A 57,671-nucleotide genomic window follows, 5' to 3' on the forward strand; every position below is an offset into this window, starting at 1 on the left:
TTATCTCGAAAAATTATTTTCAGAATATTCACTTTTAATGTTTGCTAAAGGTTTATGCAACGCTAGTGACCACACCATTGAAAAACAAAAGTCAATTTTACACATAGAATTTTTTCCTGATAAAAATAATCGATTTTCAGATTTAATTTCAAGATTTAGGGCTGTGTTTTATCGTCCATCCCATTTTTCGATCTAACAAGTGAAACTTTAAATCGTTTAATGTAAAAATATTTATGCGGGAAGTTGTTCTTAACATGAACACTGTCCGAAACAATAAAGCTGTAAGTGACGGCACACGAAATTAAATATCTGCATTCGAGCACATTGTCTGGAATTAAGCAGGATAAGTTCAAAAAACCAAAAAAAATTAATAATTATCTACAGTCGGAGTTAAATAAAGATCATGAAATAAACCTTAAATCTTTGTCTCCAAGAACAGTGATACTATCTGCTGTTTGTTTAACAGAAATAGCACCATCTGTTAGTATTCTAAAGTTTTGTACTCCTCCTAATCGATTAATAATTCGTTCTCCAATTTCTTTATTCAAATAATATTTCATTTGTTTAGCAAATTGATCGAATGTAAGATCACGTTTAAACGCTCTTTCAATTACATCATAGAATACTTTTGAATAAACATCTGATATAAAAACATGGGCCTGTTTCTCTTCTTGAGATAAGCAATCTAATAATGCTTCTGGAATATCTCTATTGATTCTATCTGAGAATCCAAAATAAACTTTACACCCATTTTCAACTGCCTTTTCCCCTAAGCTATCTAATCCTTCCATAGCAGTATAGCAAGCGAATACAAGTACTTTTTTATTTTTAAAGTAATCTAGATGCTCTTTTCCTATAAATATTTCCTTTCTATGAATTTCTACATCGTAATCATTTGCAAATTTATGGAATGTGGCATGGTAATAACCATGAGAAAAAATAAAAATTATGTCAGCTTCCTTGACTTTCCTTAAATTATACATTCTATCATCATCTATTGCCATTTCCACGAAATGATTGACTGCAAGTTTCTTTTCAAGTCTCTCAGTAAATGCTGAATTTCTTTTGATTTTTTCATCAAAACTTCGATAAAAAACTATATTCATTAATGAATGACTCCTTATGTTTGAACTACATTTCAAATTTTGAAAGTGAGGTTAGTATAATCTCAAATAATTGTTTTCTAAATTTTTCGGCGACTTGCCCTCCCATTTTAAACTCATATAGCAAGTCTTCTAGAGCAATATCTCCATCCTTCAAGTTATACTTTATATCCATTCCTTCGTAATCTCTTACCATTTTCTCAAGAGAAACCATAATAACATCAAGTTCTTGTATTGCTTCTTTAATATAATCATAAACTTTATTTGAATCATTTTTAAAGACTACCCTAAAGATATTTAATTCATTTATAATTTGAAAAAAATCATATTTACTAAAAGGAATTTTATCAGGTTCTTCTAGATCAAAGTTTGCAGAGTAAAAAATAATTTTGGTTCTTTTATTGAATTTTCGATATTTTTTTATTAATTCAAATCCTTCTTTTTTTAGATCTAATTGCTCATTTCTAGAACCATTAAAATTGCAATCAAACAATACGATATCATAAGGTTTTTCAACCTTAAAATTTTCAACGTTATTCATATACTCAATATTTACAATAATACCTTCTGCATCTAGTTCACTTTGAATAGCCTCGAAGTACCCCTTAATTTGACTCTCATCATCTATCACTAAAATATCATACTCTATAACGATAAAAATCAACTCCCAAATACAGGTAATTTTATCAAGAAGCAGGCCCCACTCTCATTTTCGGGAAAAGAACAAACTTGTATATCACCATTGTGTTCTTGGATAATATCTAGGGAGGTTGCTAAACCAATTCCATTTCCCCCTGTACTAGTAAAACCTACATTAAAAATAAATGGAGCGTCTTCATCTTTTATTCCAAATCCATTATCCTGAATGTATACTTCCAGAATGTTATCCACTTTATAGGTTGATATATTTATCTCTTTATTATCTTTGTCAATCATTGCTTTTACAGCATTATTGAAAAAGTTATCGAACACAATTTTTATTGATTCTTTATTGCAGTTTACTCTTTGAAAAACATCATTGAACTGTGTAGTGATTTTTATATTATTCATATTTTTATAGGATTGATTTTCTTCAATTGATTCTAGAATTATATCAGTAAATATCTCTGGATGTTTGTTGAGCTTTGATGTAGATGCTTTTCTTAATGCACCATTTAATAGTTTATTGATTGACTTTAATGTATTTTTGATTGTATCCTGATTAAAATTGATATTTTGTCTCTCAGCCTGTTTCATGATACTCATTAACTGAGCATCTAAAATTGCAGTTTTATTCTTAATTGTATGTAAGAGCTCGTATAAAATTCCTTCAGTTCCACTTATGCGTTGAAACACTTTTATTTTCTTACTCAATTCTAAATTAGCTTTCTTTACTTCATCATAATCTTTTTGAATCTTTTTATTATTTTGCTCAATAAGTTTTATAATTGTTCGAGCTTCTTGTTTCGGAATATTTGCTTTAGAAAGGACTTCAACAACTTCTGTTTTAAATTGCTCGGCGCTTGCCTTCCCTTCTTTTGTTTTAAAATCAATAATGTTACCTTGTTTTTCAGCAGAATCTTTGATCTTATTAAAAATGTAACTTTGAAGTAAATTGATACATTTCCAAATAAATTCTTTAAATTCTCCAAATTCTTTTGTGTCCTCTACCAAACCTAAGCGATTCGTAGCATCTTTAAGACCGTAATTCTCCATATTTGAAATTTGCACATATCCAACAATATCCCTTGTACCTAAACTTCTAAATACTGCTTGTGCATGCATGTTGTCGATCCCTAGCCAGTCATTCTCCGCTTCTCCATAAGGGAATACCCTAAAATTATCTCGAAAAACCTTTATATTGCCGTATTCCCTCGTAGATAACCCGGTTCTCTTACTAAATGCTATTTTAGCTGCCCGATCCATGTAGACAATTTTAAACTGAACCGGACCAAATGTAGGAGATGGCATCAATAGTTCTTTTGGCATTTCGAATTGATTATCAACAAGAGTATACTCAAGCAAACCTTCTTTATTTATTGCCCCAGTTATGTAAGTATGTGTGTATTCGAATGCGTCATTTAAAATCTTTTCCCTCCGTGAATTTAAGCCAACTATAATGCTAAAATTGCTTTGCTCCTGGGAAAATGGTGAGATAAACTTTTTTAATTGTTTTTTCAAACTTTCAATTTCCTTAATACTCCACTCATCTCTTAAATCATCAATATTAAGTGTTAAACCTGACTCCTGCCGATGTTTAAGTTGCTCAACTGAGTACTCATGTCCTACATCTTGAAGAAGTGTTGAATGATCATCATACTTCTCCCAATCAAAAATAACTGTTGTTTTTTCATTTCCTTGGTTGTTAACACTGACAAGCTTTAGTTTGGCTCCTAGTTTATCCGCTCCAAATCTGCCAATTCCTTTCTCCCCATTTAAAATTCTTTTTATCATGTTATCCACATTAATATCTGGTATTTCTATGGTTCGTTTTAATTCTTTATGAACTACACCAATTTCCATCCAATATTTCTTAACCTCATCAAAAGACATTCCATGACCATTATCTGAAATTACAATACTGGTTTTCTGCGAACTAACTATAGTATCACCACTAATTTTTTTGTCATTAATGTAAAACTCATTGATACCATTCTTATTTTGTCGCACCTCATATTCAGTTATATTAAAAAAGTTGACCTCCACTTTTCTGGCCCCGGCATCATAAGAGTTCTTAATTAACTCAAAAAAAGCAATTGTATTATTAGTGATTAGTTCTCTACCTATCAACTTTTCCAATTTAGAATTTGTTCGGAATTTTAATTGGAGCTCACTTTGCATGAAGTACCTCCATCATTTATTTTTTCGAATTATTTACAGTCCTTATTAAAGCCTTTCTTATTTCAATAGCAATTGCTCTAGCAAACAATGGCGGAACTGCATTTCCAACTTGAGTATATTGTGGTGTTTCTAGCTTTCTTCTTACCCCACCTGTAGTTCTCTTCCCTAAAAATTCAAAACTATCATCAAATGATTGTAGCCTAGCTAACTCTCTAACTGTAAGTATCCTTGAATTACCTTTTTCATAATGAACTATATCATCAGGTAATGTTAAGACAGTCGGAGCTACATCGTTAATGTGTAACTTTGTACATCTATATTTCTTAGTTTTAAGTTCTTTATATTGCTTTTTATCGAGTCGTTTTAAAAGTTCTCCAATGCTTTCACCAGACTTCAATAAGCTAAACCTTCGTTCTGTTCTATTTTGATGCTTAGCAGCCTTGTGATTTTTTAGCGAATGTGCCATAATCGTTTGACCATTTATGTTTGGTGTAATGCCTTGTCGTAGTTGCTTTTGATAATTTGTCACAATAAAATTTTCGTTATATTTGTCACTTTCCTTACCATTAGTTAAAAAACTCAAATCAGAGATCGCTTCATAAACTGTTATTACTTCTGATTTTTTTCCAGGAAACTCTGGGGGAGAAACTAAATCAACTTTTTTATTTTTATATTTCTTAATCCGGTGACCAAAAAAAATAACCCTTGGTCTATTTTGTGGAACACCATAATTTTTCGCATTTAATTGCTCAAATCTAACCTCATAACCTATTTTATAAGCTTCCTCTCTGATAATTTGAGTAACAAAATGATTCTCATAAACTCTACCAGAAAGACCAACGAATTCAGAAAATTTATAGGATAAAATGCCTTCTACATTCTCCATAACAAAATATTTAGGTTTTACTAATTTTATTATTTTCAAGAATTCAAGAAACAAAAAATTTCTAAAATCATTTTCATCTCTTTTTCCAGTTAAACTAAAGCCTTGGCACGGAGGCCCACCCACAACTACAGAGATTTCATTACCATTTAAAAATTCTTTAAGTTTTTTTGGTTTAGCTAAATTTTTTATATCCCCCTGATAGAATTTCAAGTCTGAATAGCCTAATTGTTTATGCCTATTTTGATAGGTCAATGCTGCCTCAGCACTAAAATCGCACGCGTTGGGAATTTTAAATCCAGCTTGAAGGAATCCCTCTGCCATCCCACCAGCTCCAGAAAATAAATCAAGTACATTATATATTTGCCCACTCATTAGCTTTCACCTATTCTATGTTTTTGAACCAGGATAACACAATTGAGACTATTTGACCAGGAGGAAAATCCTGTATCCCTTCTCATTTTACATGAGATTGTAATGACCTACCACAACTTATTTATTATTTCAAATATTTAATTCATTAGTAGGTACTATTGTGTAAACGAATGGCCCATTCTCTAATAGAATCATTATTATAATGCTTTACCTTTCGAATGCTCATATCGCTAAACCTACTAAGAATAGTTTGATCCCAATGTCCACCCTTCTGAACAAGCCCATCAAGAAGCAGCTTAATGTTAGTCTCAATACTCTTGAGCGAGGACTGTGGAGTTGGACGAAGAATCAAAGTAGAAATCGACCACTCATCCGGTCTAGCAATCTCGACTAAATATGTGATTGATTTTGCATTTACAATCTGAACAACTGCACAGGTTCGACGAGTACCATTAGGACATACAGAGAACTTTTTGCCAGAAGGAATACGTAAAATTGACATACTGATCTTCAAAGAATACGTTTCCTTTAGAAGCTGTATCATTTTAAAAAAGGCTTCCAAGCCTATAGCCTCTGTAATCGGTATTGTCTCCAGAGTCTGAAAATCAATAGGCGGCGTATCTCCTCCAACAATCGAGTCTTGTGTACTCACTTCCTTTGCTGCTCCAATGTTTTTTCCGCCTCTGCCCAATTTTACAATAATGTCTTTTCCCTTATTTGAACGCTTAACATGTTTCCTTCTAGTTTTTATTATCGGGGAATTAGAGAAGCGCATAAATGTAGGCGGCGCTTCCAGTACATCCTGATTCCTATCTTCTTTCGCATTGTCACTGTCCTCATTCAAGATATAGTTAGCATTAGCTCTTGGAGTTAACCTGACTTTCTTTTCACCAAAATTGATCTCGTGCATTTTCTTAGATGGATGCCAAAATAGGATGCGTTCATGCGGATGTTTAAAGCCGCTAAAACCAATGATCTCTTTAACCAGAATGTAATCAATGAATTTCTCTCCACGAATATACATTTCAATTGGCCCGATAGGAGATAGGTTCACGTTAAGGGGAATACCTTTTTTGAACGGCACATTAGGATTTAGCGGCGAGTCCTGTATTGCCTGACTAAACATATTTTGATACACAGAATCCCACATGGAATGTATATCTGCATCCATATAAATCCATGAAAGATGCTGTGCATTACTTTCTGTCGCTAAATTAGCCGGTACACGCAAGCTCATATCAAAATGAAGTGTTCCTTGGCTTACATCGCTTTTATCAATCAGCATTTCCAGTCCATGAGGCTGAAGCAACTGAGTAGCCAGAGTTTTTGAATTAATAAAGAGAGCTCTAACAAATTCAATTACTGGTATACAGTAAGTCAGATTATTCACTTTAAATTGAATGACCTTCTGTAATCCCAGTTCAGGATTTTTACCAAAATCAATCAATCGCCTCGGCAGCTTAAAGCCATTCGTAATAGTTCCACTACTCATATCATCAATAGTAAGCCTATATGACGATCCACTTAAAGGCTTTATCGGATCAAACTTGCCATTTGCATAGACTTGACCAATGCGCATATAAGGTACTGTGCCCCATGCGTATGAAACAAGCTTAATAACCATTGAGGCTGAACGGAAAGCTGCCTTGATGCGCCAATTCCCTTTGTAATCCATGTAGGGTGAACCAAACCAGAGCAATTCTACTTCCTCGTTCTCTCGGAACGGCCAAGACCTTAATGTTAATGAAGCCATTGTGTCACCTCAGTAGTTGTAAATGGGTATTTAACGATGTTTTGTCCAATACAGAGATTAATTTCGTCTTCCACCTCTGAAGAAAATCCTGGTCGAAGTCCAGCTTTTTTGATAAGCTTCCATCTGTTTAAAGGCCCTTTATCATTCATCTGTTCAGCAGCCCATCTTACTCTTCGACATTGAAACTGCGCTACACTTTCAAGATAATTGGATAAAATCAGCATAGTGACCGGAAGCCTATCTCCATGCTTTTCAAGCAAACTTAATTTATCGATTCGTTTACCTACTGTAACGATTCGGATTCTAGTAGGTTTACAACCATTGTCTCTCAGCATTTCCTTACATGCTTCTTCAACCCGCCAACTTAATTCCAAATCACGCTGTTCCCAATTGACGCGAGCCCGTACATTTTCTTTGGGCTTATTTGAACGTGCTGGTTTTTTCTTCGCCGCTGACACCTTTATACTTGGTTCGTGCGCAACTATTTCTTTACCGGCATATTTGATGACTGTATTCGTATCAACACCAAGTATGCCCGCTGTAGAACGGTAGGAAAGGCCCGATTTTAGACAATCCTGAAGCTTTTGTAGCCAGATAGAGCCAAATGATTTAATACGCCCCCTATGAAACTTATCAGTATCTGTCTGATCCGGTCCTCTTCTTGAGTATGCGAACCCACAACTACAGCGAAACGTCCCCACTGGGCGCCCAGTATCTGAGCAGCGAGTAATTTGACACTGTGTAACGACGGGCTTTTCAAAGTGCTCAGCAGCCTTGTTTAAGCAGGGCCAAGGCCCATGGCCAAACGGGGCATATTCTAAGATCGACTGTTTCAAAAATTCCTTAAATGATCCATATAGAAACCCAAAGAGAAGCATTTGACGTAGGGGATGAACCGTATATCTCATTGATCTTGTTGCAGAAGCTAACCAAGTATGATCATTTTGCTTCAGGGCACTTTCTAGCATGTCTAATAACCCTTGTCCATAGAAGGCTACAAACTGCTCCTCCAAATTCCTTTGTCTTATACATAATCCAGCCGTTACAAGCCCCTTTTCTGACAAACGTGGAAGCAGCAAATGTTTGCAGTTATATAGAGCAGGCTGCTCTTTCATCTGCATAAGAAAATGGATATCCATACCCATCCTCAAAAGCCGATCAAAAGTTTTTGCAGACAAACCTTCAGCAATCGCTTTTGAATGAAACATGCTTTTAGATATGGGAAGTACTGTGAGCCCGTGCCTATCTGAAATGGGATAGGTAATTTGATGAAGAATGAGATGGTGTATTGGACATATCCATACTCCTGGTAGTTGATGTGTACGATGCCAATAGGGCTCACCATATTGCTTGATATCATCCTCGTAACAAGTATGACAAAAGTGCAATTCTTTGCTTCTTTCAATAGTGCTAGCTGTAATTCCGACTAAAACGTGAATGCCAGAGCCATTTGAGCTTTTCATTAACTGCCGTAATTGCAGGGCCCGATCCTTTGGTAAGAAAGGAGCATAAAACGGGAAGAAGGTGTGTTCATTAATCCAATGATCTGCTGTGATCTCCTTAACAATGTTTCTCTGCGACAATATATCAAGATGACTCGGTAAATCGATCGTCGGAATAACATTCTCCGTACCATACACATCTTTTAGTGTCCATTTCGGACTCGTATTGTTGGATCTCAGGTGATATCGAGTAACGACACTGTACTGAAGCTCATCAGGGTACGGGATGGGCAGCTCACACCGCTCGTTCATTCGCTCACAACCTTATCCGAGAAACTCCAAAGGATTTTTGATATATCCCGCAGCCTTGAGTGAATCGTAGGCAGGCATCTTTCTCTTCTTCCCTTGGGCAGTAATAACGCGTAAGTCATTGGGCTCCGATGGAATAGACTTCAGCTTATTTTTGCCGCGCTGTGAGGGGGATTTACTAGCAGCTGTATTTTGCTTCTGCAGTGCGAGTTTCAATGCCAACTTATGAAGATCAACCTCATCCAACTCATGTAAATGTGCTTTCGTTACTTCATTTGCAGACTGAAGTGCGACCCCTTGTTCAATACCAGCCTCTATAAGCCAGGCACTTAGCTCATTCACGGTCTGTTCAGTGACATCATAACCAAGCTCTGTACGTATCACTTCCAAGCGTTCGGCTTGTCGCTGTTCGGCTTCAATTCGATCCAGATAGTCGTCTATGGAGACACTGTCATAGATATCAGCAAACTTCTGAATCTGATTCTTCTTTCCGGAACGTAAAGCTTCCAAAGCAGGTCGGATTAAGATGAGCCTGTCCCTTGCAACCGAACGGATTAATTCTGGTGTAATTTTCTCGATCTCTTTATCCAGCGCCCTCCATTGGGTTAGCATAAACAGTTTTATCGCAATATCCGAAATACCCTGAGATTCATCAAACATCACATCAATGAACTCCTGATTCAGCTCAGCCTTTTTATCTGTCCATTGATATTTCCATAAGCCTTGCAGCAGCCATGTCCATTCATCATCTTTTTTGAAATGATGCCAGGTAGCGTCTCCTTGTCCGCTGTTGCGCCGAGCATTGCGAAACTCCCCATTCAGTGCTGGAAGAGCTTTATAAGTGCCGACAAGAATAACAGGCAGTCCAATCGTATTGACTAACTGAACGAAGAAATTAAGCATTTGGGCTGCTCGGTCATCCTTCGCTTCTTGCAAATTTTGAATTTCATCAATTACAAGTACGCCAAGGCAATGAACAGCAGCAGCTTGTGCCATCAAAGGCAGCAGCTCATCCGGCGTTTTCGTTACATTTTTCTTGTAATACCTTGTTCCGACCAAGCTATCTACAGCAAGCAGAAAATTTAGACATAAGCCTCTTATGGATCCATCGTGGGGACAGTCCATCTTCAACCATACAATTTGATAGGGCGCAGGCATGTCTTGGCCCTTATATTTGCGATGCAAAATAACTTGCGGATACATTTGCAAAATACGCATTAAGCTGCTGGATTTTCCGATTCCAGAAATGCCGACTAATGCAAATCCAGCAGACGTTGGCGTGTTAACAGGGTATCCGCTTGTATTCCCCTGCATAATGAGCTCATATGCGTCTTTACGGGCTCTAAAAGCATAATTAGGCGTAAGGGGATTGCGTCCCACATAACCGTCTCTAATTAACCTGGAGATGCTCTGCTGCAATTCTAGATGCCTCGATAGCGGTCGAAAAAAATCACGAGAAATACGTTGTACGCAATGCAAACGAAGATGAGTCGGCAGCTCATTCTCCGAAGCATGATAGATTGGCTTTGAAGCCAGTTTGTTAACAACGGTTTTATCGTCCCATATCGGTGGAAGAGCCTCCAGCAGCGGATTATTCCGATAGTCTACCAGTAGTGGATCTTGATAATTGGCCTCTACATACTCACCCCGGCTAAAATGAAATAAAGGGACATCGAACTCGCTCATTCGTCATCACCATCTTCAAGTAAATAGGATTTAATTTTGGATAACTTATCTGCTGGAGGAATATAGGCTGTTCTTTTCTCAGCCGTTTCATCACGTTTTAAAGGAATGACATTATTGGCTGAGCTATTCGGTAACGAAGCTTGCTCGGATAACTGAAATGCTTCATGTTCACGATTAATAAGCTTCTCTGTAGCTCGGCGCTGCCTTGTTCCTTTAACCCGTTGATTATTGCTTTCATTGCTATGTTGTATAGCCTCATTGGTCTTCTTTGCTGCCATTTCAACAATCGCTTTCGTATGTGCATCCAGTTCGATTTTTGACAGCATGTTGTTTACTTCCTGATTTCGCCCTTGATGCCTCTCTATCTCTAGCAGATCCTCAACTTCCTCAACTCTCTTATTGAGATAACGCTCTTCCCGTTCAAGAAGTGTACATGTCTCAAAACGATGGCCATCATCCAACCATAGATAAATTTCATTGGTGGAACGAGGATCATAGCATACCTTAACCCTCCACGTTTTTCCTGCCCTCGCCTTTACGAACCATTGCTCTCGCATAGCCAACTCACAGCCATAATGCATGCCCTTGAACTGAATGCCTGCTGCAGTTACTGTCGCTTCACCATGAAGCATCAAGTTCAACTTCACGATATGCTCGGGTTGCTTTTTAAGACGACCATTCCGGTTAACTATACCCCAATGCCACAGTTCTCTAGGGATTGGGGTAATCTCATCAGCCACCATAAATTCATTACGGTCGTACCACAACATATGATGATTATTATTGTGATAAAGAATATTGTGGATCATAATTTGAGTAAACTCACGAAGGGTGAGCTTGGCATCTAGCCGATAATCTCGCTCACCGCGTTCCCTATAACGCTCTTTAATAGCTCCTGGGATGAATTGTACGCTGCGCAAGTTAATTAATCGGAACTGCTGCTCGACTATACCTTTCCAGTCCGCTCTATAGGGAGGAGCATTCTCCACATCGACACCAAGAACATCAATAAGCTGGCTAGGTCTGCTTCCTTCCAGTTCCCCTCGATCTGCAGTAAGCTTTTGTGGCAAATGACTGCTCACCCAATCCTCAGGTTCAATATCAATGTCGTACTGCGCACAGAACTCTACCTTATCGGTTGTCGTATTGGCCAGTGCCATCATTGCTCCTATCCAGCTTGGACCTTCAAGCCCGATATAAATTCCAGCAATGTATCGGCTAAATACATCGATTACGATATAAATAATCGGGCGGCCAATGATCCACTCGCGGCGATACTCGCTAACCAAGTAAACATCAGCAACTGTTGCATCAATCTGAAATCGCGAACCCGGCCCAAAGCTTTCATAAGTGGAGCTTCCTAAAATTGGACGGTAATCTAACGCAAATCTCTTCTTTCCGTGCCTGCTTTTCAGCGTATTCTCCAAATCCATTTCTTTGTTGAACCAATACTTGTATTGCCCGAATGTTGGCAGCTTATCAGATGGTGGAAGCACCGGTATGAGAGCATCACCTTCTTTGCGAAATCCGGATGCGAAAAACTTCTCAAGCGTCTTCTGATAAGCATGTTTGAGTGGAGCCTTATCCTTGTTGTTATAGAACAAGCGAATACCGGATCGAAGCAATTGTTTTATTTCCTCATCTATATTGATACCGACTGGTTCATCTTCAAATTTTCTCGGCCGTCCTCGCTTAGTTTCCTTAGGCGTTCTGTCGTTTCCATAGCTGCCGCAATTATTGTAATGGGGTAGTAGAGCGTTTTTCATCTTACCGCCCTGCCAGTATCTACGCAGGTATCGATAAATTGTAGTCTTGTGGAGCCCCATTCGCTCTTGTGTTTCCCGTACCCGCGACCCTCGAAAAGCTTTATCGAAGCAGCCTGGCTCGTCCAGTACAATATGTTTAATCGCATCCCATGATTTATTACGAATGTCTAAATGTTCACTGTCTATATCTGAATCCAATAACGGTATGCTTTCGTTGATCCATTCCACTGGTTTACATAGGTTCGACTCAAAACCAGCTACAAATTCGGAGGAGGTTTTCATAATGGGAAATGCTTTATCATCCCCCATTGCAATGCTAAAGAGCAAATCATCGGAAGGAGAAATCCATACAATACGTTCAATGTATCGATCCTCTGAATCAGACAATTTCCATTCAACAACCATATTTTCATAGAGTGTTCGCATTGTCTTTATCCGCCTTTCGCGAGTCTTTCAACTATTTCATTAACAACAAACTCTTTAGGAGCAAGCGTAGGAACAATTCGTTCGTTCATATTTACGGACCAAATCTTTCGAGCTATAAAATGACGGAAAAGGGCTAGTGAAGTTCCAATTTCCACTCCTATTTGTTCATCACAGGCTAAACAGGCTCTAGCTATCGATTCTCCACTATATAAGCGTTCTGAAAGCACACGCTGCAAGTTTTGGACCACAAATACACCTAAATCGGTTACATCATCGTTATGAAACTCTTTATGCACCCATTCGATATTCCTAACCAACGTATCTGGCAAGTCAAAGTCCGTGACAATTCCCCAATCTACGTTGTGTGTCTCCCAATACATTCGCTCTATTTCAAATTTCGCAATTGTACGTTCATTTTCCAGCTCGGACTTAGGTTTCAACGTTCTAGCATAATTTTTATCTTTATATGTAATCAGAAAGTCAGTTGTCATAACAATAAGGACACCCGTCTTGGGGTCTGCTGGATGTTCAACGCCTAATTTTTCTGCTATCATTTCGGTTTCTTCCAGGGGAAGGAGGGGAAATTGCTCACGAATATCAGACACATCATCTGAATAGTCAAGCAGGTAGCAATAATCCCGTTCTATGTCTGAGAGCAGTTCATGTCTACGACCAGTCGTCCAGCCTACTCCACGAGTCGCTCTACCTTCAGATGGAACATCCTGAATTCTCAGCCAAGGAAGATAATCCTTGCCCGAGCCTTGACCTCTTCCTTCTTTAATAAACTTTTCGATTTTTGCCTGTGTGATCTCACGTTTCCGTTTTGCCATCATGATCACTCCCAAAACAAAATAAAATAGGGCTGCCCGAAGGCAGCCCTAAAATAATGTCATGTTGTTTATTCCTGATGTCGAATCTGTAGACTGTAGAAGAGCTGCTAGTAGCAGTATGTCCGTTTGTGCGAGTCTAATACTTTATTTTCTCAGTCTACAACTTTATTTTCCTAGTCTAATACTTTATTTTTCAGTCTAATACTTTATTTTCTTTTAACACAGGGGGAATTTATTACTCTTCCCTACTCCACCGTAACACTCTTCGCCAAATTTCTCGGTTTATCAACATCATGCCCGAGTGCAAGCGAAGCATAGTAGGAGATCAATTGCAGCGGTACAACGGACAGAGCTGGCGTCAGAATTGGCAGTGTGCGCGGAATGGAGAACAGTGTATCAACCGACTTGTTCGCTTCCTCTTCATAACCAACATTCCCAATACCCAGCACATTTGCACCACGCGCTTTCACTTCTTTAATATTGCTCAATGTTTTCTCATACAGCTCTTCCTGCGTGACCAAAGCGATAACGGGAACGCCTTCTTCGATCAGCGCCAGCGTGCCGTGCTTCAGCTCGCCAGCTGGGTAGGCTTCCGAGTGAATATACGAAATTTCTTTCAGCTTCAGCGAGCCTTCCAGCGCCACTGGATAGTCAATGCCGCGGCCAATAAAGAACAGACTCGGATGCGAGGAGATCGATTCAGCAATATCGCGCAATACCAGCGCTTGCTCCAAAATGCTTTCTACTTGCTCAGGAAGCTCTTGCATCGCAGCAAGGATTTCGCTCACCTCAGCTGTATTTTTTGTTCCCAGCGTATCCGCGAAATACAAGCTGAGCAGGTAGAATACTACGAGCTGCGACGTGTAAGCTTTTGTCGAAGCAACCGCAATTTCCGGTCCTGCCAACGTTACCAGCACATCATCCGCTTCGCGGGCAATCGAGCTGCCCACTACGTTCGTAATCGCCAATACGCGAGCGCCATTGCGCTTCGCTTCCCGCAGTGCAGCAAGCGTATCCGCTGTTTCACCAGATTGGCTGACAACAATAACGAGCGTATCCGGCGTAATGATTGGCGAGCGGTAACGATACTCCGAAGCTACATCCGTTTCAACCGGGATGCGAGCAATCGACTCAATAACCGTTTTGCCAACAAGACCAGCATGGTAAGCTGTTCCGCAAGCTACAATATGAACTTTACGGATCGAATTAATATAATCCTTCGTCATCGTCAGCTCAGACAGCTGTACCGATTTGCCGTCGTCAGCAACGCGGCCCAGCATGGTGTCGCGGTATGCTTTCGGCTGCTCATAAATTTCTTTCAGCATAAAATGATCAAATCCGGCTTTTTCTGCGGTTACCAGATCCCAGTCGACATGGAATATTTCCTTGGAAATAGCGTCGCCTTCTGTCGTCATCAATTCGACACCATCACGTGTCAAAATAGCCATTTCGCCGTCGTCCAAAATATAAACGTCACGCGTATGCTCCAAAATCGCCGGAATATCCGAGCCGATGAAGTTTTCGCCTTTGCCTACGCCGATAACCAGCGGGCTTGCAAAACGAACCGCTACCAGCTTCTCCGGTTCAAACTCCGTCAATACGCCAAGCGCGAACGCTCCGCGCATACGTTTAACCGTACGCTGCACCGCTTCAATGATGTTGCCGTCATACTCATCAGCTACGAGATGCGAGATCACTTCTGTATCCGTCTCCGATACGAATACATGCCCCTTCGCAATCAGCTCGTCTTTCAAATCCAGATAGTTCTCAATGATGCCATTGTGAACGACCGAAAATTTAGCGGAATTGTCCGTATGCGGATGCGAGTTCACATCAGATGGCTTGCCGTGTGTCGCCCAGCGCGTATGTCCAATGCCGACCGATCCGTGCAATGGCTCGCCTTGCAGCTTGCCTTCTAGATTCGCAAGGCGTCCTTTCGCCTTGGAAACTTCAAGCCCGTTGTCCGTGAATACAGCAATACCCGCCGAGTCATAGCCTCGGTACTCCAGCTTTTTCAGCCCTTCGATCAAAATCGCCTGCGAGTCACGTTTACCAATATATCCTACAATTCCACACATAATTTAATAGACCTCCGTTTTAGGTATAATGCCCTTATGACGGATGCCTGCCTATATGCGGCACAGGCGCTATTCGGTTGTCACAAATTCAGTTCTGCTTTTGTACAAAGAAGTTGTGTAACCCTCTGCCCGTGCCAGCCCCACAGGCGGCACCATAGACATACGGGAATAAAAGTTCAATTATTTCGTCTGTTGCAGCCTGCTGAACGTTTGTATGAATGGTCGCCCAATCATTTTGCATCTCAGCTTTCGGTTGGCATGCTATAACCGGGAGGCCCCCGCCGAACATTTCGAACACCTCCACCTCGTCAGCTTCCCGTATGAACGCCCCGACTGCTTCCATAACCACTGACCGCACATCCATCATGCAGCCCATTCATCGGTTACGTAGAGCATCGGAACGAATCATCACGCAAGCTCTGGCGCTTATGTTGCAGTGTAACCTCGATCCTCGCTTTCCTTCTGGAATGAAATCATAATCTCTATTGTATTCATTTTCAGGCAAATATGCAACAGCATCAGCCCCGTGCCCATTCATAAGCAGCTATACCTACCGATTGCCGCCATCGCCTCATTCATTCTATGTCTAAAAAAGCGTATCGGTGCCGAGCCGCCTGCATCCCGCAAACCACCTCAGCTTGCGCTGAAGCTTCAACGCGTATGCTGAGGTTCTATTGCCGAATGCAGCGACATTAATCATTCAGGGCACCAATCGTTTATATCGCTTAACCTTACTGTCGTTTACAATTGCTAACCTAAAATATAAGTCCCGTTTAATATTACTGCTATAAACGTTTATTGCCGCCAACGTTTAAGGACATTGAAGCTTACTGCCACTGAATACTCAGCCCATTAATATTAATCATTAACCAAGTTCTTTTTTCACCACATCAACGATTTTTGCTACGTATGCTTCAACCTGAGCCTTGTCTGGACCCTCTGCCATGACGCGAATGAGCGATTCCGTACCGGAAGGACGTACGAGCACGCGGCCGTTGTCGCTAAGCTCACGGGACACTTCTTCCGCTGCTGCTTCAATCGCCTGGTTGCCGAGGTATTTGCTCTTGTCTTCCACACGCACGTTAACGAGTACTTGCGGGAACTTGCGCATAATGGTTTTCAGCTCGCTGAGCTTGCGGCCGGAAGCTTTAATCGTATCGACCAGCTGCAAAGCGGTCAGAATGCCGTCACCCGTCGTAATGTAATCTAGAAAAATAACATGGCCGGACTGCTCGCCGCCCAAGTTGAAGCCGCCGCGACGCATTTCTTCCATCACGTAGCGATCGCCAACAGCGGTTTGCGCGGTTTGCAGACCAAGCTGTCCCGCAGCTTTGAAAAAGCCAATGTTCGCCATAACCGTCGTAACGACCGTATCATGCTTCAGCTTTCCAGCCTGTTTCATCGCATCGCCAATGATGCACAAAATATAATCGCCATCGACCTCTTCGCCCTGATCATCAATCGCGATCAGGCGATCGGCGTCGCCGTCAAAGGATAGTCCCAGATCCGCTTTATGCGCCAGCACCTGCTCGCGTAAATATTCAGGATGCGTCGAACCGACGCCCGCATTAATGTTGCGGCCATCCGGCTCCGCCCCTACCGTAATAATTTCCGCGCCAAGCTCGCGGAATACAGCCGGCGCCAGCTCATAAGCAGAGCCGTTCGCGCAGTCGAGTACGATTTTAAGGCCGCTGAAGCCGCCTCTAATCGTCGTTTTCAAAAAGTCCAGATAACGCTTCTTCGCCGAATCGTCATCGGTTACAGTGCCAATATCGCCGCCTACAGGGCGCGGCAATTCATCCTGCTCTGCATCGATGAGCTGCTCGATACGAATTTCCGTCTCATCCGAAAGCTTGAAGCCGTCGCCAGCGAAAAACTTAATGCCATTATCCTCAACCGGATTATGCGAAGCTGAAATCATAACACCCGCATCCGCCTTGAGCTCGCGTGTAATATAAGCGACTGCCGGTGTCGACACGACACCTAGGCGCACAACGCTCGCGCCAATGGACAGCAAGCCGGCGATTAGCGCCGATTCCAGCATAGGACCGGAAATGCGCGTATCCCGTCCGATAACGACGACCGGCTTATCTGCCTCTCCCGTTAATACAAATCCGCCGCAGCGGCCAATTTTATAAGCAAGCTCTGGTGTCAGTTCCTGATTCGCGACACCGCGCACGCCATCTGTACCAAAATATTTCCCCATTATCGTTCTAGCCCCTTTTATTATGTCGATATTGGCTGAACCAGCCAAACATTTGTTATTGCTCATTAGCCATTTGCATTAGTGGCGCTGCCATTGCTCGGCTCGCCGCCCCCAGCATTCGTAGCTCCAGTGCCATCATTGCTGCCATCGTTCCCCGCTCCAGCGCTAGGCGTACTCTCTCCACTATCCGGCGTCGCCGATGGCTCAGGCGTCGGACTCGGCTCTGGCTCGGTCGTACCGCCACTTGCATCCGGATCTGCCGTCACCGGATCAGACTTCTCGCCAATGACTACCGTAGCGGTAAATGCCGCTTCTTCGTTCGTTACGGTCACGAAACGCGGCACCGTTGTCGACAGCTTGATCGTATGCGTGCCCACCTTTAGCCCTTCCAAATCAGCTGTCAGCTGTAAATCCTTGTCGTTAATCGCCGATAGCACATCTGGCGCGCCGTGAATAGTGAGGCTCGCCTCGCCGCTTAGCGGCTTGCTTATTTCGGCAAAAAGCCCTTCACCAACGTTCGTTAACTGAATCGCTCTCGTCAAAGTCAACGATTCCCATGAGACGACATTAACCTCAACGTTAATTTCAGCAGGCTCAACCATCACAATGCCATCCAGCCTTGTTACCTTCGCCTTCACAGTGCCTGACTGCTCCACAGCTCCAAGATCAATTGTCACCCCATTATATACTTCGAGGGCATCAAGCGTTTTCTGATCCGCATATACGGCAACTTTGTCGATTTCCGGTTTAATCGAAGCAATGCTTAAACCTTCTGGCAAGCTGCCCGTATAGCTGATCTGGAGCGGAACCATCTTAATCGGCGGAGTGACGGGAACCTCCACATCGACGATCTTCGGATCGGTGATTGCATGCTCCATCACTTTGCCTTCCGTATCATAAACAACTACACTCGCTTTTTTATCCTCGACTGTCGATTTGGCGCCTTCCACACTAACGGTCGCGCTTACCGAACCGACATATTCCATTTCATCCTTCGGAAGCGTCACTTTAACGGACGCGGCTGTCTCCTTGCCCACCAGTGACGGCGTTCCTACAATATAGCCGCTTGAAGGCGTGCCTGACGTCTTCAGCCCCAAATCAAAGGACTTCGTCTGAATCTCTTCGATATCAATCTTTACCGTACGCTGTGAAATTTCCAGCAAGGTGACGCCGCTCGGCATCGTATACGTTAACGGCACAACATGCTCGCCTGATCCAAGGCCTGATAAATCGGCCGTAATAATGTAATCCTCATCTTTGGCGGTCAGCAGCTTGGAACGGCGGCCTTCCACCATAATTCTTACAACGGTCGGCTCCATCTGCACGAGCGAATATTTGGATGCATCCAGCCCGGTTGGAATAATTTGCGCGGCCTCAATAATTTTTTTATCCGTGTTGGAGGTCACCGCAGCAGGAGTCGATTCCGGATCGAAATGCACGACTGCCCACAGCAGCAGCGCAATGACGATGGAAATAATTTTAATCGCTGTCGGATGACTAAGCCATTTATCCATCCTGGCCTCCCTTCCGCTTCCAGAACGCGAACGCCTGGCGTTCCTTCGTGCGCCCATTCGTCTTCGGAGTCAGCTCCTCAAACAGCTTCGAGATTAGCGATTCTTCTTTAATATCACGAACAATCATACCGTTGAGCGCCAATGAAACTTGTCCCGTTTCTTCCGACACGACGACCGATATCGCGTCACTGACCTCACTAACGCCGATTGCCGCACGATGGCGCGTCCCTAGCTCCTTGCTTATAAAAGGATTTTCAGACAGCGGCAAATAACAGCCCGCCGCCATAATTTGATTACCCCGAATAATAACCGCTCCATCATGCAGCGGCGTATTCGGCGTAAAAATATTGTTCAGCAGCTCGGAGGTTATCCGCGACTCCATCTGTACACCTGATTCAATCAGTTCATTCACGCCAGTCGTCCGTTCAAAAACGATCAGCGCGCCGATTTTGCGGTTCGCCATAAACTGAACAGCCTTCATCACTTCATCAATTTGCTCATTGACGACATCCTTGTCCATGAAAGACGAGCTGACGAACAGCTTCCCGCGTCCCACCTGCTCCAGCACCCGCCTAAGCTCAGGCTGAAAAATGATGAGCACCGAAACGACGCCGAAGGTGAACATTTGGTTCATCACCCATTTGAGCGTATATAAATTGAACCATGTGCTGATCGCCCATACAGCAATAAGCACAAGGATTCCTTTCAAGAGCTGAACCGCCCTTGTCCCTTGTACAAGCAAAATGATTTTGTAAATAATATAGCTGACGATCCCGATATCAATGACGTCCTTGATGCCGTTCTGCCAAGTCAAATCTGCAAAGTAACTCATGTATGAACCCCCAAACAACCGAGCACGTATCGCATTTATTTTGAATTACAACTTTAAATTATTTTCTATAGTGGGTGCGGAAACTCCTTTATTCAAGGTGAAACGGCTGTCGCCATCCTCTGGTGGCGCTGCGCGTTTCAGTCCGAAAAATATAAGCCAATTTATAAGTGTATCCTTATAAATTATTATATTTCAAGGTGAAACGGCTGTCGCCGTCCTTTGGCGGTGCAGCGCGTTTCATTCCGAGAAATATAGAGAAAGGATGGAACAATCATATCCTTCCCTATATTTTCAAAAAAAACTGCCTTCCCGTCAGGAAGGCAGCTCACCTAAGAAGCCAATCCGCTGAAAGTTGTCGTCACCTTATACCAGAACCAATCAAGTGCCTGATCAATGGTCCGGCTTTGTCCGGCAATATAACCGGTCGAGGCCAAATTGAGGGAACCGTCAATGACCGTTACATTGCCATCGATTTCGCCTCTTACATCGGCCATGCCATTTTCAACGATCAAATTTCCTTTAATATGCACACCTTCTGGAATTGTAACCGTGTTGCCGTCAATAACGACCTGATGCAGATCCTCGCCCGATACTACCAGCTTCGTATCCTGTCCCCACATGGAGACAAAGCTGCCCAGCATGACCAATACAAAAATCGCTGCGACCGTTACGCCCGGGTACTTGTAGAGCAAACGCAAATACAGCGGACGAGTCTTCCCCTTCGCTTTCGGTATTTGGTCCAAAATAAGCTGCGTCAGCTTCTCGGAAGCCTGTATATCGTAATGCGGGACTACTGCGGCATGCTCCAAGGCGGAAAAAGTCATCGCTTCCGTCTTCTCCAGCTGTTCGAACCGGGCGAGGCAAGCGGAACAAGTACTCATGTGACCCTTCAAATCCATCGTACCTTGCCTGGTCAGATCACCGTCAAAATAGTCGTGCATCATTCCGATGGCGACTTTGCATTCCATAGCAGCCAGTCCTTTCTTTCTTTTGCTCACGTTAACGCTCTACTACAACTATAGGATACGTATCAAATTCGAAAGTGTTTCAAAATTTCGCGACAAGCTTTCTGCCAAATTTACAGCTTGTACTCCAGCTTCTTGCGCAGAAACTCCCGTCCCCGATGTACCCTCGTCTTAATCGTTGTTACGGGGATATCCATGACCTCGCTAATTTCTTGAAGAGATAAATCCTCAATATAGCGCAGCATCATAACGGTCTTGTATTTAGGCGGAAGCGAGTCAATCGCCTGATGGATAATCCGCTGTGTCTCGGACAGCAGCGTCTCCGATTCGGGCGTACGATTGTCGCTTGGAATCATCGAATAACCATCCAGACCTTCATGATCCGTCGATTCCGCATCGAGTGAATAAACAGGCTTGCGCTTGCGCAGCTTGTCGATACAAAGATTCGTCGCGATCCGATAAATCCAGGTGGAAAATTTCAATGTTTCATCGTAACGCTCTAAATTTCTATACACACGCATGAACGCTTCCTGCACGACATCTTCCGCCTCTTGACGGTTGCTCAGCATGCGGTACGCCATGTGAAAAAGCTTGTCCTGATAGAGCCCTACGAGCTCAGCAAATGCCCGCTGGTCGCCTTTTAACGATAATTTTGCAAGGCGGGCTTCCAATACATTCACTTCTACTCCTCCAAACTTTCCGTTTGAACGGATTGTTGCCGCGAGTGCTATTATGAATCAGCAATGCCTACTAAAACAAATATAACTCCTGCCGCGTCCTCTGCCCTTAAACTCTATAGAAAATCGTAATCCACATGGACTTAAAAAGCAAGATAATTGCGTAAGAAACATCCAATCTTTCCAGCGTATGACGATACGATACCGCCGACTTGATTGAACTATTATATATGTTTTTCACTAACTATGGCAAAAAAGCAGCTCTCAAGCTTTTCGCCTGATGCTGCTCTTGCCGGGCCCGTTACGGATGCGAATAGTACCGCACATCGTTCCCAGCCTTCTTTTAGGAGAGATATTATAAGGAATTGGTCATCAGCTTTTGAAGCACATTTTGAATTTCGTTAGATGGAATAGCAAAGCCAATGCCCTGCGCCTCCGTGCTTACCGCCGTATTAATACCAATGACCTGACCGCTCGTATTGAGCAGCGGACCGCCCGAGTTGCCTGGGTTAATGGAGGCGTCAGTTTGCAGCAAATGCTTGTAATCCTTCGTACCGCCATCTTCGTCTTGTACGGAAATAGGACGTTCTTTCGCACTCAATACACCAACCGTCATCGTGTGGTCAAAGCCATACGGATTGCCGATAGCGATAACCCAATCACCGATCGCCGTGTTATCTGAATCTCCAAGCGAAAGCATAGGGAACGCTGTTGTTCCGGTAATTTTCAATACTGCTAAATCCAGATCGCTGCTGGAGCCTACAACCTGGGCCACAAACGGCTCATCATAGCCTTCTACGGTTACCTTCACTTGGGAAGCTCCGCTAATCACATGCTCATTCGTTAAAATGTAGCCATCGGACTGGAATATAAATCCTGTTCCCGAGCCGGTAAGCTGCAAATTGGAATCGTCTGTGCTGTTTTGGTCATTGGAGCCTGCATTTGGCTGCTGCTGGCCGCTTTGCGGTGTCTGCAGTCCGAAAAACTGCCAGTAATCCGAACCACGTCCGCTAGAACGCGTCGCCTGACCGTAGTTTTCGATTTTGACGACCGCCGGGGATGCCGCCGCATAAATGCTGGAAATTTGGCTATCCACCGAGTTCGCGGCTGTTGTCAAGCCCGCGCTGTTCTCGCTGCCATTGCTGACGACACTGCCGTTTGTAGCATTCACCGTAGCTACGCCGCCTGTAAACAAATTGCTGCGATCCGCCGTATACATAAAGCCGCCAATGACGACAGCTCCTGCCAGAAATGCGGCGAAAATGGACTTCAACGGCGAACGCTTCGCCAGCTTGGAGGAACCCTCATCCCCTCCTCTGTCTGCGTCGCTTTGCCCTTTATCCGTCATCGTCCGCAGCTCGCTGAGCTGCTTCTCATATGAATGACGCAAATTCGAAGGGGAGCGCTCTGCCTCGTAGATGTAGGAAGCTACAAGTGGCGCCGTCTGTTTTACAGCCTCTTGGCCTGCAACTGTTTCCTGTTGCGATACCGATGCTACCAATGGATCAGGTTGCTGCGGCGTTGTCCGGCTGCTATCCGCATCCGCTGACGCCGAAGCCTCTTGCCGCGGTTCAGCAGCATCCTCATAACCATATACGGTTTTGAAAACCTGCTCACTCTCCGGCTTGCCAGTTGTACTCGCTTGCCCGTTTTTACTATCGTTCGATCCGGTTGCGTTCATGTCCGCCTGATCTTTCCCTTGTCCTCCGCCATTCACTTGATCCGCCATACGATCATCTCCTCGTCCATTCAAGCTGTTATTTGTTCCTCTATATTGATTGTCCTCGCTCATCTTGATTGCCTCCTTCAAGTTTTACCGAGTAAATTTCATAACGTAAGTTAAGTATCGAGATGATAATGATTCGTCCTTGTGTATTCGGTCATTACGTTTGCCTTCTATGTATACATCATGAAGGACGCACCTTAAATCAAACTTAAGTGATATTTAAAGCAACATAAAACCTTTCGGGGCCAGCCCCTTTATCGTGCTAAAAAGCTGGACAAGCGCATAACAAGTCCCCTTGCTGCCGTTCATTCCACCTTCTCAACGCAAAAAAAGCCAAGCAAGGCAATAGCTGCCCTGCTTGGCTTTCCTGTTCACACCAGAATTTCCTGACGTTTATTTATTTTCAAGCTCTGTATTAGCCCGTGTTTCTCAGGCCGGCTGCAATTCCGTTGATCGTGAGCAATACTTCACGAAGCAGCTCTGGATCATCCTCGTCCTTCGCCCGCAGTCCGCGAAGCTCAGTCAGAAGCTGAACCTGCATATAGCTGAGCGGATCGACGTATGGATTACGGAGGCGAATCGATTCTTGAATAACCGGTACGTTATCCAAAATTTCCGTTTGGCCCGTAATGCTCAGGATCATTTGCGACGTCAGCGCGTATTCCGACTCAATTTGCTGGAAGATACGGTCGCGGATAACCTCGTCCGAAATCATGCCCGCGTATTCCTTCGCAATAATAAGATCGGCTTTCGCCAGTGCCATCTGCAGGTTGTCGATCAAGGAGCGGAAGAACGGGAAATGCTCATACATCGTTTTCAACGTTTGCAGACGCTCTTCGCTTCCATCCACATATTGCTGGAGCGCAGTGCCGGCTGCATACCAAGCTGGCAGCAAATAACGGCTTTGCGTCCATGCGAATACCCATGGAATAGCACGCAAGTCTTCAAAACGGTCGCTGTTTTTCCGTTTGGACGGACGGGAGCCAATGTTCAGCTCGCCAACCTCAGGCAGCGGCGTCGATTCCTTGAAGTACGTGAGGAAATCCGGATCGCGGAAAATCAAATCCTGATATTTCTCCAGCGCCGTCTCGGAAATCGAACGGGCGATATCTTCCCACTCCGGCTCGGCCGTCTGGCCTTGCTCCGGATATTTTGCCAAGCGTGCTGCTGTAATCAGCGCCCAAGTCGCCTGCTCCAGACTGCGGTAAGCGATGCCCTGCATCGAATAACGCGAGGAAAGCACTTCGCCTTGCTCGGTAATTTTGATGCCGCCACCAACCGTATGCGGAGGCTGTGCCAAAATGCTGCGGTTCAGCGGCATACCGCCACGACCGAGCGCCCCGCCGCGTCCATGGAAAAACTTCAGCTTAACGTCGTATTCGTTCGCCGCTGCTGTAATTTCCTTGAGCGCTACACGCAGCTCCCAGTTTGCTGTAACCGCTCCGCCATCTTTATTGCTGTCGGAGTAGCCCAGCATAATTTCATGCAGATCGCCGCGAGCGGCAACTGCTTGACGGTAAATCGGCAGCTCGAACAACTGCTTCATAATAGACGGAGCCGCATGAAGGTCGTCGATTGTCTCGAACAGTGGAACCGATTGCACGGAGCAATGAACCGTACCGTCTCGATCTTGGCGGAACAAGCCCACTTCCTTCGAGAATACCATCACTTCCAGCATATCGCTGGCACCCTGCGTCATACTAATCAGGTAGCTGGAAATACAGTTCGGGCCAAACTCTTGCTTGGCACGGTAAGCCGTATGGTAGACATCGAGGCATTCACGCGTTGCATCTGTATAATCCAAGTGGCTCGACGTCAACGGACGCGGGTCATTCAGCAGGCGATGCAGCAGCTCAACCTTTTCATCTTCATTCAAAGCCGCATAATCCGGCGTAATGTTCATTTTCGCCAAAATTTCAGTCATCGCATTTTCATGCTCTTTGCTGTGCTGGCGAATATCCAGCGTCATCAGGTGGAAGCCGAACAGCTCAACCTGGCGCACCAGCTTGCCGATATGCGTATCTGCGACATAGTCCGCGAAGTGATTACGCAGGCTGCGATCAATAATTTTTAGATCCTCCAGCAGCTCTTCCGGGCTGTTATAGCGCATAGCCGAGCCTTTGAGCGCCTCATTGCGCGTATTGGCGAGCTTCTCCAGCATAAAGCCAAGCTTGATGCGGTAAGGCTCCTTCGTGTTGCGCCACAGGTCTACGCATTTCAGCTCAACCTGCTCGCGGTCGCGGCGAATCGATTCAATCAGTTCATCCGAAACTTCAACAATATTCGTGCTGAAGCTCAACTGTCCCATCAGCTCATTCAGCGTTTCTTCATACTTGCGAATCGCCAGCAGGCGGTGCATCGTCAGCGCTTCCCATGTCACCTTCGCGGTTACGGAAGGGTTGCCGTCACGGTCGCCGCCAATCCACGAGCCAAAACGGAGAAAGTCTGGCGCATGCCATTTTTCACCTGGATAATATTTCTCAAGGCAGCGCTCCAACTCCTCGTAAACAGCAGGCAGCACCTCGAACAACGTTTCATCAAAATAATACAAGCCGTTACGAACTTCGTCGATAACCGTAGGCTTACGGTCGCGAAGCTCATCGCTTTGCCACAAAATAAGCACTTCATTCAGCAGCTTCTCGCGAAGCTTCTCGCGCTCACGGTAAGTCAGCGTTGGATTATCAAGCTCCATGACGTCTTCGGCAATACGCTTGTGGATATCCAGCACCGCTCTGCGTGTCGCTTCCGTAGGATGTGCGGTCATGACAAGCTCCAGCGAAATGCCGCTCAGCATTTGCTGCACATCTCCCACTGCGATTTGACGATCCTTCAGATCCGCTACAGCGCTCTCAATGGAGCCGCGTTGAACGCCTTCCCCAGTGGAACGCTCATAATCGCGTTTACGGCGAATGCGATGATTTTGTTCAGCAATGTTAACCAGTTGAAAATAAATCGCAAAGGCACGAATAACCTGGTGCCTAATTTCCGGGCTCAATGACGACACGGTCGTCTTGAATTGCTCGAATAGCTCCGGAATATATTCCGCTCGCAACGATTTGCTTGTTTCGCGGATTTGCTCCACGATTTCAAGCAATTCCTTGCCGCCCTGGTGGACGAGCACTTCGCCGAGTATGTTGCCTAGAAACCGAACATCCCTACGCAGCAAATTGTTCGCTTGCTGGCGGCTTGCCGATAAATTCGTTGCAGCTTGTTCCGACATACTGAAATCCTCCTGTAGCGTGCCCGTTAACGGACTCATTTTAACTATCATACATCATACTACAAAATCCTTCATGGTTGAAGCCCCGGCTATTATCCAGCCATATTTGAACCTCAAACATAAAAATTAAGGAGTTTGTCATCAAGACTTTCGAACATCAAAGCCTGAAACAACTAAAATTTTTACATTTAATAATATTATTTACATTTTTATTTACTGTTGATTGATTTGTATATTTGTGCCAAAATTTGAATTAGGTAGTCGGCCGGCAGCCCACCATAATAATTTTCAGAAAGAGGTTTATGAATGAAAAATATTTTATCAGCCCTACTTTGTTTATCATTACTACTATCACTTGTTACCCCTGTAAGTGCAAATTCTAGCAATGCATCATCCAAAAGTTCTGAACAAAGTGAAAGCGAAGCCATAAAACAAATCTCTGAGATAACTGGTCAAAGTGAAGATCAAGTAAAAAAAGATTTAGAAACAGCTTCTTTATTACAAGAATTTTTCTCTAAAACTGAAGACGGATATGTAGTTTTTGATAAAGTGGGTGCCTTGAGAGCAGGTGTTGTTAATGAAGATATTATTTTAGGAATTGATAACGATTTCAAAAATATTAAAGAATATGAATCAAATCAGTCGCTACAAAGAGCTGCTAGTTCCTGTAACGGTGAAAATGATTGGGGACAAGGAATATTATCAGAAGAAGTTAAAAATTGATAGCTGCGGCACGAATCAGATTCTTGGGGCACTTGCAGTTACAGCTAGCGTAGCAACTATTGCTGGTATCATCGCAACTGTCGTATTCCCTCCAGTTGCGCTTGGATTTGCCGTTGCCGCAGCCTTAACAGGATTTGCAGCAGGGGTTGTCACAATAGCGGGCGCGTATGGGTGTGGTGTGAAAGTAAAACGTTGGTATGGTTTGCCTTGGTCTATTACTTCTCAATGCTAAATTAAGAGGGAGGATACAATGGTCGGATTATTTTTCACCTTCTTCATTCTAGTGGTTGTTATGTCCTTTACAGTCGTCTTTATTGCAAGAAAAAAGGGAAGTTATAACAAACTGAGTTCTACTCAAATAGCTATAATCGCATTGAGCCTTTGTTTAATTTTCGTTCAAAATCTCATACCCTTTGAGCTGAATGATTTTATGAATGCAGCCATTATTTTATATTTTTCATCAGTAATTCTTGCGGTTTTAACTATTTTCTTTACTTACTTTAAAAATAATAAGTATGCATATATTTGTCTAATAACATCCTGCCTCTTAAGTGTAGCCTCAATCATTTTTAAGATGCTTTAGATATATCCCCTACGATATTATGTCGTCCTACCGTAAATATTAAATGGTTAGCTATTTCAAAAAGATGAGGATCAATGCAAAATTTGCATTGATCCTCATCTTTTTTGAGTATTCTACTTCCTACTTTTCAAGCCGCTTATTTCGGCTCCACATCCCACTCATACACATTGATGAACGCGCCCAAATCTTTCGGTCCACCAACTAGCACGCGTTTGTTCGTGGCCAGCAGGCGGTAGTCGGCGAACAAAGCAATTTGCGGCAGATCCTGCATGATCAGTTCCTGCACCTTGTCGTAAATGACGCGGCGTTTGTCCGAATCCGTCTCCTTAGTGCCTTCCAGCAGCAGCTTGTCCATTTCCGGACTGGAATAACGGGCATAGTTCGTTTTGCTTCCTGTACCGAATACGGTAGTCAAATCGGGATCAAGAATAAAGATGAGGCCCAAAATATCCAAATCGTATTCGCCTTTAATCAGCTTCTGCACCGACGTTGCAAGATCAAACTTTTGCACTTGGGCGTTAATGCCTACCGCCTTCAAATTTTCGACAATAATGTCGGCAGCCTGTTCCCTCGTCTTATTGCCCGAAGGCACAACCAGCCTCAGCGTCTTGCTGGAATCCCAGCCTGCCTCCTTAAGCAGCTCCTTCGCTTTTTCCGGATTGTACGTAATAGGCGTCAGGTTTTTGTTGTAGTACGGGTGAATCGGCGTATACTGCACATCCATGCTTTCGCCTTCACCCTTGAGCAGATTGTCGATCATCATCTCGCGATTAATCGCATAGGCAATGGCGTGGCGCACGCGAACATCGGTTATCGTCTCATTATTAAAATAAAGATTTTGGTAGTTGAACGGCTTGCCGGACACCGCGTTAACGTTGGACATGTTTTTCACTTTCTCAAAATCCTGTACCGAAATCGTGCCGATACCCGGGAAGTTCATATCGATTTCGCCGCTTTGCAGCTGGGCTACCAAATTGCTTGAAGGCATAATTTTAAAATTCAGCTTGTCCAGCTTCGGTGCGCCTTTGAAATAATCTTTGTTGGCCTGCAGCTCAATATACTGGTCCTTAGCGTAAGTAACGAAGGTGAACGGTCCATTGACGACGGTCGGCTTTTGGAAAAATGGATTTTGCGCCAGCGTCTCTGGACTCGCGTCTTTCAATACATGCTCCGGCAGCGGCTTAAGGTTTTTTCCGAAGCCTTCCATAAACAGGTTAGGGTCCACAGGCTGCTTCGTACGGAATTCAACGGTGTGGTCGTCGATTTTTTTCACGCCCGCTACATCGCTTGCCCCTTCCGGCAGCTTGCCTAGCTCATCGAAGCCTTCCAGCACCGCATAACGAGTGGACAGCGATACAATCGACTTCGGATTGCCAATCAGCTTCACCGTAAATACGACATCATCTGCTGTGACGGGCTCACCGTCGCTCCATTTCGCATTTTCATTCAGCTTTACGGTGTAAACCTGATTATCCTCCGTTTCAATGCTGTCGGCCAGCATCGGAACAAACTCCAAATTTTCATCCAGCTCCATGAGCGGTTGGAACAAAATCGAAGTAACAATAATCGACGTATTGTCCGTCTGATCAATCGGGTTAAACATAAGCGGCGCATTCGTAATACCGATGTTTACGACTTTGCTTTCGCCCGCTGGCTTCGCTTCGCTGCCGCCGCTTGCTCCGGCTGTAGCCGGCCCGCTGCTTGAGCAGGCGCTTAGTGTCAAGATAGATAGAATACTAACGAGCGCACAAACCATTTTCCAACTGTTATTTTTCTTCATCGATGATTGTCCCCCTTAAAATAGTCATTATTTCAAGCTTTTTGGATCCATCGCATCGCGCAGCCCATCGCCGATAAAATTAACCGACAATACACTTACGACGATCATGATGCCCGGCGGCAGCCACAGCCAAGGCTGCGAGGTCAGCACCGTAAGCGACTGGGCGTCGGTGAGCATATTCCCCCAGCTTGCCGTTGGCGGCTGAACACCAAGCCCTAGGAAGCTAAGCGAGGCCTCGGATACGATAGCACCCGCAATGCCGAAGGTCGCATTCACGAGAATCGGAGCCAGTGCATTGGGCAAAATGTGTTTAAACAAAATACGCGGCGTACCGAGTCCCAATGCAACTCCCGCTTTGACATAATCCATCTGTTTGATCGACAGCACGCTGCCCCTCACGAGCCGCGCTGCACCCGTCCAGCCAAGGAAGCCAAGAATCAAAATAACATTCGTCAAGCTAGGCCCGACTACGCTGACCACAACGAGAATAAGCATCAGTTGGGGAAAGGACATAAATATATCCGTCACCCGCATGACCGCCATATCAACGAGGCCGCCAAAATACCCGGAAACGAGGCCGAGCACCGTGCCTATCGTGACGCTAATCAGGACGGAGCCCAGGCCAACCATAAGCGACACTCTTGCCGCATAGATTAGCCGGCTCAGCACATCGCGCCCCACCTGGTCGGTTCCAAGCAAATGCTCGGCGGAAGGCTCGGCTTCGAAAGCCTCCGTCACCTGATAAGGATCATGCGGAACGATCCAAGGAGCCATAATCGCCCCTAGCGAAAGCAGCGTCATGATGACTAGCCCTGCGACCGCAAGCTTGTGCTTCTTGAACCTGCGGACGACCATCCCCGCATAGCTTTCTTCTTTATGGCTGCTTTTCACAGCCGTCTCTGCCAGCTGTCCGTCCCCGCCTCCAGAGCCTGCCGCCTTGTTCGTGCTCATCTGCAGCATAGCCATAGCGCTTCCCCCTCTCCTTATTGCGAGACTATCATTTTCGTTTCATTCTTATTTATATTTGATACGCGGATCTGCAACGGAATAAATAATGTCTGTCAGCAGGTTTGCCGCCAGCACCATGAAGGCCGCTAGTAAATTTAATGCCATTAAGGTTGGATAATCCCTGTTCATAATCGAGCCCATCGTAAGCTGACCAATTCCCGGCCAAGAGAAAATTTGCTCGGTTACGACAGCGCCGCCCAGCAGGATCGGCACTTCAAGCCCGATGACCGTTACAATTGGAATTAGCGCATTGCGCAGCGCATGCTTATTCACGACCATAAACTCACGTACGCCCTTGGCGCGTGCTGTCCGCAAATAATCCTGGCCCAAAATATCAATGACGCTTGACCGCACATAACGGATCTTTTTTCCAGCGATGCCCGTCCCCAGTACGAGCACAGGAAGAATGAGATGCTTCAGCCGGTCGACGAATCCGCCATCTCCGCCAAGCGTGATCATGCCGCCTGAGGGCAGCAGCTTTAATTCCAGCGAAAAAACGTAGATTAGGCCCAGCGCGAGGAAGAAGTTCGGAATGGAAATGCCGAGAAAGGAACCGCCTGTTGCCAAATAATCCAGCTTGGAATTTTGCCGGGTTGCGCTAATAATGCCGAGGGGAACCGCAATCGCCAAGCCGACGATGAACGATAGCCCCATGAGCGTGACAGTCGGTCCAATGCGCTCCCCGATCATTTGCGCCACAGGTTGATAGGTTGTCAGCGAGAAGCCGAAGTTTCCTTTAAACACGTCAACGAGCCAATGGATGTATTGCAAATACAGAGGGTCATTCAGCCCCAAAGCATCCTTCTTCGCTTCAATGTCGGCTGGTGGCGTATTAGGATCAATCATCATTTCGACCGGACTTCCGGGCGCCAGATTGATGACAATGAAGTTAATGATCGTCACGCCCAGCAGCACCGGCACAGCAATTAATAGACGCCTAATGATATAGGCCAGCATGCGGCTCTCCCCCTTTTCTCATGAACGTTAGATTCTAGTGAAAAATATTCCTTGCGGGCATTGCCGTACTCCCGCCTTTCCGCCACCACTTTATGCTTCACTCGCAAAGCATGCGACGCTGTGCTGTGCACCTTTCAGCTCCGGTTCCTGCTCGCGGCAGATTGCCATCGCCAGCGGGCAGCGCGTATGAAACCGGCAGCCACTCGGCGGATTCGCCGGACTTGGCACATCGCCTTGAATGACGATGCGCTCCTTCGTCCGCAAATGCGGGTTAGGGACTGGGTAGGCGCTGAGCAGCGCCCGCGTGTAAGGATGCTTCGGCTGGCGAAAAATGCTTTCCGTCGTCGCAATTTCAACGACCTTGCCCAAATACATGACCGCAATGCGGTCGCTAATATACCGAACGGCGCCGAGGCCGTGACCGATAAACAAATAAGTGAGCTGAAACTCCTTCTGCAAATCCTTCAGCAGATTAAGCACCTGTGCTTGAATCGATACGTCGAGTGCCGATACCGGCTCATCGCATACGATTAGCTTCGGCTTAAGCGAGAGTGCCCGTGCAATGCCGATCCGCTGGCGCTGTCCTCCTGAAAACTCGTGAGGATAGCGGTTTTTATAGCTTTTTGGCAAGCCTACAATTTCAAGCAGCTTCTCTACCTCGCCCGCCACCTGCTCCTTCGGCAAAATGCCATGCACAAGCAGCGGCTCCGCCAATATATCGCTAATGCGCTTGCGCGGATTGAGCGAGGAGTACGGATCTTGAAAAATCATCTGCATATCCGAGCGGACCTGCTTCATCGCCTTGCTGCCATAATGGGCAATATCGTCGCCCCGGAACAAAATCCGCCCCTCCGTCGGCTCCTCCAACCTGACAATCGTGCGGCCAATCGTGGATTTGCCACAGCCGGATTCCCCGACCAGCCCGACCGTCTCGCCCGGATAAATCGCTAAATTGACGCCATCAACCGCTTTGACATGCGAGGCCGTACGGGAGATGACCCCTTTGCGGATCGGATAATAGGTTTTCAACTGCTCAATTTGCAGCAGCGGCTGTCTGCCTGCCAGCTCCTGATTAACCATAAGCAGCCTCCTTTGCCATGCTTGCCGGCTGCACAGCAAGCCAGCAGCGTGTTAAGTGATTTTTGCCTGCTGGAATTAATGGGGGAAGCTCAGCTTCGCATTTTTCCATCGCATGGGGGCATCTGGCACGAAAGCGACAGCCTGCCGGCATATTTTGCAAGGAAGGCACCGAACCCGGGATGGACGCAAGGCGCTCGCCATGCTCCGCATCAATATGCGGGATGGACTGCATCAGCCCCTGTGTATAGGGATGCTTGGGCTCATCGAACAACGTAAACACATCCGTCTCCTCTACAACTTGGCCTGCGTACATCACGATGACTTTATCCGCCATTTCTGCAATGACGCCAAGATCATGGGTAATGAGCATAATCGCAGTTCCCGACTCCTGCTTCAGCTTCTTCATCAGCTCCAAAATTTGCGCCTGTATCGTCACGTCCAGCGCCGTCGTTGGCTCATCCGCAATGAGCAGGCGCGGCTCGCAGGACAGCGCCATCGCAATCATGACCCGCTGCCGCATGCCCCCGGAGAGCGCATGCGGATATTCATCCACCATAACCTCGGGGCGGGGAATGCCTACCCTTTTCAACATTTCTATCGCATAGGCTCTAGCCGCCTTTTTATCCAAGCTCATATGCAGCCGAATCGCTTCAATCATTTGATGCCCGATCGTAAATACCGGATTAAGCGACGTCATTGGCTCCTGAAAAATCATCGAAATATCATTGCCGCGAATATCGCGCATTTGCGCTTCAGTCAGTTTCCCGAGACTTTTATCCTCGAAAATAATTTCTCCGCGGCTGATGCGGCCCTTCGCGCCGAGCAATCGCATAATCGACAAGGAGGTGACGCTTTTGCCGCAGCCGGATTCGCCAACGATGCCTAGCGTCTCTCCCGCTTTAAGCCGAAAGCTGACATCATCAATCGAAATGACTTCTCCCTGATCCGTACGAAAGGCTGTCTGCAGCCGATTAACGGTTAGCAAATGCTCCATGTGCTTCTCACGCTCCTTCTATAAAAGTGGTGAAGCCGTACCCTTTCCTCACCTTGCAATAACGGGCAGTGGCTTCGCTTCAGGAGGGATCAAGCTTTGGTAAGGCTTGCCCTCGCGCTCCGCCACATGCTCCTGCTTCGCCTGTACAAGCAGCTCCGGGTTTTGCAGAAGCTCGGCTGCCGTCGCTGCCATAACCTTGCCGGCATGCAGCATGCCTTTGTGCCCAATCGACGTGGCGCCTTGGGAGACGACCTGCCAAGTATGCAGCGGTGTTCCAAGCGCAAGACAAGCAGTTCCGCATTGGGCTGTCGGCACAAGCCAGCTCACATCGCCCACATCCGTCGAGCCTGGCACGATGCCGGCTTGGGGCTTGTACGCCTCCAGCTTATCGGCCAGCGGCTGCTCCGTATCCTCGCCCTGCTGCCTATCGCTTTGCAGCTCCTGCGGGGACAGCGTCTGCCGAATCTGGCTGGCGAACGTCTTTTCTTCCGCATCAAACTGCGGAACACCAAGCCGTTCGAAATTTTGCTGCATTACCTTTTCAAGCGCCGTGTTCAAAATCATATTCGAGGAAGCCGCATCAAAGCGGATTTCCAGCTCCGTTTCGGTCATCAGTGCCGCGCCGCGGGCAATGTTCGTTACGCGTTCATACATTTGCGCCACCTGCTCATTCAGCGGGGCTCTCAGCTTATACAGCACCTCAGCCTCCGCTTGTACAACGTTTGGCGAAATGCCTCCAGCATTCGTAATCGCATAATGCAGGCGCGTTTCCTGCTCCAGATGCTCCCGCAAGTAGTTGGCACCCACATTCATCAGCTCCACGGCATCAAGCGCGCTGCGTCCCAGATGCGGGCTGGCAGCTGCATGGGAGCTTCTCCCCTTGAACTTGTAATAGACTTGGCAAGTAGCGAGAAAGCCATAGGACATCACCCCGTTGCGCGTGGAAGGATGCCAGGTCAACGCCGCATCTACGCCGTCGAAAAGCCCAGCCCTTGCCATAAACGCCTTACCGCCTCCGCCTTCTTCCGCTGGACAGCCATAATATTTCACCGTGCCGCCCAAGCCATTTTCCAGCATGTAAATCCGAAGCGCTGCCGCTGCCGCGAGTGCCCCGGCACCAAGCAAATTATGTCCGCATCCATGTCCATTGCCGCCCGCCTCAATCGGCTGCTTCTCCGTTATTCCTTGATGTTGGCTCAAATTGAACAAAGCATCATATTCGCCTAATATGGCGATGACCGGCGCACCCGAGCCATAGCTGCCAACGATGGCATGAGGCACATCGCCCGCTTCCCTCACAACGTCGAAACCTTCCTGCTCAAGGGTGGCAGCGACAAGCTCCGCCGACTTCTGCTCCGTATAACGCGTTTCTGCAAATGCCCAAATCTCATCGCTCAGGCGAATGAATTCCTCTCGTTTCTGGTCAATAATCGCGGATAAACGTTCTGCATGATGCGTCTTATTCGTTGGGCTCAAAGCAGTCAGCTCCTTTTCCTGTCTCTGTTATTCACTAGCGCGAATTGCGTGTGAACTTTTCTTACGTCAATTAAACAGGATTTTGAGCCGCTTTAGTAGGCGTTGGATTTATGATTTGGACTCATATCTTGGCATAAAGCTAGAGAGCTTGTGGCAATAGGTATCTTTATTTCATTTTTCCAGCTAAAATAGATACTTTTTCGCAGTGGGCAGCTAATAAAGATTCCTTTACAGCCTTTTCCATTAGAATAGCGCTATTAAAAAAAGCTTCCATGGCTGAAACTGGCCATGGAAGCTTTTTGTTCGGTTCCGGTTCTCCATTTGCTGGTTTGTCGCCTCAGCTTATGTTATTTATGAACCAAGGCTTGATCTGAAGGGATGGTCGCTGGCTCCTTCCGCCGCCGAAGCACCCATAAAAACGGCAAAACCGCGAATACAATAATCGCCGCCAGAAGCGTAACGTCATTAATCGCCATCGTGTAGGCCTGCAGCTCTGCATCCTTATCTGGTGCTTGCGGAGCCCTTTCCGCAACATGCACCATGAGCCGCGTCGACAGCAGCGACGTAAACAAGCCAATAGCGAGCGATGCGCTCGCCTGACGCACCCAATTGCTTGCCGAAGAAGCATGAGCCGTCATCTGGCGGGCAATTTGCTCCATCCCCGCATTCGAGACCGGCACAATGCCAAGCGCCACGCCAATGTTGCGAACAATCATCCAACCTATAACATAGCTATGCGGCGTATCCACCGTTAACCGCGACATGGCGAGCGTTCCAATTCCCATTAGCAAAAGGCCTGTCAGCACTAGCCTAGCTGGACCAACACGCCCATACAGCTTCCCGGCAATCGGGATAAAAACCGCCATGGCAATGGAAGCTGGCAGCATCACCAGTCCCGCCTCCATCGCGGAAGCGTTTTGAATCGTTTGGAGGAAGACCGGCGTCAAATACGATCCGCTGTAAAGCGACATGCCAAGCACACTGCTGACGATGAGGCACATTGCAAACCGTCTATTGCTGAACACTGACAGATCAAGCAGCGGCTCTGCGGCAGAACGTTCCCTCCAAATAAAAGCAAGCAACAGCAGCATTCCGGCAGCCAGCAGCCCGACTGTTTTCCATGAGCCCCAGCCCCATTGATCGATTTCACTGAACGCAATCAGCAGGAAGGAGCTGCACGTAATGACCAGCGCAAAGCTAGAACTGTCAAAGCGCTTCGGCTCGCTTAATCGGTAATGCGGAAGCAGCTTCCAAGCCGCAAGCACTGCAGCAATGCCGAAGGGCAGATTCATCCAAAACACCCACTGCCAGGACAGCGACTGAATGAGCCACCCCGACAACGTTGGCCCAAGCGCAGGCGCGAGTACGGTAGAAAGGCTCCACATGCTGCTGGCGAAGGCTTGGCGCTCCCGCGGAATAACCTGATAAATAATCGTCATCGTCACAGGCAAAATTAAACCGCTGAACAGCCCTTGCAGCAGCCGAAATACGATCAGCGCCTCCATGCTCCACGCCACTGCGCAAAGCGCGCACGATACCGTGAAGCCGATAAGCGCCCAAATGTATAAATATTTAGCACTCAGCTTATCTACTAAATAACCCGTCACCGGAGCGATAATGCCATTAGCTAGCATAAAACCTGTCAGCGTCCATTTCACGGTGCTTAGCTCTGCTTGAAAATGGTTCATAAGCACAGGAATCGCCACATTAATCGAGGAAATAGCCAATACGGATAAAAACGCGCCGAAAAATATCGCTGTCATAATCGGCCAAAACGAGCCTTCCGAAAATTCTCCTGTTGCTTCCTTACGCGAAGCGGACATATCCCTTTCTCTCCTTTGGCGGCAGCCTATGCCGTGAACGCACGAAGCCGCAAAACAAGTGCCGCTTCATGTGCTACTTTGCCAGCAGCGCCTCATGCTCCTGATAATAAAAGCTTGATCGCAAAAAGGCTGCACGCGCCCTACCCTAACAAGCTTCGCAGCCTTTTTTTATTGCGCTATGCTTTTCGTTGCCATTGTTACTTTTTCGCCGATGGTTTTACGTATGCGGGTATTGGGCATTCATAAGCTCCGCCCTGCAGCCGTTCCTTCAGCTCCGCCTTCGCCTCCGCAATCAGCTCAGGCGATTGCAGCGCTTCGAGTCCGGTCATCGCCATCACCTTGGCGGCGTGCAGCATGCCTTTATGACCGATAGACGAGGCGCCCTGTGCGACGACCTGCCACGTGTGGAAAGGCGTGCCGATGGCGACACAGGATGTGAAGCATTGCACGGTTGGCACAATCCAGCTTACATCGCCTACATCCGTCGAGCCCGACATGCGGCTCCCGCCTTCCCGCTCGTCAAAGGGCAGCAAAATGTCGCATAAATCCTTGCCTGCAACCTCTTTAAAGGGAACGCTGGCTTTGTCCGCCTCCGACAGCGTAGCGCGAATGGCACGGGCGTAGCGCTGCTCCTCTTCGGAAAATACAGGCATACCCAGTTGTTCGAACTGCTTATGCATGGCACGACCAAGCGTATGGTTCGGCACCAAATTAGAGCAGGCCTTATCGAATACGATTTCGACCTCGGTGCCCGTCATCAGCGCAGCCCCTCTTGCAATATTGCACACACGCTGATAGATTTCCTCTACCTGCGGCGTCTCGGGCGCACGGATAAGGTACAGCACCTCTGCCGCACCTTGTACAACATTCGGCGAGATGCCGCCCGTGTTCGTCACCGCATAATGAACTCTAGCTTCCGGTATGATATGCTCGCGCAAATAGTTAACGCCCACATTCATCAGCTCGACCGCATCGAGCGCACTTCTGCCCAAATGCGGACTGCCCGCTGCATGGGAAGCACGGCCCTTAAATTTATAATAAATTTGGTAATTGGCAAGGGAGTTCCCCGGCATAATGCCGTTCAAGCCTCCCGGATGCCAGCATATCGCCATGTCTGCATCATCGAACAAGCCTTCGCGCGCCATAAACGCTTTTCCCGAGCCACCCTCCTCGCCTGGGCAGCCATAATAGCGCACCGTTCCCGGGATTCCGTTCTGCTCCATATAATGGCGCAGTGCAACAGCAGCAGCCAGCGAGCCCGTGCCGAGCAGATTATGGCCGCACCCATGCCCATTACCGCCCGGCACAACCGGCTGCTCTACAGCAAGCTCCTTATGCTGACTCAATCCTGCGAGCGCGTCAAACTCGCCCAATATCGCGAGGACAGGCGCTCCTTCGCCGTAGCTGTAGCTACCAATGAACGCTGTTTCTATGCCGCCGACGGCCCGCTCTATGTGAAACCCTTCCTCCTCAAGCGCCTTGCACAGCAGCTCAGCCGATTGGTGCTCTTCAAAACGTGTCTCGGCAAGTGCCCAAATTTGATCGCTTAACGCCGTGAACAATGGCTTCTTAAGCTCAATCATATCGCTTAATTCCAAACCCTGCTTCAGCATGCCCCTGCACCTCCAGATTCAACGTTAAATTACATAACATAATTATAACAAGAGAACCTAAAACATAAACAGGGACTGCATTTGTGAATTACCCTCCTTTTTTAACGTATTCCCAGCGTTAACAAGGCAGAAAGGTATCATTTTTCAATATTCCGCCCCCATTTTTGACACCAACCTTCCTTCTCCTATTTTATAAAACGAATAAAACTACTCATTTCCCAGTCATTTTTCATAGAATATCTGTTTATGCAATGCTATAATGTCACTTAACATAACACAATATATAACTCTGGAAAAGGGGGCTGCCCTTTGTATAAGCTGTTGATTGCTGATGATGAGATTGAAATTCGCAATGGATTAAGCCAGTACATCCCTTGGGATCATATTGGTTTCGAGGTAGTCGGACAAGCAGCGAATGGCTTACATGCGCTCGAATATATGGCGGAGCAGCCTGTGGACGTGCTGCTGTGCGACATTAAGATGCCGCAGATGGGAGGAATTGACGTTGCCCGAAAGCTGTTTGAGCAGCGTTCCAGCGTAAGCGTTGTGCTGCTCAGCGGCCACCGCGAATTTGAGCTGGCCCAGCAGGCGCTGAACTATGGCGTGAAGCAATATTTATTGAAGCCGACGAAATACAGCGAAATCAATAAAGTTTTCGAGCGCCTTAAAGAGGACCTTGACCTCAAGGCTTTGCTTGAGCAGCAGTCCGAGACAGAAGAGGCTCCAACTGAAGAACTGGCGGCCCCCGAAACAGCGATTGATAAAATCAAGCATTATATATCATTCCATTACAAGGAAGCTTCCTTGGAAAATGCCTCTAATGTCGTATATATGAACCCCTACTATTTAAGCAAATATTTTAAGCAGAAGACGGGAGAAAACTTCTCCGATTATTTAACTGCGGTCCGTATGAACAAAGCGGCCGAGCTGCTTAAGGACCCTTCCTATAAAACGTACGAAATCAGCGAGCTGGTTGGCTATAGCAATGCCAAAAACTTCACGCGCACGTTCCGCCGCTATTTTGGAGAAACGCCTAGAGAATACCGGAATACGGATGGCAGGCGATTCGAATGACCAAGGTGTATTTCAAATTTTTCGCCCGCAATCTGCTTACTTTTCTTATTCCAATGCTTGTGCCGTTATTGGTGCTCGGCACGTTGTCCACGTTCCTCATTTCGCAATATATAACGAAGGAAATCAACAATAACAATATGAATCTGCTCAAGCAGACGAAAGGCAATATCGAGCTGATCTTTAACGAGCTGGATACGTTGAACCTGCATATTGTCGCCAGCGCCCTGCAATTTACGAATTTGAAAAATATGATGACCAAAGAATTTCCCGAGCCCGTCGATTACGATCAGCTTGCCTCGCTCAAAAACTTTATCGATTCTCCCTCTATCGGCAAGCCTTATATTGATTCGATCTATATATATTTGAATAACGACCGCAAGCGATTTATTTCCTCAACGACTGGCGGCCTGGTCGAGCTGAATGACTTTTACGATGCGGACTGGTACAACAGCTATCAGAACCACCCTTTAGATGAGCTGATGTGGGCGGAAAGCCGGCCCGTCATCCGTCCAACAACTGGCCAGTCCACCGTGCAGACGAACGTCATTACGATGTTCCGCCGCATTTCCGTAGCTGCCGACAACGATGGCATCATTGTACTGAATGTAAAGCCCGATTACATTACGCAAAGCTTAAACGAGCTGGATACCCTGCAAGGACAAAGCATTTTCATTTTGGACCGGGACAATAATGTTATTTTTCGCAATCATCCTGATTATAAGCTGACCGCGGACGATGCCGAGACAATTTATAAGACAGACAGCTCATTCTTCTCTATGAAGGTGAATGGCGAAACGCAGGTGCTGAACAAGCTGGCCTCGGAAAAATACCAATGGACCTTTCTCTCAAGCGTGCCCAGCGACTCCTTATATGTCATTCCAAATGGGCTCAAGCTGACTACGCTGGTGCTGCTGATCATTTCATTTGCAATCGGCACTATGCTGGCCTACTGGCTGACCCGCAAAAACTACAGCAATCTGAAGGCGATTGTCACGATTTTGGATTTCGCCAAGAGCGGCCGCCCGCTTCCGCCTCTGCCTCGTTACTCAAAGGATGTGTTCGGCTACATTTTGCAAAATACGCTTAATCATTTCATCGAGCATAATTTCTTAAAGGTACAGCTGTCCGAGCGAAAATATTTGCTGCAAACGCTGGAATTCGAAGCGCTGCATGCGCAAATCAATCCGCATTTTCTCTTTAATACACTAGAGACGCTCAATTGGAAAGCAAGCAAGCTGACCGGAGGCCCCAATGATATGACCGATATTATCGAAAATCTATCCGATATTTTGCGCTATTCACTGGAAGGCGGCTCGGGCATGGTTTCTCTGCAAACAGAAATCAATCAAACGCTACCCTATATCGCCATTCTCCGCACACGCTACAAGGACAAATTCGATGTAAGCTGGGACGTAGATGACAAAGCACTCAAATATCATGTGCTTAAGCTGACGTTCCAACCACTTATTGAAAACAGCCTTTATCATGGCATAAAAGAAAAAGACGGCTTCGGCCAAATCCGAGTGAAAGCACGGGTGTTCGGCGCGCGGCTGCTGCTCTCCGTCGTCGACAACGGCATAGGCGTAACGGCTGAAAGGCTCGCGCATTTACGAATCCAGTTGGAAAGCAGCCTGGAGCAATCCCAGCATATCGGCATGTTTAATACGCAAAAAAGATTAAAGCTTACCTATGGCAAAGCCTTTGGTCTGACCATCCGCAGCAAGCTTGGCTGGGGAACTGGCATATACATCGCTATCCCAATAGATTGAGCGCGTGCGAGCTTTATACCTATCCGGGGTGAACTACCCTTCGCCACATTGCTCCTCCCCTCCTCTCCGTCCACTTCGCCTCCCTCTAGATAAAAAGAGACGCCTGCTCTGTTCTACACAGAGCAAACGTCTCTTTAGGTTAAGGCAGCTTGCTAACAGCAAATGCCTCTAATTTTATTTTGTTATTTTTTCACCGCTGAAACTAACAAAAACATCGGACGGCGCATTTCCTCCTGCCAAGCCGGATCACTATCCAGCAGCTCCTTCGTCGGCTGCAGCTCCGAAAGCCGCTTAAGCTCAAACCCAGATTCTATCAAAACGTTCATATAGGTTGAAACCGTCGATGGTATTTGATGACATTATGCTCCAGAAATCTGGACTGACGCAGGCCCTCCCTATGATAATCATCCAGCGGCCAATGCAGCTTTTCTCCCTCATCGCCATAATGCCAGTCCTGTCTCGCAAGCGCGGTAAACACCGGATGCTCTACCGAAAATACAAATGCGCCGCTTGGCGTCAGGCAATGATGGATTTTATAAAAGAGGCCGCCCAGTTGCTCTACATAGTGCAGCGCAAGCGAGCTAATTACGATATCGAACTCCTCCGCTGGAAAATCGATGTCCTCAATCGCAAGCTGGCGATATTCAATCTGCTCATCGTCCGTCATTTCCTTTGCCCTTTACGGCATCTTTCTTTACTTTACACCCCGATTTAAAAATTATCATCCTTTAAAAAAGGAAAAAAAGCCTTGCAGGCCGCAAGGCTTTCTTCGTGCTTTGTAACGTTTAAGCGGGTGATGGGAATCGAACCCACGCTATTAGCTTGGAAGGCTAAAGGAACTCTCATTCAGAGAGGCTCCTTTAGCTTCAAAATGCCGCCGTTACTGCATTTTATAAAAATTATAGTGTCTACCGATTTCACCGAATATCATTTGAATGAATTTTTTTTCCCCTTTTTTTCCCCTTTCCCCCTCATTCCCCCCGGCTGTATTTTAGGGGGAATACACTACTTGGACCACCTTGCCTAGAAATACGCAGCCGTTACACCCTTCAATATTATTATCCTCATATACAGGTTGCTCACCCTCGTAACTTTGTAATTTCCTAATTGCTATTTCGTCATTTAGACGCATGGCTACAATATCTCCCTGCTCAAAAATATTCGTATCTGATACCAGTACCATATCGCCTGGCTCAATATTTATTTCACTCACAAAATTTTTCCCTACATTAATATACATCTTCTGATAATCTCCTTTGCTGATTTTAATAAAAAAGCCGACACAAAGTACGCTGTTTATCAGCATCTTCGTGTCGGCCTCCGATCCGGCATTTCTCCATACGGCTTCCAACCCTTATTCTGTTATGATGGGATTTTAACCTGATCATTCATTACTAGCTTTCTCAGGTCCTTATTCAGCACGATAGATGTCGTTTGTATTCGGAAGTTGTCCCCTGTCACATACGTCTTCATATCGTCTATTTTTAGTCCCTCATGCAGCCCGCCAAATAGCGGCGTGAAGTCTCCCCGCATTACTTCAAGTATCTCTTTTAAAAAGTCATCAAAAGTCCCGTGTTTCACCTCTCGACCGAGCAGGTAGAGCTCAAAGTTGGTGAACTGTGCGACGTAGACTAGTGAGACCCTGTTACCACGGACCTTTAATAAGGTCGCGACTGGTCCTCTACCTGACCATGCTCGTTTCATAGCTGCAAAATGTTTGATCATTACTGACTCAAATTCTGCAATCCTCATGATGCCATTCCTTTTATATTATCTATCTCTATGTGTTTTTTTGTTTCCCTCGGTTTTACATTTTTAATATAGCATAGGGAGTATATACCTTATTGTCGTATGGTGTCGAACGGCTTCCATATTTCGAGACTAGTCAAGGAATTTCTTGACTTTTATATAGTCCGAATGTATAATTTTGGATCAAAAAAAAAAGACCGACCCCCGAATTTCCGAGAATCAGTCCTTTTTGATTAAGTGCTCCACTAAATATAGCTTACGATTTATTACATTTGCAGTTACTCCGCCTTCAAAAAATGCTGTACTGCCCCATCTATCGACCTTCACATATTCAATATGGTCGATGTTGACAAGGATGTTGCTATCCAGCGACTTAAAGCCAAGCGGCATGAAAATTTGTTTACAGGCGTCCAATGTTAAAACTACCGTAAAAACCCCTTTTGCTGTGTGAAACCTTGGGACAGAATAGTTTTTCTTGGGCTGAAACATGTCGACTTTAAAAATCTCACTAATCTTTAAAGTGACGAATTGATCGCCCAAACGCTCATCATCGTCCCAAACTCTCTGCCCTAAAAACTCCGATGTCATATCCATTGTCGGACCACTCTACTTGCGCAGTTCTTTCGGCACTGGCTGCGTGCCGATAAAAATTTTAAAATTTGCTTCCTTGTCTGACTCAGCTGACTTTATTGCTTCTTTTTCAAGGACTTTCGAGAGTTTACGCGCTAGTTTTTGTTTCATTCTCTTGCACCCCCATCCTGATGTTTAATAGCAACCAATGCCATTTGCGCCAAGAAAGCGAGCGCAATTACATCCGATTGCAGAAATATATTAGACAATATTAGCAGCAGGGGGGCGCCGCTCCCCCTCTGGTAAATCAGTAATACGAACATACTCAACAAGGTTAATACTATCACGGTTACATCATTAAGGACAATATGAGGAATTATTGAAAGAAGGGCTGTCGAAACAACAAAGCATTTGGTCAAAGAAAGATGAACCCCGCCTGTAAAATGCCTCAGGATGCAAAAAGCGACCATGCCCATCAAAGTCATGAGGAACGCGCCTGTCGCCCATCCCATGCTTAAGGTGACGGCAGCTATGAGTGCCGGATTGATCCAGTATCCAAGCTGGTAGGCCATCACATTGACCGACACGTCGCCCTGTGGATCAGCCCGTTTTATCGACAAGGCTATCTTTTTGGAAATGTATTCAATCATCATCCTCCCGATCCCTCCTACTAGACAGATAATATAGTATGATCAAGGCCAACAACACTAATGGATAAATGAACATGACCACATTGAAATGTATGGTTATGTACAACGCAGCTGTAATAATGACAGCAAGGGAAAATGTCGAGACAATGATTAATCGGTTTGTTCCGCTAAAAAACTTCTCTCTGATGTCAAAATCGTGCGGCGGAATCACGATGAATGCAAAGCCAAGGTTGAAGAGTTTGAAGATGACGCCTATAATCAACGCCGCAGAATCGGTCAATATTTGTATGGTCTCGACTCCTGCCCCGCCTGTGCTGCCCGCGACGGACTCGCTGACTCCGAACAGCGTCGCGACGTAGTAAACAGGCATTTGTAAAGCCACGAATACGCCAAACCCCGCTGCTACCATTACCCATGAATAAAATACTTTCACCTTCAATAAGAACCTATTGAACAAAAGGAAAATCATAATTTGCGCCACCATGTCCAATACAGGCGATAGATCAAGAACAACCCTAAATAAATAAGATGAGCATGAGCTGAAGGCGCATAACAACGCGATTATATATTTGTGTTCCCGCAGACTCTGCCTAAAGATTTTAAACATAAGAATAACGACAGCAAGAGCATCAAACATACTTAACAACAAAAAAACAATTGTATCCAGGTCGCCACCGTCTTTATTTGTATTTTTAAAAACGAAACTATACTTTACATTGTCATCATTGCATGATGACATATAAATTGGCAATACGGAATTTGACGCTATATGAATAATGCGTCCTCTCCATTAGCTGTAATTTATTACCTTTGATATAGGAACACTTGTTTGCATATAATAAAACTCATGGGGGTGTTGGTTATGAGCAAGAAGCTTGCGGATAACGGTCTATGGGAGAGCAGCCGCATCATACTGCCGGAGCATCGCGCCGCTTACTTAAATCTATTGAAAGAACGTCACCGACGGGAACGGGTTGAATTGGATGAGCAGGAAAAGGAGCTTATATCAATAGCCCTGAGATCCTCGTATAAGCATCGCGTGCCGCTGAGCATACAGATGTATGATCCGTTCGAAACACTACGCGTGGAGGGCGTTGTCAATGCCATAGCAGATCTGCGCGGCGCCTTTAGAGTGGAAGATGATTGGTATCAAATTGAGGATATTGAGCGCGTTGAAAAGTATGAAGATTGGTAAAAACGAGGTGCCTCAGGATTTATAGTTGAATAACTTCTTTCCCATATACTTATTGGATTCTTCATTTTGAGCCCAATTTTCTTATTGCTCATGTTCTATTTCTGGTTTAGTCTTGAGATAACAAGCCAAGATTATTTGATAAAAACTGGGGGATATTCAATGAGCAGATTGATTTTCATTTCGCACATTCACGAAGAGCAGGAATTAGCTATTTTATTTAAAGATGCACTAGAAGAGGAATTTAGTGGGTTTGTAGATATTTTCGTTTCTTCAGATGGAACTTCTATACCGGCGGGAGCACACTTCCTGAAAAAGATAGAAAAGAACCTTATAGAATGCAGTGCAGCACTCTTTTTAATTAGTCCATTTTCAGTTAATCGTAATTGGATTAATTTTGAATTAGGATCTGTCTGGATTAGAAACCAACTAAATGAATTAAACCAAGGGCCTGCAATTCCTGCGGTGCCTATTTGTCATTCTGGCATGGACTTCTCCAAGCTCCCCCACCCAATAAATAGTCTAAACGCGATTCAAGCCAATATGCCATCGCAAATTGAATTCGCCTTTAGAAGCATCCAAGCCGCTGTAGGGGGAAGAGGTAAGTTAAAAACAGATTTCTTTGATCTTGCAAGTAAAATTAGTAGATTTGAAGGGCGCTACACTAAAGGTGAAAAAATCAAGAAATTTGTATACACATTCACTAATAATCCTTCAGAAATATATCAACTAATTGATAATAATCCTAGTGCGCTCAGAGTAGTACTTTCCATTGGTGAAGTTGAGAAAGAAAACATTGATAAATTAAAGGGGAATCTTAATGGAATTGAAGAATACATAACAGTAATTTCTCCGCCCTTAGCGTTGAGAGTTGATTCCTATGGTGCCAGGCATTCAGCAAATGTAGATATACAATTTGATTCTGCAATTATGCGAGAATACAGGCATCTTATACTGGGCAAATAAATTCAAGTTCATTGCCCCTCTATCTTAACATCAGGAGAGAAATGTGAAATGAAAATAGTTAGGGATAAAGCATTACTTGCAAATAAGAAATACAGATAGGAGAGTGACTTTATACTTTGGGACAGTCAGAGAATGGGAAAAAAGAAACAGAACCTATTCAATGCTGGATGATGAATCAAAATTAAAAGAGTTGAATGAATTTGAATTTTTCAATGGTATCGAGGATTTGAAATTGAAGCCTGCTTAAAAACAAAAAAAGCCCTGCCGACCTAATGGTTAACGGGAACAAAAAAAGCCGCAGGGATGCTTTCCCATACGGCTCTTTTTTAATTTAGCATAATGACATTTCTGACACAAGCATTTAGTTAGAAATCTCCCTCTTTTTTCCCACATATCGCCAAATTACGACTTTTGTAGTATATTATCTATACTAAAAGTACTAGCAAATCCTCCAACCGATGGAGTATTAACGGAGTGAATTTATTGACTTGGGAAATGAAATCTCATACTAAAGCGAAACATGTTGTTCTAGAAAATTATCTGAAAGCATGGTTTCCGATAATGGCCCATACTTTTGAACGGATTATTTACATTGATGGATTTGCTGGTCCGGGTAGATATCTCAAAGGTGAAGACGGATCACCAATTAAGGCATTAAAAATTGCTCTAGATATCTTTAAACAGCATAAAGTGAAGCTAATGAAAAAGGATTTTATATTTGTTTTTATTGAGGAAGATAAAGAATCCTATGAATCTCTTTTAAATGAAATCAAAAAATTAGCCCTACCTGATGAATTCAAAGTGATTCCTTTGAATGAAAAATTCGATGTTGCAATGGAAAAAATACTTGGTAATATTAAAACTTCGCTCGCACCAACCTTTACCTTCATTGATCCTTTCGGAACTAAAGGTGTCCCGTTTAGCATTTCACAGAAAATATTATCCTACAACAGTTGTGAAGTGTTTTTCAATTTCATGTCATCTGGTGTTATCCGCTCTTCATCAGTAACAGATCATACAGAATTATTTGGAACTGAAGAATGGAAAGAAATAAATGATCTTGAGCCTTCAGAAAAGCATTATGCTTTCTTAGATTTATATTTCAAACAATTGAAGACTTCTGCAAAAGTAAAATTTGTAAGAAGTTTTAACGTTAGAAACAAGAAAAATGCAACTATTTTCGATCTGATCTACGCCACAAATAATAAAGTTGGGTTAGAAAAAATGAAAGCAGCAATGTGGGCAGCTGACCCAATGGGTAATTATACATTTCGTGATACTACAGATAAGAATCAATTAGTACTTTTTGAAGATAGCCCGGATCTTACTCCTTTAAAAGAAACTTTACTCCATAAATTTTCAAAACAATCAGTCCAAATACAGAAAATAGAAGAGTTTGTTCTGTTTGAAACACCGTATCTTAGCACACACATTAAAACAAAAACACTTGTCCCTCTTGAGAAGGAGAAAACAATTACTGTAAATAGACCTAGCGGCAGCAGAAAAGGCTATGTAAAAGGAACTATTATTAACTTCCCATAAGCCGAATGTACGTTCTTATTTTTGTATGCTATACTGTTATTAAAAGCGAGGAGGGATCATAATGGCTACAATGTCGTCCATCGAATGGACAGAAGCTACTTGGAATCCCGTTACTGGTTGTACAAAGGTCTCTGATGGATGCAAAAACTGTTATGCTGCTACAATGGCTAAAAGATTACACGCTATGAGAAATCGTAGATATGAAAATGGATTCAATCTTACTCTACATCACGATTTAACTAAATTACCATTAACCTGGAAAAGACCTCGAAGAATCTTCGTCAACTCAATGTCTGATTTATACCATAAGGACATTCCTATTGAGTTTATACACGAAGTATTTGAAACGATGAACGCTGCACACTGGCATACCTTTCAAATTCTTACAAAAAGATCTGAGCGATTATTAGAAATTTCAAGTCAGTTAAGGTGGCCTTCAAATGTATGGCAAGGAGTGAGTGTTGAAAACAGTCGTGTACTTCATCGAATAGATGACTTACGTCTAGTTCCAGCTCAAGTACGTTTTTTATCCATTGAACCACTACTGGGACCTCTAGATAATCTAAATTTGGATGGAATCCATTGGGTAATTGTTGGTGGAGAAAGTGGGAGTGGTGCCCGTCCTATGAATGAGGAATGGGTTACCAGTATACGCGATCAATGTTTAGAACAAAATGTCGCGTTCTTCTTTAAACAGTGGGGCGGAGTACGAAAACATAGATATGGAAGAGAATTAGAAGGGCGAACTTGGGATGAATTCCCTGACATATCAACAGAAAACCAAAAAAAACTAATAACTTTATAAGAAATCCCCGCTGACCTAATAGTCGCGGGGATTTCTGCTGCTAAATCAATCCTTTACGTTTAAGTAACACAACAAAGCGGTAAAAATCATAGCTACCACCATCCGGTGTATCAATCAAGCCTGCTTTAACGGCCGCATCTACGGATGACTGCGCCCAGCTCGGAACGGACATTTTGTGCTTGCTCTCCAGATCGGCCAGACGCTTCTCCAACCCCTCAATCAATTCCTCTTGTTTACTTGCCTTTTCCCCCAATGCTTCAAACGCTTTTTGTTCTGCTGCTGTCATTCCCTCTTCATCTCCTTGTTCAATTTTCGCTTGCGCTGCAGCGATCTGCACCGCTGTAGGCCGCTGTCCCGCTCTGTATTGTGCTGTTGTCAGCCCAAACGTCATTTCGAAATGAGGATAATCCTTAAATGAGGTCCACTCGCCTCCCCATGCAAAGCCAAGCGCCTTGGCCTCCTGCACAACCTCTGTCCAATCAGCAACGCCATCAAAGTCACCGTCGCGCTTCGTATCCCAATACACTTGTTTCCCATCGGCAGCCAACAACGCAAAATCTATCGCTACGCCGTAATTATGAAAGCTGTACCCGCCCTTGACTTGAGTCACGATGGACAACTTGTTCCCCTTGGCATCAAATTTCACTGTTCGTCCTTGCGCATAAAGTGCATCTTGCTCTGCGATTGTTCGCAGGCCCTGCACTATTACAATGGGCACCCCACGATTATATGCCCTCTCAATCAGACGATCAGCCGCTGCAGCAACGACGGGTAATAAGCCCGCCAGGCGCGCCGCCGACTTACTCTTTACCTGCGTCAGTGTCAGCACCAGCATTACCTCCTTGCTTTACGAGTTGGTGACCATAAACGGACACGGCCCCCACCAAGATGCCTTGAATAAATGCCTCTACGTTAAGGCCGGTTAGCAACAGGCAAACCACAACAGCAACGCCCGTCACAATATAAACGATGCTCCAATTTGGCACTCGCGGTGTTTGCTTAAGCACATATCCGATCACCCAGCATGCTGCCACCAAAACAAGCAGTTCCGCTTTAATAAGTCCTTGAATAACGTTCCATTCCATATCTATCATTCCTTTCAATTTTAATTATCGTCTTTACTTCCTTCCAAACGGTTAATTCGCTTGTGGGCCTGTTTGACTGACTCCTCTACTCTAATCACGCGTTCTGATAGAGCTTCGAAACGCTGTCCTTGCGCTCGTTGTTCCAGCCGCATATCGTCCACGCCGCGCTTAATATAGTCCACGTCAGTCTTTAAAACAGCATCGCTGCCCGCATCGTTTCGTGTGTTTTGACGCACCATTCGATTCTGGCCGATCCAACCAAGTATAATGGCGCTGATGATTCCAGCAGCTGAGACGAGCATCATTAGAGTTGATTGATTCATTTTCGCTTCCACCTCCTTTGACATAAAAAATAGCCCCGCATCAGCGGAGCTTAATGTTATGAATATATTAACAGGTAAAATTATGCTATAATCAGGAAGCAATAGAATAGGCTTTATGGGCGGTCGGCTACCTCTCTACGAAGGGAGGGATGCCTTGTGACAGTATTTGAAGCACTCATGCTTATGCTTACCTTTGGTACGCTTCTCGTGGCGCTAATAGCACTACTGTTCAACAAAAATAAATAGACCGCCCTCGGTCAAAGGTAGCGGTCTATTTTCCCGTAAATCCTCTTGAAGCCTACCGCCCTTAAAAGCGGCTGTTGCGCTGGGAGTCGTGTTACTAGCACGGCTCTCTTTGCAGTATAAGCTGTTTCTTCCTGTATTATAACACAAAGCAATTTTTGATGTAATACATACTTTACACATCTAAATTTTAACGATACTCAGTTCTCCCCATTCAAGTCCATTTCCACTACCCGCAGCTCCGTTACCGCGACCTAACGCTGCCTTTAAAAAGGTCGTGTCAATCGGTAGCGTGAAAGGAACTCGCAAGAAAGAGCCCTGTCCTGGTTGCGCGTAAAACTCTCCCCACAGGTTCGTGTTCGTGGCCCCTGCCTGAATATCCAAAAACAAACCCGATGTGCCGGTTAACTGCAATTTAATCCGTTGTTGCTGCGCCGTGGTTGAACGAACTCGACATCGCAACTCGAACGATTCCCCCGCGAATGCAAACAGATTGTTGATCTGTCCCACCAAGCTCTTTTCGCCAGCGACATCGTATAAATTGGTTTGCTCGAAACTTGGAACGCCCCACGTTGGAGAAGAAGCGTGAAAAATCTTATCCCCCCAATAAGAGCTATTCGTAAGCGACCAAAAGCCTGGAGCTTCCGGAGAAACGCCTGCGAATGTAATCAAATTGTCCTTTGCTAAATCCACTCGCACCGTACTGTGGTCAGCATATAGCAATCCGGACAAGGTAAGCATTTCGGCTGTTTCGGCGTCCCTTGCTGCCTTGAGCGCGTCAAGGATTAAGACTACGTCAGAATAGTACATCTGGTTGCTGGAGCCGACATTTGTGTAATCAATCTGCTGCGGGTGGATCAGGAAGGCCATTGCAAGCTTGTACTTGATGCAAAGCGCAATCTGAGCCAGTGTGTCGTCCCTATGCTGCGCGCTGGTCTTCCCGGGCGGCATAGCCGTGACCGTGTACCGAGCAGCTCCTAAATAATTTCCTGTCGGCAGCCGGCGAACGATTGGCCCAATGTATGCCGAATAATGCGCATGATTTTCATAAATCATTCGGCCGGCTTCGCTGTAAAAGTTGCTGATTAACTTATTCTTGTCCAGGTCCTTGTATTCGCCAGACGGCGTAGCCCCTACTTGAATAAATCCTTGGCATTTCAAACCCCAATAGGACTCCACTGTATTTTTTGATAAGACGATCTCGCGGGTTAGGTCACCCCTATTCCACGGCGTATCATGATTGTATCCGTGAGCCCAAGGCTCCATGCCCCAGCGATGAGCCCATGTTTTGAATTCAGCAACAGTCACTGTTTTATTGTTGTCGTTACTGGGGTTTGTAATGAGCCCCATTGTCCACGGGAAGAAGCGGGAACGCATTTCGGCGAGCATGTTGGTTTTCATGAAATACGTCGAATCGTCAAAGGTAATGGCGAATGCAGCCTTGTCCCCGATGCCTATCGCCCCACCCTTGGAAAGTGTGGCCTGCTCCTTAAGCACCTGCGGCATGACATTGCCGTATTGAATGGCCCGATCTGCCATGCCCCTTGCTACTTTGTCCATCAAATCACCGTCCCTTTAACGGTCACATTGCCTCCGGTAACTGCAGACACCCTAATAATAACTGTATTGAGCCCTTGTATCCCAAACTCCCACATCTCGCCAGTGACGGGCGTTCCACCAGTCGTGCTAGAAGCAGGAGTATAATCTGAGACCCTGCTACCCATAAGCGCATATTGTGCACCGCTGGGCCCCAACGCTTTAAATTCGAGCATCCTGCTTGTGGCGGTGCCTGTAATTTCAACAATAAGCGTCGATTTATTACCTACCACCAGCGGAATGCCGTCTCCTACTTCTATAGCTGCGTTCTGAAACGTGTGCTGCGTGGGCGTGACGGGCGAACCCCCGCCCCCACCACCGCCTATACTTCTGATGAGATCCACCAAGTTGACGGTGTTGCCATCTTCTCCAATTATGCGACCGGAATGAATAGAGAATTTCTGAATATCAGGCATAAATATGCCGCCCCCTCCTATTGTCCGATGATGATATATTTAAATGTCGTGTCCGGGGACCACGAAGGCAAACATATATAGCTTGATGTAAAATCGCTCGGATTAGCGTGTCTAGAAAAATCCGTCCTCGTTGTGTTGGTCTGTCTTGATCTGATTGGATAGCCCACAATAGTATCTGGAGATAATTCCTCACAATAAAGAGTGTAACCTCCATAAAACGCATTGTTCATAAGCAACACGATTCTTGGCGTTACGTTATGGCCTGTTATCTCGACGATATACCCACCATCACTGCCCCCTTCATATGACGGAAATCTATTTGAAGTAGATATCGAGCCGTTAGTTACCGTTCCTGCTACAATTGTATACCCGACAGGCATAGCGCCTAGCAATCCAAACATATCTACACCTTGCCGGACGTTCGCTGCGATAAAATCAGGATCATCAGCAAAGATGCCCATGTAGCCCGCGCCATTTCCTCCGCCGTTAAGATAGGCTCCTAAAGGAGAGCGCAAATGCAGTCTCCCTGTCGTTGGGCCTGTAGGTCCCATTTCAGCGCGAACCCATCCGGCGTACTCCTCGCCGCCGCGAAGCGGCATTGTGCCAGCAACTAAACCCGTCTCTGTTCCTATCGTTTTTCCTGCTACAACCTCAGCAGCTACAGCTGTGCCGTATTCACCCCCTTCACCCTGTAAGATAAAATTTGTACCACTCAATACAAGGGTATAGACCGTGGCCTTTAAATATCCTGCACTCGGTGCAGATCCGTTTGGCTTGATAATGGCCCTTGCTCCAAGCCCGTTCACATTTATTGTAGGATTCGCGCCATTAGTTACATGCAGTTTAACCGTGATGCGCAATCCATCAATAAGAGCAGTAACTGATGCGATTGTGGCCAAATACGCGATACTCGTGCCTGCTGTTACTCCATACCCCAGATTTTGCATGGTGCTCATTCGGGCAACTTCCTCCCATGGCCACCATGTTCCTACAGTACATCTCCGCATCCACATCCGCGGAGGATTTGAAAGGGAATGAACCAACTGCATGACATGTGAGTCAGCTCCAATGTTGATTACTTGAAGATAGCCATAAAAATTGGCTATCGGTCCATTCGCGGGATTATTGACGTAAAAAGTCCCGTTATTTTTAAACGTGTCAAGGTTGCCTCCAGATGTTGACTGCGTTTTGATTGTATTCTCGTTGATTTCCTGCCCCAACTGATTAAGGTCGGAAGGCTGGACGATATCATTCATGCCCCAATCTGTTTTTGCCACGTTAAACCTCCTTAACAGTAATTGTCTGCAGCATCAAATGGTCTGCCAAGATCGGTACGTTCACCGCGTTTGAGGTAAGCACCACGTCTGCTGCATCCCTCACCTCAATTGAGGTGATAAGCGAGACGGCAGACGCGGGAACAAGATAGTTTAGTGCAAGCGTGCTGCCCGTCACCTGCTTCACCTCAAAATCCGTAATGGCATATGTCCCATTGATTACCACCTTAGCCGCCCGGCCATCGATATAAGTTGCGACGTCATGCAATAGTGTTGGCTCGATCATTTGATGACCACCTCTGTTCCTAGCGTAGCGAAAGTTTTGGCTCCCAGCTGCCAAGTACCATTCAATTTGTAATTCCAAGTCACTTCTTGTCGCTTGATGCTTTCAACAAGCTCGATTGGGTTTTCAAGGGATGTGTTTTGCTGGTAGACAACGTTTGCCGGCTTGATTGTCTCCACCGTGCGCAGTACCTCTTTAAATACAGCAGCTTCGTCGATATTGGCCGTAACGACCAGCACGAAGGCAGCCGCATCTAGCGTCACCACCGTCATACCGACGCCAACGAGCATATCAAGCTGCTGCTGCAGGTAACGGACCGTGAACGGCGGCTTGGTCTGATATCGGTTAAGGATGCGGCGCCGGCGGAACTCTAGCGACTCTGTCGCCGAATCTGCTTGAATACCAAGCATCTGCTCGCGCCGCTTAATCGCCTGCAGACCCGCCTCATCGACAAACTGATCATTAAAGAGCTGCTCAGCGGATGCCTGCAGCAGATCCAGCTCGGCCGACTCCGTTGCATCCAGCTCCACAAAATCAACTATCTCCCGGTAATAGTCCGGAAGCTGAACGAGTATCCGGTCAGGCATGCAGCGTCACCGTCCCCAACGTAGGCACCGCATCAGCTCCAAGTGTGAAGTTGCTGGCACCGCCGTTAATCAATGTGCCGGCAACATCTTCAACGCCTGGTACGGTCAGAATACGTGCTTCAATTTGCGCTGTCCTGACCGTGAGCTGCTGCTGATTGGTCCAGTCCTTGCGGAGCTCAAGCAGATAAGCCGAAATGGCCGCTTGAACATCTGACTGTACTTGTCCCACCGTCATGCCAACCGCCAGTGTGAGGGTTGTTTCAATATTGACGGATACCCCAGCCACTCCAACGATAGTTACAACGTGGCCGATTGGGGCCATACCGATGCCTTGCCCACTATTTACAGTCGGATCAATCAGAGTTTGAACCTCGGTGACCAGTACAGGCGATGGCGGGCTCCAGTCCGATGCGATGATGCTACATTTAACCGTCCCGCCTCCGGCCCATACCGGATATACTTTTGTAGCTCCGACACCTGAAATGGCATTGATTTTTTGTTTGTAATCAGCAATGTTTCCGCCGAACGCTGGCTCGTTGACGGAAGAATAAAAACGTTCGCGCAGTGCGGCATCCGTTTCCGCTTCCTCTCCTGGTGCAATTACGTCGGACAGAACAGCCCGAGCCAATCCGTTGACATAATCGATCGGCAACATATCGCCAAACTGTTCATTGCCTGCACTGCCCGCTGTCTCGCAAACGACTTTGAATGTGCCGATGCTGATCCGCTCCGATACAACAAACGTCAATTCACCAAGGCCATAACGGCTGCCCAGAGGAACGTCAATAAGCTCGTTAGTCTGGTTGTAAAATAGTCCTTTACGTTCAGCGGTCGTCGCCTCTGTACGAACGACGCCGAACTCTGCTGTTTTGCGGGAAAGGTATTCTCCGCTGGCTGTGTCCGCAAAAGTGAGCTGATAATTAATGTCCATCTCGATATACATTTGTGCCAGCTCCGCAGCTGCAGGCGCGCATGCATCGTATATGATGCTTCCCTCTCGCTTATCCACTTCATCGGAAACGCGAGAAAGCATGCGCTGCAGGATAAAATCAAAGGTCATATGCTCATACACCGCGATTCAACTCCTCTCTAAAGCTCCCGAAATCCGTAACGACTGTGAATGAGACAGTCATTTCGTCGCCCTGGACAACGGCCTGCACGTCATCCACGCTCGTTATGCGATCATCCTGCAGCAGCGCTTCGCTGATCATACGGGCCGCCTCAGACTGAACGTAAATCGGGCTTCGACCTGATAGGGTGCCAAGCTCATGGCCGTAATTGAACGTGTACACGGCATGCCAAAAGCGGTCCGTTTGCAAGGCTTTCAGCACCGCCTGCCGCACTGCTGCAAGGCCGTCCACTTTGCCCGTAATTCGCCCCGTTGTAAAATCAACGCCCCACGTTAACGAAGGCTGCTGCACTTCCCGCACCGTGACGTTTGTAAGGCTACCCCCTTGTGGGATCATGTGACCGCCACCTTATCCATAATCAAATATTGCTGCCCACCCTGTACGCGCAGCAAGACAAAAACAGCCCCTTCCGTTATTTTGGAAGCGGCTGTTTCGGTAATGACAAAAAATTCTTCCGTAAGAACAAATCGCTGATCCACGCGAACACTAAGCGGCGAAACTGTGATGACCTCGCCGAACATTATGTTTACCGGGTTTCCCGCGGCAACAGCGTCTGTCGCAGCCTGCTTGATCAATTGGAGTAAATTTCCCATGGTCATACGACCATCAACTCCAACGTCATTGTATGGTCGCCATTAAACCGATGCGTGCAGGTATTAACCAAGAAGGGCTGGTTGATTTTATATTCCTCAATGACGATCGGCAAATAGCTGCCGGCTCGTACACCAAGCTGCCCTAATGAGTTGACCGTGAGCGACTTGGTTTCTCTATTCTTCAACGCGGCCAGCGCATCAAGGAGTTGCTTGATTTGAGCATCATTCATTTTTTCATTGACCTTTTCGTGATATTGGAGCAGCCCCCACTTCGCGATATTCGCGCTGTCCTGTGCCACATACACATCACGCTTACCAGTCTCTTTGTTGTCGCGGACAAGTTTGATTTTGTTATACGTATCCTGATCGATAGACTGCTTGAAGCTGTAGTCATACATCAGGCTACCGTCACCGATCATAAAGCCCACCATCATGTTATCAACTAGGCGTAGCGATAGTGCCCCGAAATCATCGAAAAATACATAATTGCCTCCATCATTAATAATCGTCAGCGTCAGCGCCTTGTCGATGATATCAAGCAGTTTTTCTCCGTCCGCTACCATGGAAGGAATTTTGTATGCCGGCGCATCGATGGCGCCGACCTTTAACCCGGCATCCTTCGCGATCCGCTGAATAACATCAGCTGCTGTCGCACCAGTGAACACATAAGTATCGGAACTCATCAGGTAACGGATCTGATCGTATGCAGTTATGCGCACTTTTTCATCCCGGCCGCCATCGACGGAAAATACATACCCGTAAAAAACATTCTGTTTGTCATAACGGAATCGGACAATATCTCCGCATGAAACAGAAAAAGAGGCACTCTCATAGAGTCCCCCTTTGATTAATGTGAACTGCAAGCTACCAGCCTTGCCAATCCGAGTAGTCTGCCAAGTAATATCCGTGGCAATGTTCCCAATATCCCAAAGCTGGCCGTCCTTATTATCTAGTATCAGCTCAATCATGGGAGCTTCAGCACCTTTCCAACCTGCAGCTTTTTGAGGTCAGCGTCGGAGATATTATTAAGCTTCTGTATCTCCTTCCAACGGTCACCATTGCCAAGCTGCTTCTTGGCGATGATCCATAAGGTGTCCCCTTTTACTACGGTATACGTCTTAGGCTGCACTTTTTCGTTTGCCCGCTCCGGCTCTTTCTTGGTGACAGTGGTCTCCC

Annotated in this window: 58 protein-coding genes (1 of these 58 running past the window's edge); 10 read left to right on the top strand and 48 right to left on the bottom strand. The window is 45.8% G+C overall.

Annotation, left to right across the window (positions count from 1 at the left end):
- Positions 1-196 (top strand): hypothetical protein (locus WH37_RS36700; RefSeq protein ID WP_231594374.1); only part of this gene is annotated, 196 nt, incomplete at its 5' end.
- A gap of 205 nt (positions 197-401) precedes the next feature.
- On the opposite strand, the gene WH37_RS26245 is transcribed toward WH37_RS36700, so the two are convergent.
- The 18 genes from WH37_RS26245 to ppc all read right to left on the bottom strand — a co-directional run bounded on the left by WH37_RS26245 (position 402) and on the right by ppc (position 26,611).
- Positions 402-1,106 (bottom strand): hypothetical protein, encoded by a 705-nt coding sequence (locus tag WH37_RS26245; RefSeq protein WP_046233624.1) that lies wholly within the window; start codon positions 1,104-1,106, stop codon positions 402-404.
- 25 nt (positions 1,107-1,131) lie between these two features.
- Positions 1,132-1,734 (bottom strand): response regulator, encoded by a 603-nt coding sequence (locus WH37_RS26250; protein ID WP_156182370.1) that lies wholly within the window; start codon positions 1,732-1,734, stop codon positions 1,132-1,134.
- A gap of 29 nt (positions 1,735-1,763) precedes the next feature.
- Positions 1,764-3,923 carry an ATP-binding protein gene (locus WH37_RS26255; protein ID WP_046233626.1) on the bottom strand — a complete coding sequence of 720 codons (2,160 nt, stop codon included), beginning with the start codon at positions 3,921-3,923 and terminating at the stop codon, positions 1,764-1,766.
- 16 nt (positions 3,924-3,939) lie between these two features.
- Positions 3,940-5,181 carry a DNA cytosine methyltransferase gene (locus tag WH37_RS26260; RefSeq protein WP_046233627.1) on the bottom strand — a complete coding sequence of 414 codons (1,242 nt, stop codon included), beginning with the start codon at positions 5,179-5,181 and terminating at the stop codon, positions 3,940-3,942.
- 145 nt (positions 5,182-5,326) lie between these two features.
- Positions 5,327-6,934 (bottom strand): Tn7-like element transposition protein TnsE, encoded by a 1,608-nt coding sequence (locus WH37_RS26265; RefSeq protein ID WP_046233628.1) that lies wholly within the window; start codon positions 6,932-6,934, stop codon positions 5,327-5,329.
- Positions 6,922-8,688: a TnsD family Tn7-like transposition protein gene (locus WH37_RS26270; RefSeq protein WP_046233629.1), complete on the bottom strand. Its 1,767-nt coding sequence runs from the start codon at positions 8,686-8,688 to the stop codon at positions 6,922-6,924. Before WH37_RS26270 ends, WH37_RS26265 begins: the two co-directional genes overlap by 13 nt.
- 12 nt (positions 8,689-8,700) lie before the next feature.
- On the bottom strand, positions 8,701-10,371 hold the full coding sequence (locus tag WH37_RS26275) for an ATP-binding protein (RefSeq protein ID WP_046233630.1): 1,671 nt from the start codon (positions 10,369-10,371) through the stop codon (positions 8,701-8,703).
- A complete protein-coding gene (locus WH37_RS26280) occupies positions 10,368-12,563 on the bottom strand; it encodes a Mu transposase C-terminal domain-containing protein (RefSeq protein WP_046233631.1) in 2,196 nt (731 codons plus the stop codon). The genes WH37_RS26275 and WH37_RS26280 overlap by 4 nt, the downstream gene beginning before the upstream one ends.
- 5 nt (positions 12,564-12,568) lie before the next feature.
- The gene (locus WH37_RS26285; protein ID WP_231594376.1) at positions 12,569-13,396 is read right to left on the bottom strand and encodes a TnsA endonuclease N-terminal domain-containing protein; all 828 of its coding nucleotides are present in this window, start codon (positions 13,394-13,396) and stop codon (positions 12,569-12,571) included.
- Between the two features lie 242 nt (positions 13,397-13,638).
- Entirely contained in the window at positions 13,639-15,471 is a 1,833-nt protein-coding gene (gene glmS / locus WH37_RS26290; protein ID WP_046233633.1) for a glutamine--fructose-6-phosphate transaminase (isomerizing), read from the bottom strand.
- An 88-nt stretch (positions 15,472-15,559) separates the two neighbouring features.
- Positions 15,560-15,820, bottom strand: coding sequence for a hypothetical protein (locus WH37_RS26295; protein WP_046233634.1), 261 nt, complete (start codon positions 15,818-15,820; stop codon positions 15,560-15,562).
- 516 nt (positions 15,821-16,336) lie between these two features.
- Positions 16,337-17,677 (bottom strand): phosphoglucosamine mutase, encoded by a 1,341-nt coding sequence (gene glmM / locus WH37_RS26300; protein WP_046233635.1) that lies wholly within the window; start codon positions 17,675-17,677, stop codon positions 16,337-16,339.
- A 65-nt stretch (positions 17,678-17,742) separates the two neighbouring features.
- Complete coding sequence (locus tag WH37_RS26305; RefSeq protein WP_046233636.1) at positions 17,743-19,191, bottom strand: CdaR family protein; 1,449 nt, start codon at positions 19,189-19,191, stop codon at positions 17,743-17,745.
- Positions 19,184-20,023, bottom strand: a complete 840-nt coding sequence (cdaA, locus tag WH37_RS26310) for a diadenylate cyclase CdaA (RefSeq protein ID WP_046233637.1) — start codon at positions 20,021-20,023, stop codon at positions 19,184-19,186. The genes WH37_RS26305 and cdaA overlap by 8 nt, the downstream gene beginning before the upstream one ends.
- A gap of 329 nt (positions 20,024-20,352) precedes the next feature.
- Positions 20,353-21,021, bottom strand: coding sequence for a zf-HC2 domain-containing protein (locus tag WH37_RS26315; protein ID WP_231594377.1), 669 nt, complete (start codon positions 21,019-21,021; stop codon positions 20,353-20,355).
- An 80-nt stretch (positions 21,022-21,101) separates the two neighbouring features.
- Entirely contained in the window at positions 21,102-21,668 is a 567-nt protein-coding gene (gene sigW / locus WH37_RS26320; protein WP_046233638.1) for an RNA polymerase sigma factor SigW, read from the bottom strand.
- Positions 21,669-22,020: 352 nt separating this feature from the next.
- A complete protein-coding gene (locus WH37_RS26325; protein ID WP_052737233.1) occupies positions 22,021-23,457 on the bottom strand; it encodes a S1C family serine protease in 1,437 nt (478 codons plus the stop codon).
- Positions 23,458-23,806: 349 nt separating this feature from the next.
- Positions 23,807-26,611, bottom strand: coding sequence for a phosphoenolpyruvate carboxylase (ppc, locus tag WH37_RS26330; RefSeq protein WP_046233639.1), 2,805 nt, complete (start codon positions 26,609-26,611; stop codon positions 23,807-23,809).
- A gap of 306 nt (positions 26,612-26,917) precedes the next feature.
- Here ppc and WH37_RS26335 point away from each other — a divergent pair, with 306 nt between their 5' ends.
- Entirely contained in the window at positions 26,918-27,334 is a 417-nt protein-coding gene (locus WH37_RS26335; protein WP_046233640.1) for a hypothetical protein, read from the top strand.
- Positions 27,291-27,566 (top strand): hypothetical protein, encoded by a 276-nt coding sequence (locus WH37_RS35765; RefSeq protein WP_156182372.1) that lies wholly within the window; start codon positions 27,291-27,293, stop codon positions 27,564-27,566. Before WH37_RS26335 ends, WH37_RS35765 begins: the two co-directional genes overlap by 44 nt.
- 487 nt (positions 27,567-28,053) lie before the next feature.
- On the opposite strand, the gene WH37_RS26345 is transcribed toward WH37_RS35765, so the two are convergent.
- The 8 genes from WH37_RS26345 to WH37_RS26380 form a co-directional block, all read right to left on the bottom strand.
- Positions 28,054-29,697: an ABC transporter substrate-binding protein gene (locus tag WH37_RS26345; RefSeq protein ID WP_046233642.1), complete on the bottom strand. Its 1,644-nt coding sequence runs from the start codon at positions 29,695-29,697 to the stop codon at positions 28,054-28,056.
- A gap of 27 nt (positions 29,698-29,724) precedes the next feature.
- Positions 29,725-30,657, bottom strand: a complete 933-nt coding sequence (opp4C, locus tag WH37_RS26350; RefSeq protein ID WP_414812412.1) for an oligopeptide ABC transporter permease — start codon at positions 30,655-30,657, stop codon at positions 29,725-29,727.
- Between the two features lie 54 nt (positions 30,658-30,711).
- Positions 30,712-31,662 (bottom strand): ABC transporter permease, encoded by a 951-nt coding sequence (locus WH37_RS26355; protein WP_046233643.1) that lies wholly within the window; start codon positions 31,660-31,662, stop codon positions 30,712-30,714.
- A 90-nt stretch (positions 31,663-31,752) separates the two neighbouring features.
- Complete coding sequence (locus WH37_RS26360) at positions 31,753-32,742, bottom strand: ABC transporter ATP-binding protein (protein ID WP_046233644.1); 990 nt, start codon at positions 32,740-32,742, stop codon at positions 31,753-31,755.
- Positions 32,735-33,736, bottom strand: coding sequence for an ABC transporter ATP-binding protein (locus WH37_RS26365; RefSeq protein ID WP_046233645.1), 1,002 nt, complete (start codon positions 33,734-33,736; stop codon positions 32,735-32,737). Before WH37_RS26365 ends, WH37_RS26360 begins: the two co-directional genes overlap by 8 nt.
- Before the next feature lie 48 nt (positions 33,737-33,784).
- A complete protein-coding gene (locus WH37_RS26370; protein WP_046233646.1) occupies positions 33,785-35,212 on the bottom strand; it encodes an amidohydrolase in 1,428 nt (475 codons plus the stop codon).
- Positions 35,213-35,559: 347 nt separating this feature from the next.
- Positions 35,560-37,035 carry an MDR family MFS transporter gene (locus tag WH37_RS26375; RefSeq protein ID WP_046233647.1) on the bottom strand — a complete coding sequence of 492 codons (1,476 nt, stop codon included), beginning with the start codon at positions 37,033-37,035 and terminating at the stop codon, positions 35,560-35,562.
- 197 nt (positions 37,036-37,232) lie between these two features.
- Entirely contained in the window at positions 37,233-38,648 is a 1,416-nt protein-coding gene (locus tag WH37_RS26380; protein WP_046233648.1) for a M20 family metallopeptidase, read from the bottom strand.
- A 309-nt stretch (positions 38,649-38,957) separates the two neighbouring features.
- Between WH37_RS26380 and WH37_RS26385 the strand changes: the two genes are divergently transcribed.
- A complete protein-coding gene (locus tag WH37_RS26385) occupies positions 38,958-39,722 on the top strand; it encodes a response regulator transcription factor (protein WP_046233649.1) in 765 nt (254 codons plus the stop codon).
- Positions 39,719-41,491 carry a cache domain-containing sensor histidine kinase gene (locus WH37_RS26390; protein ID WP_046233650.1) on the top strand — a complete coding sequence of 591 codons (1,773 nt, stop codon included), beginning with the start codon at positions 39,719-39,721 and terminating at the stop codon, positions 41,489-41,491. The genes WH37_RS26385 and WH37_RS26390 overlap by 4 nt, the downstream gene beginning before the upstream one ends.
- A gap of 182 nt (positions 41,492-41,673) precedes the next feature.
- Here WH37_RS26390 and WH37_RS36705 read toward each other — a convergent pair whose 3' ends face one another.
- From WH37_RS36705 to WH37_RS35770, 9 genes are all read right to left on the bottom strand, one after another.
- A complete protein-coding gene (locus WH37_RS36705) occupies positions 41,674-41,817 on the bottom strand; it encodes a hypothetical protein (RefSeq protein ID WP_231594378.1) in 144 nt (47 codons plus the stop codon).
- Positions 41,814-42,158: a class I SAM-dependent methyltransferase gene (locus tag WH37_RS26395; RefSeq protein WP_052737234.1), complete on the bottom strand. Its 345-nt coding sequence runs from the start codon at positions 42,156-42,158 to the stop codon at positions 41,814-41,816. The genes WH37_RS36705 and WH37_RS26395 overlap by 4 nt, the downstream gene beginning before the upstream one ends.
- A 44-nt stretch (positions 42,159-42,202) precedes the next feature.
- The gene (locus tag WH37_RS37155; RefSeq protein ID WP_269431349.1) at positions 42,203-42,337 is read right to left on the bottom strand and encodes a hypothetical protein; all 135 of its coding nucleotides are present in this window, start codon (positions 42,335-42,337) and stop codon (positions 42,203-42,205) included.
- A gap of 145 nt (positions 42,338-42,482) precedes the next feature.
- Positions 42,483-42,797 carry a S24 family peptidase gene (locus tag WH37_RS26400; protein WP_046233651.1) on the bottom strand — a complete coding sequence of 105 codons (315 nt, stop codon included), beginning with the start codon at positions 42,795-42,797 and terminating at the stop codon, positions 42,483-42,485.
- Positions 42,798-42,853: 56 nt separating this feature from the next.
- Positions 42,854-43,243: a hypothetical protein gene (locus WH37_RS26405; protein WP_046233652.1), complete on the bottom strand. Its 390-nt coding sequence runs from the start codon at positions 43,241-43,243 to the stop codon at positions 42,854-42,856.
- A gap of 216 nt (positions 43,244-43,459) precedes the next feature.
- On the bottom strand, positions 43,460-43,834 hold the full coding sequence (locus WH37_RS26410) for a LytTR family DNA-binding domain-containing protein (RefSeq protein ID WP_046233653.1): 375 nt from the start codon (positions 43,832-43,834) through the stop codon (positions 43,460-43,462).
- Positions 43,835-43,846: 12 nt separating this feature from the next.
- Positions 43,847-43,981, bottom strand: coding sequence for a hypothetical protein (locus WH37_RS37160; protein WP_269431350.1), 135 nt, complete (start codon positions 43,979-43,981; stop codon positions 43,847-43,849).
- The gene (locus WH37_RS26415; protein ID WP_046233654.1) at positions 43,978-44,463 is read right to left on the bottom strand and encodes an accessory gene regulator B family protein; all 486 of its coding nucleotides are present in this window, start codon (positions 44,461-44,463) and stop codon (positions 43,978-43,980) included. Before WH37_RS26415 ends, WH37_RS37160 begins: the two co-directional genes overlap by 4 nt.
- The gene (locus WH37_RS35770) at positions 44,453-44,929 is read right to left on the bottom strand and encodes a hypothetical protein (protein ID WP_156182374.1); all 477 of its coding nucleotides are present in this window, start codon (positions 44,927-44,929) and stop codon (positions 44,453-44,455) included. The genes WH37_RS26415 and WH37_RS35770 overlap by 11 nt, the downstream gene beginning before the upstream one ends.
- Before the next feature lie 393 nt (positions 44,930-45,322).
- On the opposite strand from WH37_RS35770, the gene WH37_RS26425 reads away from it, so the two are divergent.
- The 4 genes from WH37_RS26425 to WH37_RS26440 all read left to right on the top strand — a co-directional run bounded on the left by WH37_RS26425 (position 45,323) and on the right by WH37_RS26440 (position 48,965).
- A complete protein-coding gene (locus WH37_RS26425) occupies positions 45,323-45,655 on the top strand; it encodes a YolD-like family protein (RefSeq protein WP_046233656.1) in 333 nt (110 codons plus the stop codon).
- Positions 45,656-45,814: 159 nt separating this feature from the next.
- Positions 45,815-46,618, top strand: a complete 804-nt coding sequence (locus WH37_RS26430; RefSeq protein ID WP_046233657.1) for a toll/interleukin-1 receptor domain-containing protein — start codon at positions 45,815-45,817, stop codon at positions 46,616-46,618.
- 474 nt (positions 46,619-47,092) lie between these two features.
- Positions 47,093-48,160 (top strand): three-Cys-motif partner protein TcmP, encoded by a 1,068-nt coding sequence (locus WH37_RS33960; RefSeq protein WP_052737235.1) that lies wholly within the window; start codon positions 47,093-47,095, stop codon positions 48,158-48,160.
- Between the two features lie 61 nt (positions 48,161-48,221).
- Complete coding sequence (locus WH37_RS26440; RefSeq protein ID WP_046233658.1) at positions 48,222-48,965, top strand: DUF5131 family protein; 744 nt, start codon at positions 48,222-48,224, stop codon at positions 48,963-48,965.
- Positions 48,966-49,005: 40 nt separating this feature from the next.
- Here WH37_RS26440 and WH37_RS26445 read toward each other — a convergent pair whose 3' ends face one another.
- Genes WH37_RS26445 through WH37_RS26455 form a run of 3 tightly spaced genes read right to left on the bottom strand, consistent with a single transcriptional unit; the run spans position 49,006 to position 50,373 of the window.
- On the bottom strand, positions 49,006-49,800 hold the full coding sequence (locus WH37_RS26445; protein ID WP_052737236.1) for a M15 family metallopeptidase: 795 nt from the start codon (positions 49,798-49,800) through the stop codon (positions 49,006-49,008).
- Entirely contained in the window at positions 49,766-50,050 is a 285-nt protein-coding gene (locus tag WH37_RS26450; RefSeq protein WP_046233659.1) for a phage holin family protein, read from the bottom strand. The genes WH37_RS26445 and WH37_RS26450 overlap by 35 nt, the downstream gene beginning before the upstream one ends.
- 20 nt (positions 50,051-50,070) lie before the next feature.
- Positions 50,071-50,373: a hypothetical protein gene (locus WH37_RS26455; protein WP_046233660.1), complete on the bottom strand. Its 303-nt coding sequence runs from the start codon at positions 50,371-50,373 to the stop codon at positions 50,071-50,073.
- A 156-nt stretch (positions 50,374-50,529) separates the two neighbouring features.
- On the opposite strand from WH37_RS26455, the gene WH37_RS37530 reads away from it, so the two are divergent.
- Positions 50,530-50,619, top strand: coding sequence for a putative holin-like toxin (locus WH37_RS37530; protein ID WP_074904961.1), 90 nt, complete (start codon positions 50,530-50,532; stop codon positions 50,617-50,619).
- Between the two features lie 180 nt (positions 50,620-50,799).
- Here WH37_RS37530 and WH37_RS26460 read toward each other — a convergent pair whose 3' ends face one another.
- The 10 genes in view from WH37_RS26460 to WH37_RS26505 are tightly spaced (at most 17 nt apart) and all read right to left on the bottom strand, a layout consistent with a single transcriptional unit that may run on beyond the window.
- Positions 50,800-52,176 carry a polysaccharide deacetylase family protein gene (locus WH37_RS26460; RefSeq protein WP_046233661.1) on the bottom strand — a complete coding sequence of 459 codons (1,377 nt, stop codon included), beginning with the start codon at positions 52,174-52,176 and terminating at the stop codon, positions 50,800-50,802.
- Positions 52,176-52,628 carry a hypothetical protein gene (locus tag WH37_RS26465; RefSeq protein WP_046233662.1) on the bottom strand — a complete coding sequence of 151 codons (453 nt, stop codon included), beginning with the start codon at positions 52,626-52,628 and terminating at the stop codon, positions 52,176-52,178. The genes WH37_RS26460 and WH37_RS26465 overlap by 1 nt, the downstream gene beginning before the upstream one ends.
- A gap of 17 nt (positions 52,629-52,645) precedes the next feature.
- Positions 52,646-53,905 (bottom strand): pyocin knob domain-containing protein, encoded by a 1,260-nt coding sequence (locus WH37_RS26470; RefSeq protein WP_046233663.1) that lies wholly within the window; start codon positions 53,903-53,905, stop codon positions 52,646-52,648.
- 1 nt (position 53,906) lies between these two features.
- A complete protein-coding gene (locus WH37_RS26475) occupies positions 53,907-54,188 on the bottom strand; it encodes a hypothetical protein (protein ID WP_046233664.1) in 282 nt (93 codons plus the stop codon).
- Positions 54,185-54,772 (bottom strand): putative phage tail protein, encoded by a 588-nt coding sequence (locus WH37_RS26480; protein ID WP_046233665.1) that lies wholly within the window; start codon positions 54,770-54,772, stop codon positions 54,185-54,187. Before WH37_RS26480 ends, WH37_RS26475 begins: the two co-directional genes overlap by 4 nt.
- On the bottom strand, positions 54,765-55,844 hold the full coding sequence (locus WH37_RS26485) for a baseplate J/gp47 family protein (RefSeq protein WP_046233666.1): 1,080 nt from the start codon (positions 55,842-55,844) through the stop codon (positions 54,765-54,767). The genes WH37_RS26480 and WH37_RS26485 overlap by 8 nt, the downstream gene beginning before the upstream one ends.
- Complete coding sequence (locus WH37_RS26490; RefSeq protein WP_046233667.1) at positions 55,837-56,238, bottom strand: DUF2634 domain-containing protein; 402 nt, start codon at positions 56,236-56,238, stop codon at positions 55,837-55,839. The genes WH37_RS26485 and WH37_RS26490 overlap by 8 nt, the downstream gene beginning before the upstream one ends.
- Positions 56,235-56,501, bottom strand: a complete 267-nt coding sequence (locus WH37_RS26495; protein WP_331458078.1) for a DUF2577 domain-containing protein — start codon at positions 56,499-56,501, stop codon at positions 56,235-56,237. The genes WH37_RS26490 and WH37_RS26495 overlap by 4 nt, the downstream gene beginning before the upstream one ends.
- Complete coding sequence (locus WH37_RS26500; protein ID WP_046233668.1) at positions 56,498-57,463, bottom strand: XkdQ/YqbQ family protein; 966 nt, start codon at positions 57,461-57,463, stop codon at positions 56,498-56,500. Before WH37_RS26500 ends, WH37_RS26495 begins: the two co-directional genes overlap by 4 nt.
- Positions 57,460-57,671, bottom strand: partial view of a LysM peptidoglycan-binding domain-containing protein gene (locus tag WH37_RS26505; protein ID WP_046233669.1) — the 3' portion only. The gene runs 475 nt beyond the window's last position; 212 of the gene's 687 nt are visible here — the last part of the coding sequence; its start codon lies beyond the right edge, outside the window; the stop codon is at positions 57,460-57,462. The genes WH37_RS26500 and WH37_RS26505 overlap by 4 nt, the downstream gene beginning before the upstream one ends.

It is taken from the genome of Paenibacillus algorifonticola (genome assembly GCF_000971975.1).
GTDB classification, from domain to species: domain Bacteria; phylum Bacillota; class Bacilli; order Paenibacillales; family Paenibacillaceae; genus Pristimantibacillus; species Pristimantibacillus algorifonticola.

Bases quoted from the DNA above. Each gene is read 5' to 3' on its own strand.
- WH37_RS26445 (WP_052737236.1), bottom strand. From the start codon at position 49,800: ATGCTGGTGCTGACACTGACGCAGGTAAAGAGTAAGTCGGCGGCGCGC.
- WH37_RS35765 (WP_156182372.1), top strand. From the start codon at position 27,291: ATGATTGGGGACAAGGAATATTATCAGAAGAAGTTAAAAATTGATAGC.
- WH37_RS26500 (WP_046233668.1), bottom strand. From the start codon at position 57,463: ATGATTGAGCTGATACTAGATAATAAGGACGGCCAGCTTTGGGATATT.
- WH37_RS26275 (WP_046233630.1), bottom strand. From the start codon at position 10,371: ATGAGCGAGTTCGATGTCCCTTTATTTCATTTTAGCCGGGGTGAGTAT.
- WH37_RS35770 (WP_156182374.1), bottom strand. From the start codon at position 44,929: ATGATTTTCCTTTTGTTCAATAGGTTCTTATTGAAGGTGAAAGTATTT.
- WH37_RS26375 (WP_046233647.1), bottom strand. From the start codon at position 37,035: ATGTCCGCTTCGCGTAAGGAAGCAACAGGAGAATTTTCGGAAGGCTCG.
- WH37_RS37160 (WP_269431350.1), bottom strand. From the start codon at position 43,981: ATGAAACAAAAACTAGCGCGTAAACTCTCGAAAGTCCTTGAAAAAGAA.
- WH37_RS26285 (WP_231594376.1), bottom strand. From the start codon at position 13,396: ATGATGGCAAAACGGAAACGTGAGATCACACAGGCAAAAATCGAAAAG.
- WH37_RS26495 (WP_331458078.1), bottom strand. From the start codon at position 56,501: ATGACCATGGGAAATTTACTCCAATTGATCAAGCAGGCTGCGACAGAC.
- WH37_RS37155 (WP_269431349.1), bottom strand. From the start codon at position 42,337: ATGAGAGTTCCTTTAGCCTTCCAAGCTAATAGCGTGGGTTCGATTCCC.
- WH37_RS26335 (WP_046233640.1), top strand. From the start codon at position 26,918: ATGAAAAATATTTTATCAGCCCTACTTTGTTTATCATTACTACTATCA.
- WH37_RS26425 (WP_046233656.1), top strand. From the start codon at position 45,323: ATGAGCAAGAAGCTTGCGGATAACGGTCTATGGGAGAGCAGCCGCATC.
- WH37_RS26480 (WP_046233665.1), bottom strand. From the start codon at position 54,772: ATGCCTGACCGGATACTCGTTCAGCTTCCGGACTATTACCGGGAGATA.
- WH37_RS26305 (WP_046233636.1), bottom strand. From the start codon at position 19,191: ATGGATAAATGGCTTAGTCATCCGACAGCGATTAAAATTATTTCCATC.
- WH37_RS26270 (WP_046233629.1), bottom strand. From the start codon at position 8,688: ATGAACGAGCGGTGTGAGCTGCCCATCCCGTACCCTGATGAGCTTCAG.
- WH37_RS26260 (WP_046233627.1), bottom strand. From the start codon at position 5,181: ATGAGTGGGCAAATATATAATGTACTTGATTTATTTTCTGGAGCTGGT.
- WH37_RS26400 (WP_046233651.1), bottom strand. From the start codon at position 42,797: ATGCTGATAAACAGCGTACTTTGTGTCGGCTTTTTTATTAAAATCAGC.
- WH37_RS26410 (WP_046233653.1), bottom strand. From the start codon at position 43,834: ATGGATATGACATCGGAGTTTTTAGGGCAGAGAGTTTGGGACGATGAT.
- WH37_RS26365 (WP_046233645.1), bottom strand. From the start codon at position 33,736: ATGGAGCATTTGCTAACCGTTAATCGGCTGCAGACAGCCTTTCGTACG.
- glmM (WP_046233635.1), bottom strand. From the start codon at position 17,677: ATGGGGAAATATTTTGGTACAGATGGCGTGCGCGGTGTCGCGAATCAG.
- WH37_RS26245 (WP_046233624.1), bottom strand. From the start codon at position 1,106: ATGAATATAGTTTTTTATCGAAGTTTTGATGAAAAAATCAAAAGAAAT.
- WH37_RS26460 (WP_046233661.1), bottom strand. From the start codon at position 52,176: ATGGACAAAGTAGCAAGGGGCATGGCAGATCGGGCCATTCAATACGGC.
- WH37_RS26395 (WP_052737234.1), bottom strand. From the start codon at position 42,158: ATGACGGACGATGAGCAGATTGAATATCGCCAGCTTGCGATTGAGGAC.
- opp4C (WP_414812412.1), bottom strand. From the start codon at position 30,657: ATGCTGCAGATGAGCACGAACAAGGCGGCAGGCTCTGGAGGCGGGGAC.
- WH37_RS26265 (WP_046233628.1), bottom strand. From the start codon at position 6,934: ATGGCTTCATTAACATTAAGGTCTTGGCCGTTCCGAGAGAACGAGGAA.
- WH37_RS26345 (WP_046233642.1), bottom strand. From the start codon at position 29,697: ATGAAGAAAAATAACAGTTGGAAAATGGTTTGTGCGCTCGTTAGTATT.
- WH37_RS26450 (WP_046233659.1), bottom strand. From the start codon at position 50,050: ATGGAATGGAACGTTATTCAAGGACTTATTAAAGCGGAACTGCTTGTT.
- WH37_RS26465 (WP_046233662.1), bottom strand. From the start codon at position 52,628: ATGCCTGATATTCAGAAATTCTCTATTCATTCCGGTCGCATAATTGGA.
- WH37_RS26405 (WP_046233652.1), bottom strand. From the start codon at position 43,243: ATGAGGATTGCAGAATTTGAGTCAGTAATGATCAAACATTTTGCAGCT.
- WH37_RS36705 (WP_231594378.1), bottom strand. From the start codon at position 41,817: ATGAACGTTTTGATAGAATCTGGGTTTGAGCTTAAGCGGCTTTCGGAG.
- WH37_RS26415 (WP_046233654.1), bottom strand. From the start codon at position 44,463: ATGATGATTGAATACATTTCCAAAAAGATAGCCTTGTCGATAAAACGG.
- WH37_RS26440 (WP_046233658.1), top strand. From the start codon at position 48,222: ATGGCTACAATGTCGTCCATCGAATGGACAGAAGCTACTTGGAATCCC.
- WH37_RS26430 (WP_046233657.1), top strand. From the start codon at position 45,815: ATGAGCAGATTGATTTTCATTTCGCACATTCACGAAGAGCAGGAATTA.
- ppc (WP_046233639.1), bottom strand. From the start codon at position 26,611: ATGTCGGAACAAGCTGCAACGAATTTATCGGCAAGCCGCCAGCAAGCG.
- WH37_RS26455 (WP_046233660.1), bottom strand. From the start codon at position 50,373: ATGAATCAATCAACTCTAATGATGCTCGTCTCAGCTGCTGGAATCATC.
- WH37_RS26390 (WP_046233650.1), top strand. From the start codon at position 39,719: ATGACCAAGGTGTATTTCAAATTTTTCGCCCGCAATCTGCTTACTTTT.
- WH37_RS26475 (WP_046233664.1), bottom strand. From the start codon at position 54,188: ATGATCGAGCCAACACTATTGCATGACGTCGCAACTTATATCGATGGC.
- WH37_RS26280 (WP_046233631.1), bottom strand. From the start codon at position 12,563: ATGCGAACACTCTATGAAAATATGGTTGTTGAATGGAAATTGTCTGAT.
- glmS (WP_046233633.1), bottom strand. From the start codon at position 15,471: ATGTGTGGAATTGTAGGATATATTGGTAAACGTGACTCGCAGGCGATT.
- WH37_RS26355 (WP_046233643.1), bottom strand. From the start codon at position 31,662: ATGCTGGCCTATATCATTAGGCGTCTATTAATTGCTGTGCCGGTGCTG.
- cdaA (WP_046233637.1), bottom strand. From the start codon at position 20,023: ATGAGTTACTTTGCAGATTTGACTTGGCAGAACGGCATCAAGGACGTC.
- WH37_RS26325 (WP_052737233.1), bottom strand. From the start codon at position 23,457: ATGAGCGAGGACAATCAATATAGAGGAACAAATAACAGCTTGAATGGA.
- WH37_RS26255 (WP_046233626.1), bottom strand. From the start codon at position 3,923: ATGCAAAGTGAGCTCCAATTAAAATTCCGAACAAATTCTAAATTGGAA.
- WH37_RS26380 (WP_046233648.1), bottom strand. From the start codon at position 38,648: ATGCTGAAGCAGGGTTTGGAATTAAGCGATATGATTGAGCTTAAGAAG.
- WH37_RS26360 (WP_046233644.1), bottom strand. From the start codon at position 32,742: ATGGTTAATCAGGAGCTGGCAGGCAGACAGCCGCTGCTGCAAATTGAG.
- WH37_RS26490 (WP_046233667.1), bottom strand. From the start codon at position 56,238: ATGATCCCACAAGGGGGTAGCCTTACAAACGTCACGGTGCGGGAAGTG.